The 55648-nt window shown below is 68.4% G+C and carries 55 protein-coding genes, 1 tRNA gene and 2 riboswitches (2 of these 58 cut by a window edge); of the genes, 15 read left to right on the top strand and 41 right to left on the bottom strand.

Annotation, left to right across the window (positions count from 1 at the left end; genetic code table 11):
- A protein-coding gene (locus HLH28_RS10730; RefSeq protein WP_338029710.1) for a glycosyltransferase crosses the window boundary here: on the top strand, positions 1–407 show its final stretch. 739 nt of this gene lie to the left of the window's left edge; 407 of the gene's 1146 nt are visible here — the last part of the coding sequence; its start codon lies beyond the left edge, outside the window; the stop codon is at positions 405–407.
- Here HLH28_RS10730 and HLH28_RS10725 read toward each other — a convergent pair.
- The 7 genes from HLH28_RS10725 to HLH28_RS10695 all read right to left on the bottom strand — a co-directional run bounded on the left by HLH28_RS10725 (position 394) and on the right by HLH28_RS10695 (position 6596).
- Positions 394–996 (bottom strand): class I SAM-dependent DNA methyltransferase, encoded by a 603-nt coding sequence (locus HLH28_RS10725; protein ID WP_182958748.1) that lies wholly within the window; start codon positions 994–996, stop codon positions 394–396. The genes HLH28_RS10730 and HLH28_RS10725 overlap by 14 nt on opposite strands.
- On the bottom strand, positions 989–1720 hold the full coding sequence (locus HLH28_RS10720; RefSeq protein ID WP_182958745.1) for a PIG-L deacetylase family protein: 732 nt from the start codon (positions 1718–1720) through the stop codon (positions 989–991). Before HLH28_RS10720 ends, HLH28_RS10725 begins: the two co-directional genes overlap by 8 nt.
- Complete coding sequence (locus HLH28_RS10715; RefSeq protein ID WP_182958743.1) at positions 1717–2823, bottom strand: acyl-CoA dehydrogenase family protein; 1107 nt, start codon at positions 2821–2823, stop codon at positions 1717–1719. Before HLH28_RS10715 ends, HLH28_RS10720 begins: the two co-directional genes overlap by 4 nt.
- A 139-nt stretch (positions 2824–2962) precedes the next feature.
- The gene (locus HLH28_RS10710) at positions 2963–3571 is read right to left on the bottom strand and encodes an IMPACT family protein (RefSeq protein ID WP_182958741.1); all 609 of its coding nucleotides are present in this window, start codon (positions 3569–3571) and stop codon (positions 2963–2965) included.
- On the bottom strand, positions 3568–4980 hold the full coding sequence (radA, locus tag HLH28_RS10705) for a DNA repair protein RadA (RefSeq protein WP_182958739.1): 1413 nt from the start codon (positions 4978–4980) through the stop codon (positions 3568–3570). Before radA ends, HLH28_RS10710 begins: the two co-directional genes overlap by 4 nt.
- A 42-nt stretch (positions 4981–5022) precedes the next feature.
- On the bottom strand, positions 5023–5814 hold the full coding sequence (locus tag HLH28_RS10700; RefSeq protein ID WP_182958737.1) for an ABC transporter ATP-binding protein: 792 nt from the start codon (positions 5812–5814) through the stop codon (positions 5023–5025).
- Entirely contained in the window at positions 5811–6596 is a 786-nt protein-coding gene (locus tag HLH28_RS10695; RefSeq protein WP_182958735.1) for an MlaE family lipid ABC transporter permease subunit, read from the bottom strand. The genes HLH28_RS10700 and HLH28_RS10695 overlap by 4 nt, the downstream gene beginning before the upstream one ends.
- A gap of 410 nt (positions 6597–7006) precedes the next feature.
- On the opposite strand from HLH28_RS10695, the gene HLH28_RS10690 reads away from it, so the two are divergent.
- The gene (locus tag HLH28_RS10690) at positions 7007–8320 is read left to right on the top strand and encodes a UDP-glucose dehydrogenase family protein (RefSeq protein ID WP_220790044.1); all 1314 of its coding nucleotides are present in this window, start codon (positions 7007–7009) and stop codon (positions 8318–8320) included.
- 39 nt (positions 8321–8359) lie between these two features.
- Here the strand turns inward: HLH28_RS10690 and HLH28_RS10685 are convergent, their stop codons facing one another.
- Together HLH28_RS10685 and HLH28_RS10680 are read right to left on the bottom strand one after the other, a co-directional pair.
- The gene (locus tag HLH28_RS10685; protein WP_182958731.1) at positions 8360–9601 is read right to left on the bottom strand and encodes a multidrug effflux MFS transporter; all 1242 of its coding nucleotides are present in this window, start codon (positions 9599–9601) and stop codon (positions 8360–8362) included.
- Positions 9602–9889: 288 nt separating this feature from the next.
- Positions 9890–10504 (bottom strand): VC0807 family protein, encoded by a 615-nt coding sequence (locus HLH28_RS10680; RefSeq protein WP_182958728.1) that lies wholly within the window; start codon positions 10502–10504, stop codon positions 9890–9892.
- Between the two features lie 156 nt (positions 10505–10660).
- Here HLH28_RS10680 and HLH28_RS10675 point away from each other — a divergent pair, with 156 nt between their 5' ends.
- The gene (locus tag HLH28_RS10675; RefSeq protein WP_182958726.1) at positions 10661–11290 is read left to right on the top strand and encodes a TetR/AcrR family transcriptional regulator; all 630 of its coding nucleotides are present in this window, start codon (positions 10661–10663) and stop codon (positions 11288–11290) included.
- Here HLH28_RS10675 and HLH28_RS10670 read toward each other — a convergent pair.
- A complete protein-coding gene (locus tag HLH28_RS10670) occupies positions 11244–13553 on the bottom strand; it encodes an FdhF/YdeP family oxidoreductase (RefSeq protein WP_182958722.1) in 2310 nt (769 codons plus the stop codon). The genes HLH28_RS10675 and HLH28_RS10670 overlap by 47 nt on opposite strands.
- Positions 13554–13599: 46 nt before the next feature.
- Entirely contained in the window at positions 13600–14433 is an 834-nt protein-coding gene (fdhD, locus tag HLH28_RS10665) for a formate dehydrogenase accessory sulfurtransferase FdhD (protein ID WP_408869837.1), read from the bottom strand.
- Positions 14434–14537: 104 nt separating this feature from the next.
- On the opposite strand from fdhD, the gene HLH28_RS10660 reads away from it, so the two are divergent.
- Positions 14538–14774: a DUF3297 family protein gene (locus HLH28_RS10660; RefSeq protein WP_182958718.1), complete on the top strand. Its 237-nt coding sequence runs from the start codon at positions 14538–14540 to the stop codon at positions 14772–14774.
- Positions 14775–14937: 163 nt separating this feature from the next.
- On the top strand, positions 14938–16194 hold the full coding sequence (locus tag HLH28_RS10655) for an NAD(P)/FAD-dependent oxidoreductase (protein ID WP_182958715.1): 1257 nt from the start codon (positions 14938–14940) through the stop codon (positions 16192–16194).
- Positions 16195–16248: 54 nt separating this feature from the next.
- Here HLH28_RS10655 and HLH28_RS10650 read toward each other — a convergent pair whose 3' ends face one another.
- The 7 genes from HLH28_RS10650 to HLH28_RS10620 all read right to left on the bottom strand — a co-directional run bounded on the left by HLH28_RS10650 (position 16249) and on the right by HLH28_RS10620 (position 24480).
- Positions 16249–18843, bottom strand: coding sequence for an MMPL family transporter (locus HLH28_RS10650; RefSeq protein WP_182958712.1), 2595 nt, complete (start codon positions 18841–18843; stop codon positions 16249–16251).
- 325 nt (positions 18844–19168) lie between these two features.
- Positions 19169–20173 (bottom strand): lysylphosphatidylglycerol synthase domain-containing protein, encoded by a 1005-nt coding sequence (locus tag HLH28_RS10645; protein ID WP_182958710.1) that lies wholly within the window; start codon positions 20171–20173, stop codon positions 19169–19171.
- 64 nt (positions 20174–20237) lie between these two features.
- Positions 20238–20720 carry a 6,7-dimethyl-8-ribityllumazine synthase gene (gene ribH / locus HLH28_RS10640; RefSeq protein ID WP_182958706.1) on the bottom strand — a complete coding sequence of 161 codons (483 nt, stop codon included), beginning with the start codon at positions 20718–20720 and terminating at the stop codon, positions 20238–20240.
- 22 nt (positions 20721–20742) lie between these two features.
- The gene (ribB, locus tag HLH28_RS10635; protein WP_408869839.1) at positions 20743–21990 is read right to left on the bottom strand and encodes a 3,4-dihydroxy-2-butanone-4-phosphate synthase; all 1248 of its coding nucleotides are present in this window, start codon (positions 21988–21990) and stop codon (positions 20743–20745) included.
- The gene (locus tag HLH28_RS10630; protein WP_182958701.1) at positions 21990–22607 is read right to left on the bottom strand and encodes a riboflavin synthase; all 618 of its coding nucleotides are present in this window, start codon (positions 22605–22607) and stop codon (positions 21990–21992) included. The genes ribB and HLH28_RS10630 overlap by 1 nt, the downstream gene beginning before the upstream one ends.
- Entirely contained in the window at positions 22589–23722 is a 1134-nt protein-coding gene (ribD, locus tag HLH28_RS10625) for a bifunctional diaminohydroxyphosphoribosylaminopyrimidine deaminase/5-amino-6-(5-phosphoribosylamino)uracil reductase RibD (protein WP_182958698.1), read from the bottom strand. The genes HLH28_RS10630 and ribD overlap by 19 nt, the downstream gene beginning before the upstream one ends.
- A gap of 67 nt (positions 23723–23789) precedes the next feature.
- A riboswitch (FMN riboswitch) is annotated at positions 23790–23959 on the bottom strand.
- A 314-nt stretch (positions 23960–24273) separates the two neighbouring features.
- On the bottom strand, positions 24274–24480 hold the full coding sequence (locus HLH28_RS10620) for an entericidin A/B family lipoprotein (RefSeq protein ID WP_220790035.1): 207 nt from the start codon (positions 24478–24480) through the stop codon (positions 24274–24276).
- 109 nt (positions 24481–24589) lie between these two features.
- Between HLH28_RS10620 and HLH28_RS10615 the strand changes: the two genes are divergently transcribed.
- From HLH28_RS10615 to HLH28_RS10600, 4 genes are all read left to right on the top strand, one after another.
- Positions 24590–26098, top strand: a complete 1509-nt coding sequence (locus HLH28_RS10615) for a sodium:solute symporter (protein WP_182958697.1) — start codon at positions 24590–24592, stop codon at positions 26096–26098.
- Complete coding sequence (locus HLH28_RS10610) at positions 26095–27267, top strand: serine hydrolase domain-containing protein (RefSeq protein WP_408869836.1); 1173 nt, start codon at positions 26095–26097, stop codon at positions 27265–27267. The genes HLH28_RS10615 and HLH28_RS10610 overlap by 4 nt, the downstream gene beginning before the upstream one ends.
- Before the next feature lie 183 nt (positions 27268–27450).
- Positions 27451–27975, top strand: coding sequence for a PaaI family thioesterase (locus tag HLH28_RS10605; RefSeq protein ID WP_182958694.1), 525 nt, complete (start codon positions 27451–27453; stop codon positions 27973–27975).
- An 86-nt stretch (positions 27976–28061) separates the two neighbouring features.
- Positions 28062–28138 (top strand) — tRNA-Arg (locus HLH28_RS10600).
- A 536-nt stretch (positions 28139–28674) separates the two neighbouring features.
- Here HLH28_RS10600 and HLH28_RS10595 read toward each other — a convergent pair.
- From HLH28_RS10595 to HLH28_RS10585, 3 genes are all read right to left on the bottom strand, one after another.
- Positions 28675–28968, bottom strand: a complete 294-nt coding sequence (locus HLH28_RS10595; RefSeq protein WP_182958690.1) for a putative quinol monooxygenase — start codon at positions 28966–28968, stop codon at positions 28675–28677.
- Between the two features lie 99 nt (positions 28969–29067).
- The gene (locus HLH28_RS10590) at positions 29068–30402 is read right to left on the bottom strand and encodes an MFS transporter (RefSeq protein ID WP_220790034.1); all 1335 of its coding nucleotides are present in this window, start codon (positions 30400–30402) and stop codon (positions 29068–29070) included.
- A 159-nt stretch (positions 30403–30561) separates the two neighbouring features.
- A complete protein-coding gene (locus tag HLH28_RS10585; protein ID WP_182958688.1) occupies positions 30562–31449 on the bottom strand; it encodes a DMT family transporter in 888 nt (295 codons plus the stop codon).
- A 197-nt stretch (positions 31450–31646) separates the two neighbouring features.
- On the opposite strand from HLH28_RS10585, the gene HLH28_RS10580 reads away from it, so the two are divergent.
- Positions 31647–32300, top strand: a complete 654-nt coding sequence (locus HLH28_RS10580) for an AraC family transcriptional regulator (RefSeq protein WP_246395954.1) — start codon at positions 31647–31649, stop codon at positions 32298–32300.
- Positions 32297–32554 (top strand): helix-turn-helix transcriptional regulator, encoded by a 258-nt coding sequence (locus HLH28_RS18095; RefSeq protein WP_246395952.1) that lies wholly within the window; start codon positions 32297–32299, stop codon positions 32552–32554. The genes HLH28_RS10580 and HLH28_RS18095 overlap by 4 nt, the downstream gene beginning before the upstream one ends.
- Here HLH28_RS18095 and HLH28_RS10575 read toward each other — a convergent pair.
- Positions 32551–34626, bottom strand: coding sequence for a putative bifunctional diguanylate cyclase/phosphodiesterase (locus tag HLH28_RS10575; protein WP_246395950.1), 2076 nt, complete (start codon positions 34624–34626; stop codon positions 32551–32553). The genes HLH28_RS18095 and HLH28_RS10575 overlap by 4 nt on opposite strands.
- 448 nt (positions 34627–35074) lie before the next feature.
- Positions 35075–35320, bottom strand: coding sequence for a hypothetical protein (locus tag HLH28_RS10570; RefSeq protein ID WP_182958685.1), 246 nt, complete (start codon positions 35318–35320; stop codon positions 35075–35077).
- A gap of 135 nt (positions 35321–35455) precedes the next feature.
- On the opposite strand from HLH28_RS10570, the gene HLH28_RS10565 reads away from it, so the two are divergent.
- Entirely contained in the window at positions 35456–35944 is a 489-nt protein-coding gene (locus tag HLH28_RS10565; protein WP_246395948.1) for a DUF2721 domain-containing protein, read from the top strand.
- A 398-nt stretch (positions 35945–36342) separates the two neighbouring features.
- Positions 36343–36474 carry a hypothetical protein gene (locus HLH28_RS18265; protein ID WP_275943725.1) on the top strand — a complete coding sequence of 44 codons (132 nt, stop codon included), beginning with the start codon at positions 36343–36345 and terminating at the stop codon, positions 36472–36474.
- Positions 36475–36592: 118 nt separating this feature from the next.
- On the opposite strand, the gene HLH28_RS10560 is transcribed toward HLH28_RS18265, so the two are convergent.
- Together HLH28_RS10560 and HLH28_RS10555 are read right to left on the bottom strand one after the other, a co-directional pair.
- On the bottom strand, positions 36593–37570 hold the full coding sequence (locus HLH28_RS10560; protein WP_182958826.1) for an ABC transporter substrate-binding protein: 978 nt from the start codon (positions 37568–37570) through the stop codon (positions 36593–36595).
- Positions 37571–37595: 25 nt separating this feature from the next.
- On the bottom strand, positions 37596–40034 hold the full coding sequence (locus HLH28_RS10555; RefSeq protein WP_246395946.1) for a TonB-dependent receptor: 2439 nt from the start codon (positions 40032–40034) through the stop codon (positions 37596–37598).
- Positions 40025–40120, bottom strand: a riboswitch (TPP riboswitch). Its footprint overlaps the gene before it by 10 nt.
- 174 nt (positions 40121–40294) lie before the next feature.
- Here HLH28_RS10555 and HLH28_RS10550 point away from each other — a divergent pair.
- Positions 40295–40432: a hypothetical protein gene (locus HLH28_RS10550; RefSeq protein ID WP_182958679.1), complete on the top strand. Its 138-nt coding sequence runs from the start codon at positions 40295–40297 to the stop codon at positions 40430–40432.
- Between the two features lie 27 nt (positions 40433–40459).
- Here HLH28_RS10550 and HLH28_RS10545 read toward each other — a convergent pair whose 3' ends face one another.
- From HLH28_RS10545 to HLH28_RS10470, 16 genes are all read right to left on the bottom strand, one after another.
- Positions 40460–42118: an ArnT family glycosyltransferase gene (locus HLH28_RS10545; RefSeq protein WP_182958677.1), complete on the bottom strand. Its 1659-nt coding sequence runs from the start codon at positions 42116–42118 to the stop codon at positions 40460–40462.
- Between the two features lie 147 nt (positions 42119–42265).
- Positions 42266–43021: a glycosyltransferase family 2 protein gene (locus HLH28_RS10540; RefSeq protein WP_220790043.1), complete on the bottom strand. Its 756-nt coding sequence runs from the start codon at positions 43019–43021 to the stop codon at positions 42266–42268.
- Positions 43022–43034: 13 nt separating this feature from the next.
- Positions 43035–43529 (bottom strand): F0F1 ATP synthase subunit B family protein, encoded by a 495-nt coding sequence (locus tag HLH28_RS10535; protein ID WP_182958674.1) that lies wholly within the window; start codon positions 43527–43529, stop codon positions 43035–43037.
- Positions 43530–43560: 31 nt separating this feature from the next.
- Positions 43561–44172 (bottom strand): F0F1 ATP synthase subunit B family protein, encoded by a 612-nt coding sequence (locus HLH28_RS10530; RefSeq protein WP_182958672.1) that lies wholly within the window; start codon positions 44170–44172, stop codon positions 43561–43563.
- Positions 44173–44187: 15 nt separating this feature from the next.
- Entirely contained in the window at positions 44188–44412 is a 225-nt protein-coding gene (locus HLH28_RS10525; protein ID WP_012224283.1) for an ATP synthase subunit C family protein, read from the bottom strand.
- 56 nt (positions 44413–44468) lie between these two features.
- On the bottom strand, positions 44469–45218 hold the full coding sequence (locus tag HLH28_RS10520) for a F0F1 ATP synthase subunit A (protein WP_182958669.1): 750 nt from the start codon (positions 45216–45218) through the stop codon (positions 44469–44471).
- A gap of 31 nt (positions 45219–45249) precedes the next feature.
- Positions 45250–45573, bottom strand: coding sequence for an AtpZ/AtpI family protein (locus HLH28_RS10515; protein WP_182958666.1), 324 nt, complete (start codon positions 45571–45573; stop codon positions 45250–45252).
- 258 nt (positions 45574–45831) lie between these two features.
- A complete protein-coding gene (locus HLH28_RS10510) occupies positions 45832–46593 on the bottom strand; it encodes a hypothetical protein (RefSeq protein WP_182958664.1) in 762 nt (253 codons plus the stop codon).
- Between the two features lie 104 nt (positions 46594–46697).
- Positions 46698–48275: a bifunctional phosphoribosylaminoimidazolecarboxamide formyltransferase/IMP cyclohydrolase gene (purH, locus tag HLH28_RS10505; RefSeq protein WP_182958661.1), complete on the bottom strand. Its 1578-nt coding sequence runs from the start codon at positions 48273–48275 to the stop codon at positions 46698–46700.
- Between the two features lie 245 nt (positions 48276–48520).
- Positions 48521–49324, bottom strand: a complete 804-nt coding sequence (locus HLH28_RS10500) for an aminotransferase class IV (RefSeq protein WP_182958658.1) — start codon at positions 49322–49324, stop codon at positions 48521–48523.
- Positions 49321–50721: an anthranilate synthase component I family protein gene (locus HLH28_RS10495; protein WP_408869835.1), complete on the bottom strand. Its 1401-nt coding sequence runs from the start codon at positions 50719–50721 to the stop codon at positions 49321–49323. Before HLH28_RS10495 ends, HLH28_RS10500 begins: the two co-directional genes overlap by 4 nt.
- A 202-nt stretch (positions 50722–50923) precedes the next feature.
- Entirely contained in the window at positions 50924–52798 is a 1875-nt protein-coding gene (ptsP, locus tag HLH28_RS10490) for a phosphoenolpyruvate--protein phosphotransferase (protein WP_182958655.1), read from the bottom strand.
- Entirely contained in the window at positions 52785–53090 is a 306-nt protein-coding gene (locus HLH28_RS10485; RefSeq protein WP_182958653.1) for an HPr family phosphocarrier protein, read from the bottom strand. Before HLH28_RS10485 ends, ptsP begins: the two co-directional genes overlap by 14 nt.
- Before the next feature lie 7 nt (positions 53091–53097).
- Positions 53098–53595, bottom strand: coding sequence for a PTS sugar transporter subunit IIA (locus HLH28_RS10480; protein ID WP_182958651.1), 498 nt, complete (start codon positions 53593–53595; stop codon positions 53098–53100).
- Complete coding sequence (gene rapZ / locus HLH28_RS10475) at positions 53592–54647, bottom strand: RNase adapter RapZ (protein ID WP_338029709.1); 1056 nt, start codon at positions 54645–54647, stop codon at positions 53592–53594. The genes HLH28_RS10480 and rapZ overlap by 4 nt, the downstream gene beginning before the upstream one ends.
- Positions 54648–54777: 130 nt before the next feature.
- Positions 54778–55230 (bottom strand): HPr kinase/phosphorylase, encoded by a 453-nt coding sequence (locus tag HLH28_RS10470; protein ID WP_182958645.1) that lies wholly within the window; start codon positions 55228–55230, stop codon positions 54778–54780.
- Between the two features lie 335 nt (positions 55231–55565).
- Here HLH28_RS10470 and HLH28_RS10465 point away from each other — a divergent pair, with 335 nt between their 5' ends.
- A protein-coding gene (locus tag HLH28_RS10465) for a Rid family hydrolase (protein WP_182958643.1) crosses the window boundary here: on the top strand, positions 55566–55648 show its beginning. Its footprint extends 241 nt past the window's final position; the window shows 83 of its 324 coding nt (coding positions 1–83); it begins with the start codon at positions 55566–55568; the stop codon falls past the right edge of the window.

The following is a 55648-nucleotide window of genomic DNA, read 5'->3' as shown; positions in this document are numbered from 1 at the left end:
TGGCCGATACCATCGCGCGGCGCATGGCACGCCAGGACGCGTTGCTGGACGACAGCCTTGAACCGGCCGGCGACTGCCTGCGCCGCGCCCGCGCCCGGGCATGGCTGCGACGTCTCTATGACGAACGGCGGATGGGCATCGACGCGCAGGCGTCGACGGCCGGCCTGGCCGCGCTGCTCGGCGTCCCTCCGCGTCATGTGGCCCACCGGACGACCGGACCCTTTTTCGGCCTGTGCTGGGAACGGCTCGAGACCGAAACGCCGTCCCTGCAGCGGCGACGCGTCCAGCGGCGCGATCTCGCACGGCATCACGCCCGGGCGATGTACATCGTCGCCGGCCTTCTGGAGGGGACATGTGTCCTGAACGACGGGCAAGAGCTCCGATCCGCCCCCGTCACGCCCCTTTGATCCCGTTGGCGAGCCGGTCGATCCGATAGCTGTCGTGCCGTTCGGAAAAATCCTTTTCCATGGCGGCAATGCGACAATGCCGAATGAAAAGGTCAGCCGCTTCATCCCCCGTGCAGGGCGTGTTCGTCTCCCCGGTCCAGTTCACAAGCAGGATCGAGGCATCGGGTCGCCGGACCGCCAGGACCCGGTCGGCCAGCAGCCCGATGTCCTCCGGTGACAGGAAATACAGGAGTTCGGAAACCAGGATCAGGTCGCAGGACCCCGATGCCAGGGCCGGAAAGGCGTCCGGCAACTGCCCCTGGTGAAACGACACCGCGGGCCAGTCCCGGCATCGCGTCCGCGCCCGCCGCAACGCCGCTTCCGCCACGTCCACAGCCAGTATCCGATCGCAACAGGATGCGAGTTCCGCCGTCATCACCCCGATGGAGCAGCCAAGTTCCAGCGCAAAGTCGAAATGCCGCCCGCCGAGCGCCGCCAGCGTCCGGGCATATTTGCGACGTTCATATTCACGCGTCTCGAATCCCCAGGGGTCCGGATGGTCTTCGTACAGGCGGGCGAAGATCGACCCCGGCCAGCTCTCCCTACTCATCGTCGAGAAAGACCTCGAAGGAAACATCGAAGACCGACAACAGGTTTTCCGGAAGCCGGAAGCCGGTCGGATCGTCCCGGATCAGGTCGCCGTATTGGCTTTCATGCGCGCGGATCGCCTCCGCCTTCACCGACCGATAGCGTGTGATATCGAGGCGCATCCCCCGAGGCGGCCCCTGCTCCAGTTCGGTCTCCGGCGCAATCAGCCATCCCCATACCGGATAGGCGAGCAAGGGCAGATCGTGCATATCCCTCAAGGCCACGCCCATTTTCCATACGGCCTCATGATCGCAATGCGGGTCATGACGCCAGGGGGCCAGGACCGTGCCGCACGCGTGCCGTGCCGCCAGTTCGGCCAGCGTCGCGACCGCCCGGTCGAATTCCGGGCCTTCATGCGGTGCGGCCGCGTCCGGCAGGTCGAGAAAGACGATGCGTCCCGGCGCAAGTCCGAGGATGGAGGCGGCATTGCGCGCCTCGGCCTGCCGCCGGGCCCGCAGGCGCGCGGCCGGCCAGGCGCGCGAATGGGGATGGGACGCGGCACCGTCGGTCACGATCACCACCAGTGGCGGCCGCCCGGCGGCGCAGCATGATGCGATCAGCCCCCCGCAGCCCAGGCTTTCATCGTCGGCATGAGGGGCCAGGATCAAGGCGGTGCGTGGCACGATCTGGTCCAGCGGCCGGAAGGGCAATGCCCGGAATGCGTCCTGGATCCGTCCGGCCCTCATGCATCTCCCTCCGGCTGGGGCAGATCGCGGTGGGTGAACCAGCCCGCCGCCTCGACCAGCGTTTCGTCGGGCGCGGGCTGACGCAGATAGGTCGCCAGATCGCGCTGGATCCGCTCGACGACATTGCTCTTCACGAAAGCCGACAGGCCGAGCCCCCGCTGCACGAGTTCGATGACGTCAAGGCCCGCGCGCTCGGTCGCAATCCGGGCCAGATTGACGGTGGCGGCGACATCGCCGGGATCGGATCCGTGCCCTTCCGCCACCAGGGCGGCCTTCCTGGCCCAGAGCGACGCGGTCTCCCGCGCGATCAGCGCCATGCCCATGCGCACGCGCTGATGGGGGTTCGCGTCACGCGACCTGTCGGCCAGTTGCAGGCGCAGGAGATCCACCAGCCGGTCGATCCCCCCCAACGCCACGGCAATGCCCCGCCACGCCCCGGCCGAGAATTCCGGCTGGCGCATATAATCCCCCGGCAACCCGATCAGCGCGTCCGGCGTCAGGACCATGCCCGTAAAATCGCAGCGCCCCGTGCCCGCCCCGCGCATGCCACTGATCCCGCCGATCGACGGGCTGGCCGAACGGGGGTCATCGCGTCGGACCAGCATCATGCGCGTGTCGCCGTTCGGCGCCCGCGCCGTTATCAGGGGACGCGTAACGTGCAGGGCCCCGGACGCGAACAGTTTTTCGCCGTGCAGCACGATCGCCGCGCCATCGTCGTGGAACCGAACGGGTTCGACCCCTTCCGTCACCCAGATGCCGAACAGCGCCCCGTTCCGCACGTCCGCCGCCACCTGCTGCATCTGCGCGTCCGTTCCATAGCGGGCGACCAGCCGGATGGCGTTTACATGCCCCTCCAGCAACCGCCCCAGGGCCAGGCTGCCCTGTCCCACCAGGCGCAGAAGCCGCAGAAGAGGGAGCGCACCCGCGGGCTCCGTCCCGTATCCGTATCCCCCCGACGCGTGCGGCAATGGGGCGGAAAACGCCCCCAGGCGTCGCAGACGGGCCATGCCGTCGCGCGGAAAGACGGCATCGCCATCATTTTCCGACGCCTCCTGCTCCAGGACCGGCAACAGTTCGATCAGGGCGGCAAAGGGAAAACTCATGTCTTGCCAACGCTATGAACGCCAGGATGTTTCCCCCGTGGCGCAGGCAAGGGTTTCACCTTTGACCCACCAAAGGGCGGAGCCCTTTGGAAACCAAGCACATTTCGGCCTTCCTCGGGTCGGGCGGAGGCGGCCCTCCTTACGGGGCCTCGTCATCCAGGATGCGCGGCACCGACTGCCCGCGCGTCAGGTCGGCAATCCGCGCCACCGCTTCCGCCACCCGGTCGTCGGGCACGGCGATCACCAGCGCCGCGCCGGCCGCGTCGAACGACTCGTCCTCGACCGCCGCGTCCAGCGCCCCCAGCCGTGCGCGCAGCAGCGCAAGATCCGCGAAGCCGCAATGCAGGGTCAGCCGCGTCGTGGGCACGATCGGCAGACGGGGGGCCAGCCGCAGGCATTCCGCCGCCGTCCCGCCATAGGCCCGGACCAGCCCCCCGGCGCCCAGCTTGATGCCGCCGAACCAGCGCGTGACCACCACGACCGTCCGGTCGAATCCCTGCCCGTCGATCACCTGCAGGATCGGCCGGCCTGCGGTGCCGCCGGGTTCGCCGTCATCGTCGCTGCGGTAATCCTGCCCGATGCGGTACGCCCAGCAATTGTGGGTGGCGTCGGCGATGCCGACCGCGCGCACGAAGGCCAGTGCCTCGGCCGGGGAGGCAACCGGCGCCGCCTGCGCCAGGAACAGGCTCTTGCGGACCTCGCGCTCCAGCCGGGCGGGGACGGCGAGCATGACACGCCCAGCGGTCATGCCGCGTCCCCGTCCCCCTCCACGCCGCCGAACAGCGCCACCAGATCGCCCAGATGCCCGATCTCGTTCAGATGCAGCCCCTCGGGCGCCACCAGCCGCGTGTTGCCCCGGGCGATCCGGCGCGGCAGGAAGGCGGCATCGAAGCCCAGTTTCTGCGCCTCCTTCAGGCGGGCGTCGGCCTGGGCGACCTGCCGGACCTCGCCCGACAGGCCGACCTCGCCGAAATAGACCGCGCCGGCATGCGTCGGCCGTCCGGTGGCGGCGGACACCAACGCCGCCGCCACCGCCAGATCCGCCGCCGGTTCCAGCACCCGCAGGCCGCCGGCAATGTTCAGGTGGACGTCCATGCCGTGCAGTTTCAGGCCGCACCGCGCCTCCAGCACCGCCAGCAGCATGTTCAGCCGCGAGGTATCCCAGCCCACGACGGCGCGGCGCGGCGCGGCATCGCCGGATTTGGGCGACAGCAGGGCCTGGACCTCGAGCAGGACAGGGCGCGTGCCCTCGATCCCCGCGAACACCGCCGACCCGGCGATGTGGCCGCGCCGTTCCGCCAGGAACAGGGCGGACGGATTGGGGACCTCGACCAGCCCCTGGTCGGTCATGGCGAAGACGCCGATCTCGTCCGTGGCGCCGAACCGGTTCTTGGCGGCGCGCAGGATACGGAACTGGTGGCCGCGATCGCCCTCGAAATACATCACGGCGTCGACCATGTGTTCCAGCACGCGCGGGCCGGCCAGCGCGCCCTCCTTGGTCACGTGCCCGACCAGGATCAGGCTGAAGCCCCGCTGCTTGGCCAGGCGGATCAGTTCGAACGCGGTTGCGCGGACCTGGCTGACGGTGCCGGGGGCGCTGTCCACGCTTTCCAGCCACATCGTCTGGATCGAATCGATGACGACCAGCGCCACGTCGCGCTCGGCCTCCAGAGTGCCGGCGATATCGGTCACGTTGATCGCCGCCGCCAGGTCCAGCCCGGGCGCGTCCAGCCCCAGCCGGCGGGCGCGCAGGCGGATCTGGTCCACCGCTTCCTCGCCCGAGATATACATGACCCGCCGGCCGCTGCCGGCCAACGCGCAGGCCGCCTGCAGCAGCAGCGTCGATTTGCCGATCCCCGGATCACCGCCCACCAGCACGACCGATGCCGGCACCAGGCCGCCGCCCAATACCCGGTCCAGTTCGCCGATGCGGGTGCCGATCCGGGGCGGGGGCTCCGCCCGGCCATCCAGGCTGACGAACGCGATCTTCGTCCCCCGCGCGCGCCGGGACGCGGACGCCCCGGTCGCCGAGGGGGTCGCGGCCTCCTCGACGATGCTGTTCCATGCGCCGCAGGCCTCGCACCGGCCGGCCCATTTCGGGAACGTCGCCCCGCAGGACTGGCAGACATAATGGGGCGAAGACGGACGACGGGCCAAGCGACGTACTCCGGAACGGAAACGGACGGGACGGCGCGCGTGCTAGCGGCGCAGTTCCATGCTGATCGGACCCTCGCGCCGGCCATGCGTGAACTGGTCCACCATGGGATTGCCGCTGTCCAGCAGCGCCGATGCCGCCCCCTGCCAGATCAGCTTGCCTTGATAGAGCATGGCCGCCCGGTCGCCAATCCGCTGGGCCGAGGCCATGTCATGGGTGATCGCGATGGCGGTCGACCCCAGCCGGCGCACGCAATCGACGATCAGCCCGTCGATCACCGCCCCCATGATCGGGTCCAGCCCGGTGGTCGGTTCGTCGAAGAACAGGATGTCCGGCTGCGACGCGATCGCGCGCGCCAGGCCGACGCGCTTCTGCATGCCGCCCGACAGTTCGGAAGGGTACAGCGCGCCGACCGACGGATCCAGCCCTACCTGTTCCAGCACCTGCCCGGCATGGGCGCGGGCCTCGGCGCGAGCCATGCGCGCGCCGTGCCGGCGTCCGGCGGCCATCAGGCCGAAGGCCACGTTTTCCCAGACGCTGAGGCTGTCGAACAGGGCGCCGTTCTGGAACAGCATGCCGATCTTCTCGATCGCGCCTTCGCGCCGGCGCGGGGGCAAGGTCAGGATATCCACGCCGTCGATCTCGATCGATCCGGAATCCGGCGCGATCAGGCCCAGGATGCAGCGCAGCAGAACGGACTTGCCGCTGCCCGACCCGCCGATGACCACGCAGGAGGTTCCCGGCATGACATCGAGGTCGATGCCGTCGAGCACCCGTTTCGGGCCGAAGGATTTGGTCAGGCCGCGAATGCGGATCTTGGGTGTTGCGTCCGTCATTGCGAGAAGAACACGTCGGTCAGCAGGTAGTCGAACGCCAGCAGCAGGATCGAGGCCCCCACCACGGCCGACGTCGTGGCCGCCCCCACCCCTTCCGCGCCGCCCCGGCTGTGATAGCCGTGGTAGCAGCCCATCAGCGCGATCAGGAACCCGAAGACCGCCGCCTTGGCCAGCCCCACGGTGATGTCGATCGGCTTTACCGTCGCCAGGGTCGCGGCGATATAGGCCGGCGCCGAGAAATCGAGCTTGACGACCGATACCGTGAATCCGCCCAGCACGCCCAGGATGTCGGCCACCAGCACCAGGAACGGCAGCGCCAGCGTCCCGGCCAGCAGCCGGGGCGTCACGAGGTATTTCACCGGATTGGTCGACAGCGTGGTCAGGGCGTCGACCTGGTCGGTGACGCGCATCGTCCCGATTTCCGCCGCCATCGCGGCGCCGACGCGGCCCGCGACCATCAATCCCGCCAGCACGGGCCCGAGTTCGCGGGTGACCGACAGGACCACAATCCCGGCGATCGCGCTTTGCACATGGTACTGGGCAAAGCCGGTATAGGATTGCAGGGCGATGACCCCGCCCGAGAACAGCGCCGTCAGCGCCACCACGGGCAGCGAGAAGAATCCGATCTCGACCAGCGATCCCAGGAAGATGCGCCAGTAGAAGGGCGGCCGGACCAGGTGCGACAGGCCGGCCAGGCCGAACAGGGCCAGGGCCCCGGCCGTCCGGACCAGATTCAGCGCCGCGCGGCCCAGTGCCGCGATGAAATCGAGGATGACGTTCACGAGATGCGCCGCAGGTCACCCCGGCAGGTACGTCTATGTCTGGGGCGGACGCTTCTGGCAGGTCGATAGGACATCATAGTGCCGTAGCGCGGGACGAGGAGGACGTCAAAGCAAGGAACGCCCGTCGGCGTGAAAAACGGTCCCCAATAAAAAAAGCGGCGTCGTGAAACGCCGCCGTAGTTTAGGGAGGAAACGTCCATGAAGCGCGCGCAGGCGTCACTTCATATCCCGTCTATGACCGGCGGACGGCCGCCAAGTCAAGGAAATTGTGCGGCGCAAAAATACATCCCTGGAACGCGGATGCGCGGGCGATGATAACGCCCTCTGGCCAAACCGGATTGTGCGATCCATAGTCGGGTGCAATCGGGAATGTCTCCGTCTTTTTCGGGAGGGTATGTGTGCGTATCGCAATGATCGGCGGGGGCTATGTCGGCCTCGTCTCCGCAGCCTGTTTCGCCGAGTTCGGCAATGACGTTTCGGTGGTCGAGATCGACCCCACCCGCCTGGCGGCCCTGCGCGACGGACGCATTCCTATCTACGAGCCCGGGCTGGACACGCTGGTCGCCGACAATGTCCGCGCCGGCCGCCTGTCGTTCGGCAATGACATTTCCGCCGCCGTCCGCGGGGCGGAGGCAATCTTCATCGCCGTCGGCACCCCGCCGCGCAACGGCGACGGCCAGGCCGACCTGACCTATGTGCACGAGGCCGCGCGGCAGATCGCCCGCGCGATGTCGGACTATGCCGTCATCGTCACCAAATCGACGGTACCGGTCGGCACCAGCCGCCGCATTGCCGAGATCATGCGCCAGACCCGTCCCGAGCTGGCGTTCGACGTGGCGTCGAACCCCGAATTCCTGCGCGAGGGCAACGCGATCGGCGACTTCATGAAGCCCGACCGCGTCATCGTCGGCCTGGACGAGGACGCGCCCGACGGCGGCACCCGCGCCCGCGCGGTGCTGAGCAGCCTCTACCGGCCGCTCTACCTGATCGAGGCGCCGGTCCTGTTCGTGAAGCTGGAAACCGCCGAACTGACCAAATACGCCTCCAACTCGTTCCTGGCGATGAAGATATCGTTCATCAACGAAATGGCCGACCTGTGCGAGCGCGTGGGGGCCAACGTCCACGACCTGGCGCGCGGCATGGGCCTGGACGGGCGGATCGGCAAGAAATTCCTGCATCCTGGCCCGGGTTATGGCGGCTCGTGCTTCCCGAAGGACACGCTGGCCCTGACCCGCATCGCGCAGGAAGCCGGCGCGCCCACGCGCCTGATCGAGGCCACGGTCGGCGTCAACGACGCGCGCAAGGTCGCCATGGCAAGCCGGGTCATCGCGGCATGCGGCGGCTCGCTGCAGGGCAAGACCATCGCGGTGCTGGGCCTGACCTTCAAGCCCGAGACCGACGACATGCGCGAGGCGCCGTCGATCCCCATCCTGGTCCGCCTGGCGGAGCGCGGGGCCGATATCCGCGCCTTCGACCCGGTCGGGATGACGGCCGCGCGTCCGCAACTGCCGCCCACGATCACCTATTGCGACAGCGCGCTGGACGCGGCGCGGGATGCCGACGTCCTGGTCGTTCTGACGGAATGGAATGAATTCCGCGCCCTGTCGCCGGCCCACCTGGCCGCGTCGATGCGCGGCCGGACGATCGTCGACCTGCGCAACATCTTCGACCCCGCCGCAATGCGCGATGCGGGCTTCGCCTACGATTCGGTCGGGCGCCCCTGACCTGCTGCGGGGTGGCATGGCGGCGGCCTGGGGCCTTCGCTATGCCGCCTCGGCGTGGCGCCGGTGCCACAGGGTGCAGACAAGCATCCCCGTAATTCCCAACATCATGACACCGACCATCGGCAGCACCGTGTCCATCGGCACGCAGCCCAGCAGCACGCCGCTGAGCGACCCGACCGTGAACTGCGTGGTGCCCATCAGGGCGGACGCGCTGCCGGCGTGATGCCCGTGCCGCGTGAACGCCAGCACCGTGGCGTTGGGGTTGACGAAGCCCAGCGATCCGGTGACCAGGCTGATCATCGCACAGACCAGCACCGGGTGAGCCGGCCCCGCCAGCCCCGTGATCGCCAGCAGCAGGAAAAGCGTTCCCGCCACGGTGGACACGCAGACCCCGCGGATCAGCAGGACATGCAGCGGCACAAGATGCACCAGCCGCGCGTTGACCTGCGCCCCGGTGATGAACACGGCGGCGTTCACGCCGAAGAACACGCCGAACTGCCCGGGCGTGAAGCCCAGGATATGTTCGAAGACGATCGGCGCGCTGGCCAGGTAGCCGAACATCACGAAGGACGAGAACCCCAGCAGCAGCGCCGCCGACAGGAACATCGGCTCACGCGCGATGCCGACATAGCGCCACAGCACGTTGGAAACCGACAGCGGAATCCGTTTCTCGCGCGGCATGGTGTCGGGCAGCGTCCAGGCGATGGCGATCACGCCCAGCACCCCGTAGATGACGGCGATCCAGAAGATCCAGCGCCAGTGGCCGAACGACAGGACCAGGCTGCCAAGGCTGGGGGCCAGGATGGGCATCAGACCGAAGACCAGGGTCAGCTGCGACATGATCCGCGCACCCTGCACGCCGGTGGCGATGTCGCGCACGATGGCGCGCGGCACCACGATACCGGCCGACCCGCCCACGGCCGCCAGGAACCGCCACACGCAGAACATGTGATAATTGTCGGACACCGCGCAGCCCGCCGAGGCGACGCTGAACATCAGCAGCCCGCCGATCAGCGGCACCCGCCGTCCCAGCCGGTCGGAAATCGGCCCCTGCGAGAACTGCCCTACCGCCAGCCCCGCCAGCCACGCCGCCAGGGTAAGCTGCGCCGACCCCGGACCGCCGCCCAGGTCGCGGTCGATGGCGGGAAAGGCCGGCAGATACATGTCGGTGGCCAGCGGCCCGATCGCCGTGACCAGCCCCAGAAGGACGATCTGCCACACGGGCAAGGCGCCGACGGGAATGCGATGACGATAGGCCAGCGAGGATGTGGAGGACGACATGGGCGGCGCCGTGAACCCGACAGAAGGGGCATCGTATGTCCTGCTTTCCACGCCGCTTGTCCATGCCATTCTGAAGCCTCGCCCCCAAACCATGGGCATGGCTGCCCCGCATCATGCCCGGCCGGATGGCAAGCGGCCGGAAGTCTTTCAGCGCCGGTCTGAAAATACGGGCAGGCAAGTGAGGACGGAACGGAGCGAAGCGTTCGGAGCGGCCTTATGCGCCGCCTACCATGAAGGGCCGAAAACGCGCGTCGGATCGCCGCCGGCGCGTATTTTCAAACAGGTTCTTCAAACAGGTTGCGCGGCGGCCATCCGTCGACCGATCCGGATGCTCCAGGGCACCAGCACGACGGGAATGACGATCCACAGTACATGCATCGCCCCCAGCAGCACCGGGTTGGGCCACCACAGCACCACTGCCAGTCGCGCCGCGGCCTCGCCCAGCAATATCGTCGCCCAGGCCAAGGTCAGCAGCCGCATGAAGCGGCGAAAGGGGGGAAAGGCCCACCGCCCCTCGAACGCCGCCATCCGCTCGGGCGTCGTTCCCACCATGGCCCGTGCCAGGTCATAGACCAGCGGGCGCCGCCGTAGCAGCGAGCCGAGGAAGACCAGGCCGATCGCCCCCGTCACCAGCGAGGAGTGCGCCAGCACCAGGCCGGGCGTCGTGAACCACATCGCGCAGGCCGCGCCCGCCAGCGTCGCCGCCAGGGCCAGCAGCGTCATCGCATCCAGCCGGCGCCGGCGCAGCACGCCTGCCAGCATCACCAGCAGCATCGTGCCCGACGCCGCCAGGCTGGCAGTCAGCGCGCCATAGCCCAGACGGTCCGTCCCGGTCACGATGCCCCACGGCAGCACGACGTTCAGCGCGATTTCCCGCGCCAGTCCGCCGGTTGTCAGACTCATGCCCGGCAGAGCGGCGGGAGGAGCGGAAACAGGGGTGGAGTCCCGCACGATCATGGAATGCCCTTTCGCGATACCCGTCCGGTGGCGGGGTGACGGGACGATTCCACATCAATCTTTACATTGTAAAGATAAAAGATCCGGGCTAGGCTGGCCGTCATGTCCAGACCCCCCTATCACCACGGCAATCTGCGCGCGGCCGTGCTGGAGGCCGCCGAGCGCCTGCTGGACCAGGACGGGCCGTCCGCCCTGTCGCTACGCGGCATCGCGCGGGAAGCCGGGGTGTCCGCGACCGCCCCGGCCCATCATTTCGGCGATCTGTCCGGCCTGCTGAGCGATCTGGCGGCCATCGGCTTCCAGCGCCTGGCCGAGACGATACGCCGCGCCACGACCGACCCCACGCCCCGCGCGCCGGTCCATGCCTATGTCCGCTTCGCGCAGGACAATCCGGGGCTGTATACGCTGATGTTCCGATCCGACCGGCTGGATTACCGCCGGGAGTCGCTGGCCGCCGCATCGCAGGCCTCGTGGGCGGTGCTGCTGCGCTCGGTCGGGTCGGAGGCGCGGATGCCGGCCGAATCCGACCTGGCGACCCTGGGCCAGGTCACCTTTCGCTGGTCGCTGCTGCATGGCTTCTGCACCCTGCTGCTGGACGGGCAGCTTCGGCCCCTGCTGGCCAATCCCGCCTGCAACGGCGACCCGCACGTGCTGCTGGACGTGATGGTCCCGCCGCCCGCGCCGGTCAGGCCGGGACCGGTTCCGATACCGACGCGCCCGCCATCGCCATGACCCGCACCGGGATCGACTTCGCCGCCGGGGTGCCGCTGATCTCGTCGAAATGGTCCAGCGGCAGCAGGGGATTGAGTTCGGGATAATAGCCCGCCACCGACCCGCGCGGCAGGGAATAGGGCAGCGCGCACAGGTCCCCCACCCGCCGCACCACGCCGTCGTCCGACAGGGTTTCCACCACCACCCGGGTTTCGGGGGCGATGGCGCGGTCGCGCATGTCGTCCGCGTTCATCAGCAGCACCATGCGGGTGTCGTACACCCCGCGATAACGGTCGGTATTGCTGTAGATCGTCGTGTTGTACTGGTCGTGCGAGCGCACCGTCGCCAGACGCAGCATGGCGGGATCGGCCACCGGCGGGTCCATCGCCAGCCCGTCGAACGGCAGGAAATTGGCCTTGCCGGTCGGGGTCCGCCATTCGCGGTGGCGCGGCGGGTTGTACAGATGGAAGCCCTTGGGTTCGCGGATGCGTTCGTTGAAGCCCGCGAAATCGGGATAGACCTCGGCGATCTTGTCTCGGATCAGGTTGTAATCGTCGATATAGGTCCCCCACGGCACCACGCTGTCGGGCAGGGTCGCCTTCGCCATCCGGCAGACGATCTCGATTTCCGACAGCAGGTGCGGGCTGGCGGGTTCCAGCACCCCGCGCGACGCGCCGACATTGGACATCGCGTCCTCGATCGTCACGAATTGCGGGCCGCTGACCTGCACGTCGATTTCCGACCGCGCGATCACCGGCAGGATCAGCGCCTGCCGCCCATGGACCAGATGCCCGCGATTCAGCTTGATCGCGATGCCCACCGTCAGGTCCAGGCCCGCCATCGCCCGGTAGCCGATGGGCGTGTCGGGGATGGCGTGGATGAAGTTGCCGCCCATGCCGATGAAGACGCGCGCGCGCCCGTCGATCATCGCCTTCACGGACTCGACGACATGATGGCCGTGTTCGGTCGGCGGGGTGAAGCCGAAGGCGGCCTGCAAGCGGGCCAGATAGGCGGCGGTTGGCTTTTCGTCGATGCCCACGGTCCGGTCGCCCTGGACGTTGGAATGCCCGCGCACCGGGCAGATCCCGGCCCCCTTTCTGCCGAAATTCCCCTTCATCATCAGAAGATTGGCGATCTGCTGGATCGCGCGCGCGCCCTGCCGGTGCTGGGTGATGCCCATGCCGTAGCAGATGATGCTGGCATTCGCGCGGGCATAGATCGCGGCGATGCGGCGGATCTGCGCTTCCTCCAGCCCCGACACCGCGACGATGTCGGCCCAGCTGGTCTCCCGCGCGTCCTGCGCCACCACATCGAACCCATGGGTGTGGGTGGCGATGAAATCGGCGTCCAGCACGCGGGGCGCGCCGGCCGCCCGGGCCGCGTCGTCCAGTTCCAGCAGCGTCTTCACCATGCCCTTGATCACGGCGATGTCGCCGCCGATCCGGACCTGGCAGAATTCGCTGGCGATCTCGGTGGACCCGAAGGTCGCCATCTTCACCGGATCCTGCGGCTCGGTGAAGCGCATCAGCGCGCGTTCGGGCATCGGGTTGATGACGACGATCGGTACCCCGCGCTTGCGGGCATGGACCAGCTCGCTCATCATCCGGGGGCTGTTGGTACCGGTATTCTGGCCGATGATGAAGATCGCCTCGGTGCTGGCGAAATCGCTGATGACGACCGTGCCCTTGCCGATGCCGATGGACGGCGGCAGGCCCCGGCTGGACGGTTCGTGACACATGTTCGAGCAATCGGGGAAATTATTGGTCCCGAATTCCCGCACGAACACGGAATAGAGGAACGCGGCCTCGTTCGACGTGCGGCCAGACGTGTAGAATTCCGCCTGGTCCGGGTGATCCAGCGCCCGCAGCGTATCGCCGATCAGGGCGAACGCCGCATCCCACGAACAGGGCACGTAACGGTCGGTGCCCGCGTCATAGCGCATGGGCTCGGTCAGGCGCCCCTGTTCTTCCAGCCAGTAATCGCTGCGCCCCATCAGGTCGGTGACGGTATGGGCGGCAAAGAAATCACGCCCGATCCGCCGCTTCGTGGCCTCGACCGCCAGTGCCTTCGCCCCGTTCTCGCAGAATTCCAGCGTCTTTTCCCGATCGGGATTGGGCCAGGCGCAGCTGGGGCACTTGAACCCGTCGGGATGATTCATCGACAGCAGCGCGCGCGACCCGGTGGTGACCACGCTCTGCTCCAGCAGGGCCTTGGCCGTGGCCTTCGCCGCGCCCCAGCCACCGGCGGGATGGGAGTAGGGCCGGAATTTCACCTGTTCGGACATGCTGCCTCGCCGGAAACGCGGGATTTCGGGGTCGTGCCGATCGTCTTCAGCCGGTCGTATCGATACGGCCAGCATGGGTGAATATCATCTGCGCGTCGCGTCGCGCCAGCGCGACCAGCGTCAGGCCGGCCGCCTGCGCCATGTCCACCGCCCGCCCGGTGGGCGCGGAGATCGCGACAATGGCGGGAATTCCGGCCATCGCGGCCTTCTGCACCATCTCGTACGAACACCGGCTTGTGATCAGGCAGAACCCGTTCCCGAACCCGCGTCCCTCCAGCATGTCGCCCCCCAGCCCCGCGCCGATCAGCTTGTCCAGCGCGTTGTGGCGGCCGACATCCTCGCGCACCAGCCGCACGGTGCCGTCGGGGTCCGCCCAGGCCGCGCCATGGACCATATGCACCACCGCGTTCAGCACCTGCCGCCCCTCCAGCGCATCCAGCGCACGGCGGATCGCCGACAGCGCCAGGCGCGGGCCGACCGCCACGCTTGGGGGCGCCGGATCCAGCGCCGCCAGATCCTCCACCCCACACACGCCGCACCCGGTACGGCCGGTCACCTGCCGGCGCCGCCCCAGCAGGCGCGCGAAATCCTCGCCAGGGATCCGTATCCCGATCTCCACCCCGCGCGGTCCGACGTCGACCCGCAGGTCGCGGATCGCGGCGGCCGAGGACACGATCCCCTCGGTCAGCGAGAAGCCGATCGCGAAATCCCGCAGGTCTTCCGGCGTCGCCATCATCACCGCATGCGGCACGCCGTTATAGGCCAGCGCCACCGGCACCTCCTCGGCCAGCGCCAGCGCGCGGTCCTCGACCCCGTCCGGCCCAAGGCGCCGGACGACATGCCGACGCCAGCTCATGCGCGGGGGGCCAAACGCCGACAAGGGCGTTGTCCTTCGGAAACTCGGGACCGGGCCCGGCGGTTGGATTGGCGGCCGGTACCCGCTATGTCAGCGCACATGATCGTCACCCTGCAAAGGCCAGTCCGATGAGTGATACCCCCCCAGACCGCCTGTCCGCCAACCCCGAAAGCCCGTTTCACGACGCGGCCCTGCTGGAACGCGGAATTGGCGTCCGCTTCAAAGGCATCGAGAAGACGAATGTCGAGGAATATTGCATCAGCGAGGGTTGGGTCCGCCTGTCGGTCGGCAAGACCACCGACCGGCGCGGCAATCCCATGACCATGAAGCTGCAGGGCCCGGTCGAGGTCTGGTTCAAGGCCTGACCGCCTCCGGGATGACCTGACCTGCATCAATGACCGGCCCGCCCCGGGATGTAGCCTGCCCTTCGAAAGCGGCGGCCCCGGCGCGGGTCCCCTCGCGATCGGGGGGATCGGTGCTAGGATCGGTTCCCGGTCCCCCAACGATCTCAATCAAGGAGCGTGTCCCATGGTTTCGACTCAGCAGGACATTCCGGAAGCCGACCGCTTTACGGTCGTCATCGTCGGCGGCGGGGCGGCAGGAATCACCGTCGCATCCCAGCTGAAGCGCAAGCGGCCCAGCCTGTCGATCGCGATCATCGACCCTGCCACCACCCATGCCTACCAGCCCGGCTGGACGCTGGTCGGCGCCGGCGTGATGAAGCTGAAGGAAACGCTGCGGCAGGAAGGCGGCCTGATCCCCAAGGGCGTGCGCTGGCTGCGCGCCGCCGTCGCCTCCTTCACGCCCGAGGAAAATACCGTCACCCTGGCCGACGGCCGGCGGATCGGCTACCGCCGCCTGATCGTCTGCCCGGGCCTGCAGCTCGACTGGTCGAAGATCGCGGGGCTGGAGGACACCCTGGGCCGCAACGGGGTATGCAGCAATTATTCCCGGGATTCGGTCGAATATACCTGGTCGTGCATCCAGTCGCTGAAGGGCGGGACCGCCCTGTTCACCCAGCCGGCCATGCCGATCAAATGCGCCGGCGCGCCGCAGAAGATCGTCTATCTCGCCTCCGATCACTGGCGGAAGGAGGGCGTGCTCAGCCGCATGAAGGTCGATTTCTGCCTGGCGGGGGACGTCCTGTTCGGCGTGAAATATTTCGTGCCGTCGCTGCAGGACGCGATCGATTATTACGGCGTTGATCTGCACTACAAGCACAATCTGGTCGCGGTGGACGGGCCGCAGCGCACGGCCACCTTCGCCGTCACCGGCCCGGACGGCAGCAGCACGACCGTCACCCGCAGCTTCGACATGCTGCACGTCACCCCGCCGCAGAGCGCCCCGGATTTCGTGAAGACCAGCCCGCTGGCCAATTCTGCCGGATGGCTGGACGTCGATCCCGCGACGCTGCGCCATGCGCGCTTCGACACCGTGTTCGGCCTGGGCGACGTGGCCGGCACCACCAATGCCAAGACCGCCGCCGCCGTCCGCGCGCAGGCCCCGGTCGTGGTGGCGAACGTGCTGGCGTCGCTGGACGGACGGCCGCTGGACAAGACCTATGACGGGTACGGCGCCTGCCCGCTGACGGTGTCCTACGGGCGGGTGGTGCTGGCGGAATTCCTGTATGGCGGCGTGCCCGCCCCCAGCTTCCATTACGACCAGCGCAAGCCCAGCCGCTTCGCCTGGTTCCTCAAGACCCAGGTCTTCCCCAGGCTGTACTGGAACATGATGCTGCCCGGCCGCGACGTGAGCGTGCCGCACAAGCCGCTGGACGCCGGCTGACGGGCCAAGGAAGGTCGGGGCGCTGCCCGACCCGGCAAGGGCCTCGGCCCTTGCCTAGCGTTCGTCGATCGCCCGCTTCGGCAGCAGGGCGGGCACGAAGATCAGGGTCGCCAGCAGCGTGCAGCTCAGCGACAGCAGCAGCAGCCGGCCCATGCTGGCCGTCCCCGGATGATGCGACGCGGCGAGCGAACCGAACGCCGTCCCCGTCGTCAATGCCGAAAACAGGACCGCCCGCGCCGTGGGGCTGGACAGCGGCGCACGCACGCCGGCGCGCCAGTTCATCACGAAATAGATATTGAACGACACGCCGACGCCCAGCAGAAGCGGCAGCGCGATGATGTTGGCGAAATTCAGCTGTTCGGGCACCAGGACGATCAGGATGACCGTCATCAGCGCCGACAGCAGCAGCGGCGCCAGCACCAGCGCCATGTCCAGCAGCCGTCGCAGCGCCACCAGCAGGATCACCGCGATCATGACGATGGCCGACAGCGCGGCGAAGACGAAGGCATGGACCATGGTCGTCGCGCTTTCGACCACTTCGATCGCATCCCCCCCGGCGTCGGGGGCGATGCTGCGGATCTGCGCGACATAGGCATGCAGATCCGCGTTGCTGACCATTTCGCGTTTCGGATGAATTTCCACCAACGCACGGCCATCGGGCAGCAGATAGTCCTGCCGGATCGAGGGGGGAACGTCGGCGATCGTGACCGGCTGCGCCGACAGCATCAGGCGCAATTGGTCCAGCTGCGTCGGCAGGAAGCGCACCAGCGCCGCGTTCGCCGCCATCATCACCGGGTCGGACGCCCGCGACAGGCGGTCCAGCGCCGACTGGATGCGCCGCAGCGGATCGCCGGGCGGCAGCTTGTCCAGCACCCCGCCCAGGTCATGCGCCGTCTTGGCCGCCGACGCGCGCAGGGCGGCGGCGTCGGGCGCGGGCTTCGGGTCGGGGACGATCAGGGTCGGCAGCAGGATCGACGCCGAATCCTGGATCATCGCCAGCTTCGCCGGCTGGTCCTCCGGCACCATCGACCCCAGCCACATCGCATCGTCCACCAGCGGCAGGTGCGACAGGCGGCCGGCCAGGATTTCGGCCTGCTTCAGGTTCGGGGCCAGCACTTCCGCCCCGTAGGGCGAGGATTGCGGGTCGGTCATCAGCTGGCGCAGCACCTGCATTCCCTCGGATTTCGGATCCTTGGTGTGCAGCGGATCGGCATCGAAGGTCAGGACCGGGATCAGCACCGCGCCCAGGACGGCCAGGAAGGTGAAGACGCTGAGGATCGGCCCGCGATGGACCCGCACGGCGCGATCCGCCGGGCGGGCGAAGGCAAAGCCGGTCGTCGGGTGGTCCAGAGACGGGCGGAACAGCCGCAGCAGCGCCGGCAGCAGCGTCAGCGTGCAGACGAATGCGATCAGCATGCCGAAGCCCGCGATCAGGCCCAGCTGCGCGACGCCGACGAAGGCGGTGGGCGTGAAGGCCAGGAAACCCGCCATCGTCGCCAGCGAGGCGACCATGATCTGGTGCCCGGTCTCGTCGCCAGTGCGCGCCAGCGCCTCATGCAGCCCGGGCAGCCCCCCGCAGGACAGGCGCTGCGCACGGAAGCGCACGGAAAACTGGATCGCGAAATCCACCGCGATACCTACGAACAACACCGCGAAGGCCACGGAAATCAAATTCAGCGTGCCCACGGCCAGGGCCGCGAAACCGGTGGTCAGCAGCAGGCCCGCCACCAGCGTGATGACGATGGGCACGATGATGCGCCAGGTCCGCACCGCCAGGAACAGCCACAGCGTGACCAGCGCCAGCGAGCCCAGCAGGCCCGCCACCATGCCCTGCGCGACGGTGGCGAATTCCTCGTCATTGATCTGGACGTCGCCGGTCAAATGGACGTGCGCATGGCCCGACCGCACGAATTCCAGGCCGGCGATCGCCCGGCGCATGGCGTCGCTGGCGGCCCCGCCCGGCTGGAACGACCCGTAATCCAGCCGGGGCCGGGTGACCACGAACTGGAATTTACCCCCCAGATCGGCGAGGTCGCTGGCCAGCATCCGTTCCCACGACAAGGGCTGCGCGTGGCCGTCCGCCGCCTGTTCCAGCGTGGAGGCGAAGGCGTTCAGCGCCGGCTGGAAATTCTTGAGGTCCGCCTGTCCCTGCGACACGCCCAGCGCGATCAGCGACAGCGCGTCGAACAGGCCCCGCCCGGACGGATCGGCCGCAAGGCCGCCGAGGAAAGGCTGGGCCGTCACCGTGGTGTCCAGCACCGAGGCCAGGGTCTTGTTGTCCAGGAACATCAGACCGTTGCGGATCAGGTACGGGTCCTGCTGGGGCAGGTCGACAGAATGGAAATTCGCCGTGTCGCCGCGCAGCCGGTCCGCCAGTTGGCGCGCGGTCGCCTGCGCCTCTTCCGGCAGGTCGGCGTCGATCACCGCCACCAGCCGGTCCTGGTTCTGCGGGAACAGGCGCGCCAGTTCGTCCGACCGCTTCTTCCACGGCAGGCTGGCGGAAAACATCGTGCCGGTGTCCGTCGTGACGTCCAGCCGCTTCATGCTGCATGCCACGGCGCCCCCGACCAGGACCATGAACAGCAGCAGCACGAGCACGGCGCGATGGGAACAGACCGCCACGAGGCGACCGATCGGAAGGGACTGCATGATGCGTAATTCGGCCCTTAAGAAGCTGACGGCGGAAACGAAGGAAGGAAAACTGGCGCAGGACGCTGGCTGAGGAAAGGGGCGGCGCGATGGCGGCAGGCACGACACCGCGCGGTGCGGCATCGTTTGACCCAGGATGCAGTGCGGATGCAAGGCGGATGTTCGGCCATCAGCCCTGCCGCCTGTTACATTTGACGACTGGGTTCCAAGGGCGCCGAGGGCGTCACTCGGCGCAGCGGCGGATCAGCGTAATGCCCTGAAACCCGCCATAGCGGCAGCCTCTTTTGGAACCATTATATAAATCAATGAATTGGCGCTACGCGCGTCAGCCGGACAGGCCGATTCCGTGCTCCAGCCCGTTCTTGCGGCCGGGCCGCCAGTGGATTTCCATCCATTGCCAGCCTGCCAGCGACGGCAGGCCCCAGGCGATCTCGCGCAGGCGCTTGATCAGCGACAGGCCGATCGACACGGCCGGCGGCAGGCCGAACAGGCTGCCGATGATCACGAACCCGCCCTCGGACACGCCCAGGGCGCCGGGAACGGCGAACCCCGCCGATTTCGCCGCCTGGCCCACGCTTTCGATCACGAAGCCGCTGGCCAGCGACCGGTCATGGCCCATGAAATGCAGGATCAGGCAGACCTCCACCGCGCCCAGCGACCACCCCGCCAGTTGCAGCCCCCCTGCGCGCAGCGACCGGCCGGGCGCCTTGTACAGGCCCAGGATCTCGGCATGCAGGCCGCGTATGCCGTCCACGCCGCTCCATCCCAGATGGGCGGCGATACGGATCAGCAGCCCCTCGACGATCGAGATCGCGCCCAGGCACTGGCTGCCCAGGAACGCGGCGCCCAGCAGCAGCGCCACGCCGGCGCTTTCGACCAGTTCGTCGGTAAGGGCCGAGCGTTTCACCAGGAACAGCAGGATTCCCAGCCCGACCAGCGTGAATACTACCTGGCTGAGCAGTTCGATCGTCAGGTCGCAGATCGTCGCGGCGGCAGCCCGGCGCAGGCCAGCGCCGCGGCGGGCCAGCAGGCGGGTGGACACGACCTCGCCCCCCACCTGGGCCACCGGCAGCAGATTGTTCACCCCCTCGCGCACGCAACGCAAGGCGACCCAGTCACGCAACGGCAGCGGCGGCGCGTCGTGCCCCGCGATCGTCCGCCACGACGCGGCCGCCAGCAGCACCTGCACCGCATGGAACAGGATGGCCGCCACGATGCCCCATCCACCCTGCGCGACCAGCCCCAGGATCGCGTGAAACCCGAACCGCGACAGCAGCCAGACCGTCAGCGCCATGCCGAACAGTCCGGCCGTGAAGGTAACCAGCCTCATTCCCAGCCCCCACGCCGGCCGGCTCGCCGTCTGGGCGACGGCGCCGGTCCGCGGGCCGAGCGTATCAGCCCTTGATTTTCCGTATCAAGGCCAGACTTTCGACGCAGGCCGCCGCAGCCTCGCGGCCCTTGTTGTGCTCGTCCGCGCCGGAACGCACGCGGGCCTGTTCGTCGGTGTAGGTCGTCAGCACGCCGAACGCGACCGGCACCTCGGTCGCCAGCGACGCCTGCATCAGGCCCATGGCGGCGCCCAGGCTGATGAATTCGAAATGCGCCGTGTCGCCCTTGATGACGCAGCCCAGGCAGATCACCCCGTCATAGCGCCCGGTGCGCGCCAGCGTCTGCGCCAGCAACGGCAGTTCGTAGGCCCCGGGGGCATAGAGCACATCGCCCTCGGCCACCGTGATGTCATGCTCGCGCAGCCAGTCCAGCGCCCCGTCGCGCAGGCCGTGGGTCACGATTTCGTTGAAACGGCTGACCACGATCGCCAGGCGCGGCGCGCGTGCGAAGGTCAGGTCCGGGGCGGGGGACGGGGTATGGGTGCTCATATCAGAATCTTTCCGGTCGTGATCACTCGGCCGCCGTGCTGAGGGCGGTGCAGAGCTGGTGGCCCATGCGCGTGCGCTTGGCGTCCAGATAGGCGCGGTTGAAAGGGTTGGGCGGGATCTCGACCCCGACGCGGTGGCGGACGGCGAAGCCATGCCGTTCCACCGCCACGACCTTGGCCGGATTGTTGGTCATCAAATCCAGCGTGCGGATCCCCAGCGCCCGCAGGATCGCCGCCGCTGCCGTCCAGTCGCGGGCGTCGGTCTCGAACCCCAGCCGATGGTTGGCGTCGACCGTGTCCAGCCCCTTGTCCTGCAGGGCGTAGGCGCGGATCTTGTTCGCAAGCCCGATCCCCCGTCCTTCATGCCCGCGCAGGTACAGCAGGACGCCGCTGTCGGCCGCGCCGATGCGATGCAGCGCGGTCTGGAGCTGCGCGCCGCAATCGCAGCGCAGCGAACCCAGCGCATCGCCCGTCACGCATTCGGAATGCAGCCGCACCAGCGGCACCGTGCCGGCCCGGCCCGGGTCGCCCTTGACCAGCGCCACATGTTCGGTCCCGTCGGGCGCGCGGAAGGCATGGATCACCAGGTCCTCGCCGCCATAGCTGCTGGGCAGCGCCGCCTGGGCCACCTTCTCGATCCGCCCTTCGGGGTCGGCCGGCATCGTGGCGCGACGTTCCATCCAGCCGACCAGTTCTGCGATCGACAGGATCGGCAGGCCATGCCGTTCGGCATAGGGGCGCAGATCGTCCATCCGCGCCATCGACCCGTCCTCGTTCATGATCTCGCAGATCACCGCCGCGGGTGCCCGGCCCGCCAGGCGCGCCAGTTCGATCGATGCCTCGGTATGGCCGTTGCGGACCAGCACGCCGCCGGGGACGGCGCGCAGCGGAAAGATATGGCCGGGCGACACCAGGTCCGACGGGCCGGCATCCGCCGCCACGGCGGCCTGGATGGTGCGGGCACGGTCGGCGGCGGAAATGCCGGTATCCACCCCCTCGCGCGCCTCGATCGACACGGTGAACGCGGTTTCGCGCGGACAGGTGTTCACCCGCGTCATCATCGGCAGGCCCAGGCGGTCCACCTGTTCGGCCTCCAGCGGCAGGCAGACCAGGCCGCGCCCGTGGGTGACCATGAAATTGATCGCCTGCGGCGTGACCAGGTCGGCGGCCATGACCAGGTCGCCTTCGTTCTCGCGATCCTCGTCATCGACCAGGACCACCATGCCGCCCGCCCGGATCGCCGCGATCGCGGCCTCCAGAGTGGGGCTCATCACCGGTACTGACATAGGGTCTCCACGTATTTCGCAATCACGTCGACCTCGACATTCACGGCGTCGCCCGGCGCCATGGTGCCCAGGGTGGTATGCGTCCAGGTATGGGGAATGATCATCAGGGCGACGGCAAAGGCGTCGATGCCGGCATCCCCCGCCCCGATCGCACCGATCTCGTTCAGGGTCAGGCTGATGCCGTCCAGCGTGATCGACCCCTTTTCCACCAGATAGCGGCGCAGGGTCGCGGGGACGGCGAAGACGATGCGCCGCGCCTCGCCCGCCATCTCGACCGACAGCAGGCGCGCGGTGCCATCCACATGACCCTGCACGATATGGCCCGACAGGCGCGTGGCCGGCGTGACCGCGCGTTCGAGATTGACGCGGTGGCCCTCGGCCAGCCGGCCCAGGGTCGTGCGGTCCAGCGTTTCCGCGCTGATGAAGAATGCCGCGTTCCCCGCCGCATCATATTCGGTGACGGTCAGGCACACGCCGTTGACCGCGACGCTTTCGCCCAGCGACAGATCGCCGATGCCCGTCGCCACCGCGATGCGCAGCGACCGGTCCCCCCGGCTGGCCGCCGTGACGGTGCCCAGATGCTCTATGATGCCGGAAAACATGTTCCCTCCCTCGGCACGGCCAGGCCGGGAATCAGGCGCAGCGGCGTGTCCCTCCCACTCCCGCCCGCTCCATCTCTGACCGTGATATCCATCCGTTCGCGTCCCCCGGCCGTGACCCCGATGGTCAGCCAGTCGTCCCAGACCCCCGCGCCCCGCATCGCGTCCAGCAGGGCGGGGCCGGCCTCGACCAGCGCCCACAGCGCCCCGGCCTCGCCCAGCAGGGCGGGGACCTGGGCGACGTCGTCGCAGGCCCGTACATCGAACCCCCGGGCCGTGGCCGCCGCGCGCCAATCGTCCGGCAGGCGGCCCCGCCGGTCGCACACCACCAGCAGGCGCCGGGCGCGGCCGGCATGGTCGGCCACCCGGCGCACGTCCAGGGCCGGCCGGTCGGCCAGCACGGTGCCGATGCCGGTCACGACGGCATCGGTCGCCCGGCGCAGGCGATGCGCCACATCCAGCGCGCTGTCGGAGGTAAAGGTCGTCCGTCCCGCCGGCGGGATCATGGACCCGTCGGCCGCCACGGCCTGCTTGACCGTCATCCATGTCCGGCCGGTGCGCGACCAGTGGACGAAGGGGGCGATCAGCGCCCGGCAGTCGGCGGCCAGGTCGGCGGCATCGGGATCGGCGGCATTAGGGCCCGCCAGGTCCGCCAGCATGCGCACATCGCATCCGGCCGCGCCCAGCCGCGCCGCCCCTCCGCCCGCGACCCGGGGATTGGGATCGGCCGCCCCGATCCAGACCGTGCGGATGGGCGATGCCAGGATCGCCTCGGAACAGGGGCCGGTGCGGCCGGTGTGATTGCAGGGTTCCAGGGTCACCACGGCCGTCGCCGCACGGTCGATCAGACCCTGTTGGGCACATATCCGCAGGGCCAGGGCCTCGGCATGCGGGGCACCGGCGCGGTGATGGGCGGCAACGGCCAGGATCTCGCCGCGCGCATCCAGGATGGCGCAGCCGACGGGGGGATTGGGGGCGGTGGCGCCCATGTGGCGCGATGCCTCGGCAAGCGCGGCCCGGAACGCCCGGCCGATGGAGGGGGGAAGACGGCCCGGATCGCAATCCGGACGACGCGTCCCCGAGCTTACCGAAACCTCAGCCAAGACAAGCGGTCCCATCCTTCCGGACGGACCCGGGGCGCAACGGACCGCACAGCGCGCGCCACCACGGGCGCATGCGCGCGGACCTCGTTCTCTATCATCCGGACTATACCGTCGGCCCCGGAATCACACCGGGTCTGCTGTCCCCGCCCGGCCGGAAGGCCGTGCGGGCGCTCGCGGGCTGATGCGCCATCGGTCCGAAGACCGGGTGCAAATACCGCCGGTGGGGACTTTCACCCCGCCCCGAGAACGTCAATTACCCGATCCCACGGACCGGAATGCGCTATTATTGGGAAGGAACGAACGAAAAAGCAAGGCTCGCGTTACGTCCCGCGCGCGGGGCTGCCCCACGGGCATTGAGGCACGCCCGTGTTGCGGTCCGGCAGGGCCGGAACAATGAACGGCAAGGACGTTGTCCTTGCCCCACCCAGGGGCATAGCCCTTTGGAAACCCAGAACATTACGAATGCAATGGGATGCGAGGGCCGGGGCCCTTGCCGGGTTCGGGCACAGTCCGGCCCGTCCTGCGGCTATGCCCCGGCCCTCGCGGGGTGGCTTGGGGTGGCGAAATTATCGGGGCGATGCACCGGTCGAACGGGTAATCTGATCCTGCGTCGCGTTCGCCCCCCGCGAAACGTTGTGACCGACCGAACTGACGTCCTGGCCGGCCCCGCGCATGGTGTTGCAGGCCGACAGTCCCGCCGACATGCCGAGCATCGCCACCGCCAGGAAAGCGGCGCGGCACAGGCCGGATGTCGGAAAACGGTCGTGGCTCATGGAAGCCTCCTTTACAGATTGATATCGTCCAAAAAACCCTGCGGACGGGGCAAAGTTCCCTCGGGACCCTTCCGGCCCCGTCCCGGCCCCCTTGCCCGAACGGAGATCCATGTCCCTGAGCGAACCCGCGATCATCGGCCTCTGCCTGCTGGCCCTCGCCGCCATATCGTTGCGTCTGTCGCAGAGGCGCCCTGCGGCGAACGGCCCGGCCGGGCGGCACGACCTGCCGACCTGGGCCATCTGCCTGTCCATCGTCGCCACCGAGACCTCGACCCTGACCGTCGTCAGCGTGCCGGGCGTGGCCTATGGCGGCGGCCTGGTATTCGTCGGGCTGGGCCTGGGGTATGTCATGGGGCGCATCATCGTGGCGTGGCTGCTGCTGCCGCTGTACATGCGCGCCGGGTTTTCCAGCGCCTACCAATATCTGGGCGAACGGTTCGGGCGCGGGATGCAGCGCCTGGCCTCGGCGGTCTTCCTGGGCACGCGGCTGCTGGCCGAGGGGGTGCGGCTGTTCGCCTCCACCCTGCCGATCTGCGCGCTGCTGGCGGCGGCGCACCTGCCCGCAGGGCCGCTGCCGGTCCTGATCGGGCTGACGGCGCTGACCGCCGCCTATACCGCGGCCGGGGGGCTGCGGGCCGTCGTCTGGTCCGACAGCATCCAGTTCGGCCTCTATACGCTGGGCGCCGTCCTGTGCGTCGGCCTGCTGCTGCCACATGCCGACCGGGCGGCGCTGGGGGCGGCGTGGCGAGCCGGACGCCTTGTGGTCTTCCACGGCGGCGGCGAGATCCTGACATCGCCCTATGCCCCGGCGACGGCGCTGGTGGGCGGGGCGATCATGTCCATGGCCTCGCACGGGGCGGACCAGCTGATGGTCCAGCGCGTGCTGGCGGCGCGGTCGCTGCGCGCGGCGCGGATCGCCATGGTCGGCAGCGGGGTGGTCGTCACCCTGCTGTTCGGCCTGCTGTCGGCGGTGGGCGTACTGCTGTGGATCCGCAATGGCGGGGCATCCCCGGCCGCACTGGGGCTGCGTTCGCCGGACGCGCTGTTCCCCGCCTTCATCGCCCGCGACCTGCCGCCGGTCCTGTCGGCGGTGCTGATCGCGGGCATCATCAGCGCCACGATGGGATCGCTGTCTTCGGCACTGAACGCGATGACCGGCTCGACCCTGGCGGACCTGCTGCCGGCTGCGGCATGGAGGGGCCGGATCGGGGCGGTGACGCTGTCGCGCGGCATCACCGTGCTGTGGGCGATGCTGCTGATCGGGGCGGCGTCGTGCTTTTCGAATACCGGCCGGTCGGCCGTGGTCTTCGGCCTGTCGATCGCCGGATATTCCTATGGCGCACTGCTGGGCGCGTTCCTGTTCGGGCTGCTGGTCCCGGGCGCGCGTCAGCGCGACGCGGTTCCGGCCTTCGTCGGTACGCTGGCCATCATGGCGGCCCTGATCCTGTTCGTGCATCCGGGCGGCCACGACATCGCCTTCCCGTGGCTGGTGCCGATCGGGGTGGCCGCGACCTTCGCCATCGGGCTGCTCTGCCGGCTGCGGCCAGGGCCGGCCTTTCGCGACGCGGCGGTCCGCCCTACGCTGGACCCGACGGAAATGGAGCACGAGACACGATGACCGGATCCAGCCGACGGACCATGCTGCGCCTGATGCTGGCCGCCGGCGGGGCCGGGATGGCGGGCGGCTGCGCGGCGGGCCGCACCGGCCCGCTCGCCCCCGCCGACTTCACCCCGGTCGACCGGCTGGTGGACCGTGCGATCGCCGACGGGCAGACCCCCGGAGCCGTCGTCGTCATCGGCCATGGCGGCCGGATCGTCCATCATCGCGCCTATGGGCGCCGCGCCCTGGTCCCGGCGATCGAGCCGCTGGACGAAGGCACGCTCTACGACATGGCGTCGCTGACCAAGCCGGTCGCGACCGCCGTCGCGGTCATGCAGTTCCACGAGGCCGGGGCCTTCCGGCTGGACGACCCCGTCTGCCGCTACCTGCCGGACTTCGCCCGGAACGGAAAGGCGGCGATCACGATCCGCCATCTGCTGACGCATTATTCCGGCCTGCCGCCCGACCTGGACCTGTCCACGCCCTGGAGCGGCTGCGACGAAGCCATTCGCCGGGTCATGGACACCCGCCCCGACCACCCGGCGGGCGAACGATTCGTCTACAGCGACATCAATTTCGTCACGCTGGGCCTGCTGGTGCAGCATTTTTCGCACGATACGCTGGACCATTACGTCCAGACCCGGGTCCTGGACCCGCTGGGCATGGCGCGCTCGCGCTTCCTGCCGCCGCCCGCCTGGCGGCCGTCCATCGCGCCGACGCAGTTCGACGACCACCATGTCATGCTGCGCGGCGTTGTCCACGATCCCACCTCGCGGCGCATGGGCGGCGTCGCGGGCCATGCCGGCCTGTTCTCGGATGCCGCCGACATGGCGGTCTATGCCCAGGCACTGCTGGATCGCCGCGCCGGACGGCCCAGCGCCTATCCGCTGAAGCCCGAGACCCTGGTGCTGATGACCACGCCGCAGCAGCCCCCCGGCCAGCAGGACCTGCGCGGCCTGGGATGGGACATCCACACCCATTATTCCACGCCGCGCGGCGACGTCTTCCCGGTGGGGTCGTTCGGCCATACCGGCTTCACCGGAACATCGCTGTGGCTGGATCCGGGCAGCGACAGCTATGTCCTGATCCTGACGAACCGGGTGCATCCCGAGGGCGGCCACAGCGTCGTGCGCCTGCGCCACGACGTCGCCACGGCGGCCGCGCGGGCCCTGCTTCCGGGTTCCTGATTCCGGCCCGTACGGAGAACCTGCGGTCACGGATTGTTTTCCGGTGTTTTCCTGCCATCCGGCATCCGGGGGCGGACCTGCGGCGTAATGCGGCATGAACCGGAGATCCCGCCGGGAGAGCGCACCCATGACCATCCCCGCCGCCCCTGCCCGCACCCGTCGTCCGGACACGGGGACCGGATCATGACCCCCGGCCCCGAGACGGATTTTCCGCCGCCCCCGCCGGGCTTCGTCGCCGTGCCCGACCTGGCCCCCGGCGGGTTCGATGCCGTGTCCGGCGGCTTCCTGGTCGGCGTGGAGGCCGGGCAACTGGTCGGCGGGTTCCGCGTCACGCCGTCCTGCTGCAATCGGGCGGGCCTCTGCCATGGCGGGAAGCTGGCCGGCGTCTGCGACGCCTACCTGGCAATGGCCGCCCTGTTCCGCGAGGATTTGCAGGGGGGCTTCCTGCCGACGGTGTCGCTGGGCCTGGATTTCATGGCGCCGGTACCCCGTGGCGTATGGGTCGAATTGCGGGCCGAGACGCTGCGCATCACGCGCAGCCTGGTCTTCGTCCAGGGACTGGTCACCGTGGAGGGCACTCCGGCCGCGCGCGCCGATGCGATCTACCACCGCCTGCCGCCGGGCGACGCGCCCGGCCCCGACATCGGCGCCCTGCTGCGCGGCCTTCTGGGCCATGCGACCACCACGCGCGGCGGCATGGCCCCATGACGTCGGATACCGACCGGCCCCCGATAAAAAAATTACCGGAAGGGGTTGTCGTTTCCCCGACACTCGGTTACACAGCGCCCCACAGCGCACCCGTAGCTCAATTGGATAGAGCACCAGACTACGAATCTGGGGGTTAGAGGTTCGAGTCCTTTCGGGTGCGCCAATCTCCTTGAAATTTCCGCATGGTATCAATCGGTCGGATGGATCGTTCCACCCGTCAGGGAACGGGTGTTCGCACCTACCTCGTCCGGTTGGCCAGGAATCGCATCGTCCCTGACATACTCTCGACCGTTTGAGATAAAAGACGGGTGTTTCTATATATCTCCGGAAGAGAATGCCGCTCCAGCTGAGCCAGAATCCTGGCGACGTTCTTTTCAAGGATGATCAAGCGCGCCTCGAGGGCTGAATTGTCCTGATTCTCGCGCATATTGGATCCCCATCGCTTTGCATGAGTTGAACCGACTACATTTTCTTATGCAGCAAGTGATGCGTTGGGGGCTTTGTATCGGGAGCCATTCGAACTCCGCGTTTCATATGCACCGACAGGACGCCAAATAGCAAGAAATCCGTCAGTCGGACACGCGCCCGTCGAACGGCGCCCCGTCTGGTCAATGGCCGGATTTGAGAGGCGTGTCCCTGATCGGGCCCAAGGGGCAAAACCCCTTGGACCCGGCATCGCCCCTGGATCCTGACGGAATGCTACAGGACCGGATCGAGGAACACGACGGTCGAGGCGCCGCCTTCGACCATGGTCTTGATCGCGTCGTTGAAGCGCTTGCCATGCGCCATGCCGATATGGGCCTCGAACGCGGCGGGATCGCGATAGGTCTCCTCCACATGGAAGAAGGCCGGGTCGCTTTCCAGGCGGTAGACCACAAAGCGTACGCAGCCGGGTTCAGCGCGCACATCACGCGTCAGATCCCGCAGCAGGCCGGCCAGCCGATCCTCCTGTCCTGGCAATGCACGCATGGTGGCGTAGAGGGATTTTTGCATCCGGTTTCACTCCCCGGGTCCTGAACGTTCGACCTCCGGACACCCTATCATGCCCCTGGCCCGAGAACCGGCAAAACCCGTCTGACCCTGAAGGCCGGATTACCGGACGGCCTCCTGATCCTCTTCGGGCAGGGCGCTGTTGTCGGTTTCGGGCGCGATCGTGAACAGCGCCAGCAACGCCAGCCCCAGCGCCGCGCCGGTAACGGCGAAGACCGGGGCCGTTCCGCCATGCGCGGCGATCAGGCCGACGCCGAACGCGCCGCCGATGGCCCCCAGACGGCTGATGCCCGACGCCAGGCCCATCGCAGTCGCACGGATACGGGTGGGAAACAGTTCGGGCGTATAGGCATACAAACCCGCGACCGCCCCGTTCAGCCCGGCCGAAAGCCCCATGGCCCCCGCCAGCAGGCCCGCGACGCCCTCCGCGCGGACCAGCAGCAGCGCCGACAGCGCGGCCAGCGACAGCGCGCCGATCATCACCCGCCGCCGCCCCAGCGGGCCATTCAGCCAGGCCGCCACGAAATAGCCGGGGACCTGCGCCGCGAAGATCAGCAGCGACAGGCCGAAACTGTCGGACAGATTCAGCCCGCGCTTCAGCAGCAGGCTCGGAATCCACGAGAAGAATCCGTAGAAAGAGAAGAAGAGCCATGTCCACAGCCACACGGACAGCAGCACCCGCGATCGCCATGGTGCCGACCACACGCCGGGGCCAACCGGCCGGCCCCCGTCCGCCCGGGGCCGGCCCGGGGGATGCGGATCGCAGGCCCCGCCACCGGCAAACGCCTGGAGGACCAGGCGCGCCTCCGCATCCCGGCCACGGATCTCCAGCCAGCGCGGGGATTCCGGCAGCGCGCGCCGCCACCACAGCAGCAGCAGGATCGGCAGGCCCGTCATCACCGATACCAGGCGCCACCCCTCCGGCGTGGCCGACACCACGAAGAAGCCGAGGCACGCAGCCAGGACGTAACCGAACGAGAAGAACCCGACCACCGCCCCGCACAGCCGTCCGCGCAGGCGTGCCGGCAGGAATTCGGCGATGTAGGGGATGATGACCACGGCCTCGGCCCCCGTACCGATGCCGCAGACCAGGCGCAGGGCGAAATAGCACCGCCAATCCTGCGCCAGGGCACTGAGGCATGACGCGACGCAATACAGTGCCAGGGCCGACATCATGATGCGTCGACGCCCGATCCTGTCCGCCAGGAAGCCCGACAGGAACGACCCGATCAGATACCCCTGCGACGTGCTGGAGGCGATCAGCCCCGCCTGCACCCCGGACAGATGCCAGGTCCCGCGCAGGACCGGTAGGAAGAACGCCAGGGACGAGCCGTCCAGCCCATCGAACAGATAGCCCAGCCCCCCGATCAGCAGCAGGCGGACATGGGCGCGCGACAGGGGCAATGCGTCGAGCATCGACGACATCATGACCGGCATGTCGCCCGTATCCGCCTGCCTGCCCATATTGCCCCTTGCCCGATTGCCGCGTCGTTCGTCCGACCGTGACAAGTTTGGAACGATCCGCCGGACCGATCCAGAGTACCGGCGCCACCGACCTTCGAATCCGTCTTGAAAAGGCCTTTTCCAACAGCCCCCTTATGATCGGGCCGGCATGGGAACACGCAGCCGCCTAAGCGGCGCGAACGTGACCAGGTTGCCCAGCAGGATCAGGACCACTCCGGTCGTCATGCCCGATGTCCAACGGGTCCCTTCGCAGACGACCGAGATCAGCAGCGCGACGACGGGCGACAGGATGGTGGTATAGGCCGCGCGGTCCGCACCGATCCGGTGCACCAGATGCAGATAGGCCAGGAACGCCACCACCGATCCGGGGACCGCAAGATACAGCAATGCCCCGATCCACGCGGGATCGGTCGATCCGGCAAGGGACGATCCACCCGCCAGAAGCCGGACGGCCAGGAACAGGCTCCCCCACACCATGCCGCGAAAGACCGCATTCGGCAGGTCGACGCCCGACGCCACGGCCCGGCGAGAGAGCATGTTGCCGCAGGAAAACAGGAACGTCCCGGTCAGGGCCAGCAGCGTTCCGATGGGCGAAATGCCGCCGACACCCGTCAGGCCGGTCAGGAACGCGATACCCATGATCGCGATCCCGCCGCCCAGAACGCTGCGCAGTCCGGGGCGATGGCCGAAGAACAGCCATTGGTTGAGCGTATTGAACAGGGTCGCCAGGCTGAAGATGACCGAGACGGTGCCGCTGGCCAGATAGGTTTCGGACCCGTAGATCGCCAGGAAATTGCAGGAAAACAGGCACGCCCCCATCGGGGCCAGCCATCCGTGAACCCGCAGCGGGACCCGGCGCAGCCGCCCCGACAGGAACAGCCACGCGCCCATCAGCAGGGACGCCAGGAAAAAACGCCAGAAAATGGCCGTTTGTGGGGTCGTCACGCCGACCTGGACATGAATGGCGAACCAGGTCGTGCCCCAGATCAGGACGACACCGAAGAACAGCAAGGCAAGCATGGCCGGACCCTTTCGCGCCGCGACATCCGCCCCGGCGGTGTCCGCGCGCCTACCTAGCGGCAAAAGCCGTCCGGATCGGCCGGCCGCTGTCATGATCCTGCTGTTTGTTGCGGTCCGCGTCGTTGAACCGGCCCGCCGGCGCTGTATGGTCGGGGACAGGACGCCACGATCCCGATCACAGACCCCGATCCCATGCGATGACCAGCCTGTCCGACCTGACCGTCTTTCGGTGCCTGCGCGACGCCGGCGTCTCGCTGCAGGCGTCGGCGCAGATCGGCGACGGACTGGCCATCGCGGTCTGGGACCGGAACGAGACCGCGTTCACCCGGTACGATACCCCCAACCACCATACCCTCAGCCTCTATCTTGAACATGGCATGGGTTTTCGCAAACGGCTGGACGGCGGATGGAAATGCAGCAACGGCGCGGGCGATCTGTGCCTGATGCCCGCCCGGGCGACCAGCGACTGGGACGTCAACGGGCCGGTCCGGATGTTCCATCTCTATATCGCGCCGCAGGCCTTCGATCGCGCGACATGCGAAATGTTCGACATGGACCCCGCCCGCGTCACCCTGCGCGAGGACGCCTATTTCAGGGACGGCCGGATCGAGGATGTGGTGCGGTCCGCCATCCTGCCGCTTCATTGGGCGCTTCCCGCGGACCGGGTGGCGGTCAGCCAGGCGGCGACGGGCCTCGTGGCGCGCCTGCTGGCCCACATGACCGACCGGCGCCCCGACCTGCCACGCCGGGGCGGCCTGTCCATGGCGGCATTCCGCCGGGTCGAGGCGCTGGTCGATGCCCACATGGACCGTCCCCATCCATCGACGATCTGGCCGGGGCGGCGGGGTTGAGCAGCTTTCATTTCGTGCGCGCGTTTCGCCAATCGCACGGCGAGACGCCGCATGCCTTCGTGACGCGCCGACGGATCGAACGCGCCCGGACCCTGCTGCGCACAGGCTGGCCCCCGTCACGGATCGCCGCCCTGTGCGGCTTCAGCAGCCATAGCCACCTGACCGCCCGCTTCCGGGCGCAGACCGGGCTGACCCCCACCGAATATGCCCGCCATCACGGACGCACGTCCGACGGCGGCCATCCCCCTTCCTAATCCTGCCGGACCTCCAGAAGCTTCCGCGCCTCCGCCGCCGGACAGGGACGACTGAAGAAAAATCCCTGGATTTCGGAACATTTCACCTGTTTCAGGTAATCGAACTGTTCCTGCGTCTCCACCCCCTCGGCGGTCGCCACGACGCCCAGGCTGCCGCACAGGCCGGTGATCGCCCGGACGATCGCCCCGCCGTCCCCCATGCCGTTGCCCATGTCGCGGATGAAACTGCGGTCGATCTTGATCCGGGTGAAGGGCAGGCTATGGAGGAAGCTGAGGGAGGAATAGCCCGTCCCGAAATCGTCCAGTGCGATCTGCACCCCCATGTCGCGCATCTGGCGCAGCACGCGGCCCGCATGGGGCACGTCGTCGATCATCGCGGTTTCGGTAATTTCCAGTTCCAGCCGCGTCGCATCCAGTCCCGAACACGCCAGGGCCAGCTTCACGGTTTCGACCAGCCCACCATGCCGGAACTGGGCCGCCGACACATTGACCGAGATGACGGTATCCGCCGGCCATCCGACCGCCTCGCGGCATGCGGCGTCCAGCGTCCAGACGCCGATGTCGTACATCAGGCCCATGCTTTCCGCGACAGGGATGAAGTCCCCGGGCGCCACCAGGCCGCGCGTGGGGTGGCGCCAGCGAATCAGGGCCTCGAAACCGATGATCCGGTTGGTCTGGAGATTCAGGAACGGCTGGTAATGCAGGATGAATTCGTCCCGCTCCAGCGCAAGGCGCAGGTCGCGCTCCAGGTCCATGCGCAGGCGCCGCGCCGTGTCCATGTCCGGATCGTAGAAACGGATGCGGCTGGCATCCCCATCCTTGGCGTGCTGGAGCGCGATGTCCGCATTCCACATCAGGGTGTCGCGATCCGCGCCGTCCATCGGGAAGCGAACGATGCCGATGCCGACACCGACCGTGACCTCATGCCCCAGAACGGCAATCGGTCGCGTCAGGGCGGTGCGCAGGCGGTGCGCCAGGGCATGGATCCCGGCCTCGTCCTGGGCCGAATGCACGACGATCGCAAATTTGTTGCCGCGGATATGCGCGCCCAGGTCGGATTGTCCCAGGATCGCCCGCACACGACCGGCGGCGATCCGCAGCAGTTCGTCGCCTGCCGCGTGTCCCATCGTGTTGTTGACGCGCTTGAATCCGAAAAGGTCGAAATAAAAGACGGAAAACCGGCTTTCCGGCCGCGCGCAATGCAGGTTCAGGTGCCGCTGCAAGCCATGCAGGTTGGCAAGGGCCGTCACCGTATCATGCTGTTCGAGATAGGTAGCACGGCCTTCCGCCTGCCGCCGGGGGGTCATGTCGTCGCAGGTCACCACATGCCGGCCGTCCGGCAGCGCGAAACACGACAGAAGGACCGAACGATCCAGGCGCCGGGTTTCGATCGTCCAGTCGCGCAACCCCTCCGGCCCCGGGGCACGGTCCTGGTGCACGGCCAGCGCCTCGCCCCCGTTGCCGGGGACGCCCACCACGTCGGCCAGCACCTGGTCGCAGGACGTCCCATGCCGAAGACAGTCCTCCGGCAGGCCGAGAATGGCGCCGAAGCGGGCATTGCAATAGACAAGCCCGCGGTCGGTTCCAAATAACGCAACCCCTTCGGACATTTTTCGCAGAATAATGTCCAGCGTCGTATCCACCGGGCAGTGCGCGCCGGTCGGCAGCTTCCGGACGGTCAGGTCGCGGATGAGGGCAACGGCCCCGGCCGTCGGCTCGCCCGGGTCGTCGGTAAAGGCATGGACAACGACATGCGCGCGGAAACGGCTGCCATCCTTGCGCCCGACCACGCCGGTCCGTTCGCCCCGGCCCCTGTCCCACGCGGCCTCCTGCGCCTGCGACGGCAAGCCTGTCCCGCCCTGGTCGGACGGAAAGAGATCGGAAAAGGGTCGGCCGAGGATATCGGCCGCCCGATAGCCCGAGATCCGCTCGGCATCCGCACTCCAGCCCGTGACGTTTCCGGCACGATCCAGAAGACAGACGAAATGGTCAGGCAGGATCGAGGCCGGGGCAAGGCCGACCGGCACCTGGCAGAGGAACAGCGATGAATCCGTCAGGAACGCCATGTCCATCCATTCGATCCAGATTCTCGCCGTTTCACCGTGAAGACATGCGCGCCGACGAAAGAAATCGATAGCCTGCGCGCAGGGTCGGCGACAGATCCGCCTGCGCCGAGGGAATGCCCCCGATACGTGTCGTCACATGACGGAAAGGACCAACGGGAGGACGCAACGCATGCCAGGACCGGCCAGTCGCATGATGTCCTCGACGGGCGCGCGGGCACATCCATCCCCCCACCGAAACTCCGCCAGGATGCCCGCATGTGACGGCAACACTCCGAAAAGATTAGGGACAACAGATCAGGAAAGTCAATACGATATGGAAATATGCCCCGCTTCCCCCCGACGGACGCCGATACCGGACGGTGGTTCATGCCGGACGATCCATGACAAGGCGGCCCAGGAAAATACGAAACTGTTACAATAGGCACAAGTCTCGGAAACTCAAGGCCTTCTTCTTCTATGACGTGCCGGACGGCGCGACCCGCGCCGCCTTCCACGCGGCCTCCAGCGCATCGGGCAGCGTGTCGTGGAAGGCGCTCCATTGCGGCGCGACGCCGGGCAGGCCGGTCGCGGCGCGCCAGCGCAGGAGCCCATCGGCATCCGCCACCTTCTCGATCCGGATGGCCCAGTCATCCGGTATGCGCGCCATCAGGCGGGCCAGGCGCCTTTCGGGTGTCAGCGGCGTCGCGTAATTATGGGACATGGGTCGGCCCTCCTGGCCCGACAGACTGGCCGGTTCGGGGGGTCGAAACAAGACGGAGGCGCCATGCCCTGTTGCACCCCGCGCCGCGATTGGCTTCAACGCCGTAACCGCCACCGTCAGGAAGGAGCCCCATCCTTGTCCCCCTTTCCCGCCCTGCTGCCCGACCAGCCCGTCGACAGCGTCGCCCATCTGATCCAGACCGCGCTGACCCCGGTCTTCATGCTGTCGGGCATCGGCACGCTGCTGAACCTGTTCAACACGCGCCTGGCCCGCGTGTCCGACCATATCGAGAAAGCGACCGAAAACCTGGATCAGACCAGCAGTGCCACGCAGCGCCGCCGCCTGCACCGGCATCTGACGCATCTGCATCGCCGTACCCTGCTGCTGGACGCCGCCATCCTTCTGGGCGCGATCGGCGGGGCGTCGGCCTGCGGCGCCGCCTTCGTCCTGTTCCTGGGCAGCCTGCGGGATTCCGCCGTCGCCTGGTGGCTGGTCCTGATGTTCGGCGTCGCGCTGACCTGCACGGTCGGCGCGCTGGGCATGTTCCTGTGCGACAGCGTGGCGGCCTGGCACGGGCTGCGCATGACGACGTCCTGGGCACGCGTGCCCAAGGCGAAAAGCTGACCGGCATCCCTGGACGAACCGGCCTGCATTTCGGATGGCGGTCCCCAGGCGCGGCCGCTATGACGGCATTCCGCCACCGACGCGCCTACACAGGCGGGCATTTTTTCGATCACATCGGCGAATGACCTGAATTTAGGCAAATTGCACAAAATATGCGCCATTTGCGGTCCCTCTTCCGGGCCCTCACGATGGTCGCCCAAAATCACATCACAATTCCCTGCGACCTATTCCGCTGGCGCAGCTTAGTAATGGACCCGATGTCTACAGAATGAACAGAATATTCATGGTTCGTTTACTATGCGTTTTTTGGCTACCAGCCCTCCTATTCTTTTGTGTTGCACGGCGCCGAGATTCGGTGTTGGTTCCCGCCCCAACACCAACCCATAGGATTTTGGATAATGCTTATTCACGAAATCGGTAACCTTGTCGCCAACTCGATGGGCGTCGCGTCGTTCCTGCCGCTGGTTGCCTTTCTGCCGATCGTCGCCGCCCTGATGGTCGCCACCGCCGTGTCCGACCGCGTCGCCTGACGTCCGCGCCGCCCCGGCAGGGTCACCCCCTGCCCGCGGCACGTTTGACATGCCCATCGGTACGGTCCCCGACCGTCCCCCCCTGCCCCTATGGCAGGATCACGACCTGGCCCGCGCCCTATGGCGTGCCATCGGCCGGATCGACGGCATAGGCCGACAGATCCAGTTCCCGCCGCACCACGCCGCGTTCGCGCAGGAAGGCCATGAACGCCCGGTAGCGCCGGCCGTTCAGCACCGCCGGCTGCTTGCATACGCGCGGCAGGATCGCCGTCCAGGCGGCGCGATTCAACGGCGTGTCCAGTTCCGGATGGTCGTGGAGCGCCTGCGTCAGGATCATGTCGGGATGGTTCAGCAGGGTATTCGTCCCCTCTTCCAGCGCCGCCATGAACCGGACGATTTTTGGGTCGTGCGCATGGTCGCGCGCCGCGACGAAGATCAGTTCGTCATTCAGCGGCACCCCGTGTTCCTCGGGGTAGAATGCGACCGGCGAGACGCCCTTCTGCTGCAGGTCGATCAATTCATAGGTCCGGGTCGCGCCGATCACGGCATCGACCGAATGCGACATCAGCGCCTGTTCCAGCTGGAAATTCACGTTGACCTGCCGCACATCCGACAGCGACAGCCCGACGGACCCCAGCATCGTCGCCAGCACGGCGTCGTCGACCCCCGCCATCGAGATCCCGATCGTCCGCCCTTTCAGGTCGGCCAGCGAACGGATCCCCGGCGCCGCGATCAGGGTGTCCAGCGGCGTGTCGATCAGCGTGCCGACCCGCAGCAGGGGAATCCCCTGTTCCGCCAGCATGCCCAGCTGCGTCTGGTAGGAAATGGCCAGGTCCGCCTGCCCCGCCGCCACAAGCCGCGCCGGCGATCCGGGGTCGGCTGGCGCGATCAGCCGGACCTGCACCCCATGACGGCGGAACGCGCCGCTGTACTCCGCCGCCAGCAGGGCGGCGTGATCGGCGTTGAGGAACCAGTCGAGGATGACCGTCACGGTTTCCGGCGTGCTTTCCGGCGCATCCGCACGTGCCACGGGTCCGGTCACGACCATGGACAGCACGATCGCAAGACCCGTTAGCAGACGCAGCAGCTTTTTCATCATGTCGGCTCCGGTCGGTAAGGGGTCAGAACGCGCTCGAACCGGTCAGCAACATCGCGAAGCCGCCGCCGACATAATAGGTCGGGGCCTCGCCCGCGATCGTCGTGCCGTACCGGCCGGTGGCATCGCGTGCGTTGAAGGTCGGATTGGCGACGCCGGACAGATAATGGCTGTCGGTGATGTTGATGAAGTTCAGGCGGAATTCCGGATGCCGCGCCACGCCGATCGACGACATCCGGTATCCCAGCGTCAGGTTTCCGGTCGTATGGTCGGGCATGCGTTCGTCGTTCATGAATGTCGCATATTGATGGCCGACATATTTGACGCTGGCCATGCCGAAGAACGTGCCGTCATCATAGGTCAGGCCGATCGCGGCCTGCAGCGACGGGCTGCGCACGGCCGTCTTGCCCCGGGTGGGCAGCAGGTCGCCATCCACCGCCATGTCGTTGTCGATCGTGGCATGCAGGTATTCGCCGGACACATACGGGCTGAAGTGGTGCCAGGGCCGCAACCCGGCCTCGACATCGATGCCGCGCGACGTCTGGCCGCCGGCATTGACGGTCGATCCGATCAGCGATCCGTTATGCGACACCACCGTCTGGATCTGGCGGTTCGTAAAATTGTAGTTGAAGAACGTGACGCTGCCGATCACCCGGTTCCCGGCATAGCGGTAGCCGACTTCCTCGGAAATCGAATATTCGTTGCGCAACGTATTGTTGGCCGTATTGACCAGCGCCCCGCTGGACGGATCGTAGGCATCGTACAGCGAGGATTCCGCCGGGGCGCGAAAATTCGTGCTGACGCTGGCAAAGATCTGATGCCGTGGATCGATCTGGAACCGCGCGCCCAGCCGGGGCAGCGGCTCGGCCACGTTCATGGTCGACCGGTATTGGGGTCCGGGCAGGTTGTTCGTGCCGTCGCGCGACAGCATGACCTCCTTGAATCCGGCCTCGATCGTCAGGCGCTGGTTCAGGAAGGACATCGTGTCGCCCACGAACAGGGCGCTGACCTGCGAGATCGTGTGGTTGTCCCCGCCCAGGAGCTGCCGCCCGTCGGGCAGCAGGATCGTGCCTTTCGCCGAATCCGCCCAGATGTTTCCCGGATGGCCGTTCGCCGGCAGCAGCGAGAAGGGCTGGGTTTCGGTGTCGTCCGAATAATCGTACCAGTACCCCATCGTCAGGCGATGACGCCCCAGCCGCCAGTCCAGCGCCGAGGTAAAGCCGGTACGGTAGCTGGACTGGGTATAGTCCGCCATGACCGTCGCCATGCCGTCCTGCGCGCCGGGGATGGACACGGCGTAAGGCAGCGCCTCCGTCCCCTGCCAGTTGCCGGTGGTGGACAGCACGGTGCCCCCGGGGGCATTGCCATATCCCCACTGCGCATAGGGCGTCACCGACAGGTGCAGCGCACGCGTCAGCGTGAAGCGCGACGGCGCCGCGACATAGAACAGGCGATACGGGTCCTGGTACAGCCGCCAGTAATCCGTCCCGGCGGCCGCATTTGAAGGATCGTAGGTGCTGGCATAATTGTTCGGGCCGGACACGCCATAGGCATGCCAGTCGGCCATGTCGATCTGGGGATAGTTGCTGGTCACGGCGTCGTTCCAGGTGCCCAGCACCGACACCCGGTTGCCGTCCCCCCACTCCTTCACCGCCTTGAAATCGATATGCTGGCGCCGGTCGCGTCCCGACCCGCGCCAGTTGCTGGTCTCGCCATGGGAATAGGACACGAAAGCGCGGATGCCGCTGTGCCCGATCTCGCCGGTGTCGACCCGGGCGAATTCCCGGTCGGTATGATACGACCCGTAGGACGCATCGACCATCCCGCCGGCGTCGTGCGACGGGTCGCGGAAGCGCAGGGACATCAGCCCGCCCGACGCATTCAGGACAGGGCTGTCCAGGTCCGCCGCCCCCTGGGCCAGGGCAATCTGGTCATAATTCTCGTTATCCGCGAACTGGCCCGGATAGCCGGAATAATAGGCGATGTCGTTCAGCGGCATCCCTTCCAGCACGTAGCCGATGGCATCGCCGGACAGGCCGCGTACGGTGATGTTGGTCTGCGCGGCGAACCCCAGCGGGTCCGACGAACTGACATTCGCCCCCGGCAGCAGGGCGACCATGTCGAACGCGCTGGAGGTCGGGGCCTGACGGGCAATGGCGTCCGCCGACAGGGTGCTGACCGACCGCGTCGCGGTTTCGGGCCGGATCAGGCCGCCGCCGGGCTGGTTGCCGATATGCCCGTTCGCGGTGGCGAAGGTGCCGTCGCCGGTCACCACGATCCGTTCGCCCGCAGGATGGCGGGCAGACGCGCCCGCGGACGCGGACGACGACCCGGACGACGCGGCCGGTACGGTGGAGACCGAGACAGGGGCCGCCGGAGCGGACGCCGCCCCGGCCAGGGCCGGGATATGGGACAGGACAAACACGCCGGACAGCGTGCGCGCATGTCTGCGCATGCGTTTCATGATGATCTCCCTTCGCTGGCATGACCCAGATCAGGTGCAACGGGTTTGATCTCAGTCCGCATGTGCGGACACCCCGGTTCATTGCGATAGATGATGGAAGGGAGGATGCCGCGTCAAGATGCGACGATCCGACGGGGGGCCAACAGGTCGTGTGGTCGGTGTTTTTTACGTGAAATCCCCTGATGCTGTCTTCAAACAGGGGGGCGTCCCCCCATATTTCCGTCATCGGGGGAACACTTCACCCCCGGCAGGAGGGTCCCATGTTCAGGGGATTTCACCGGTACGGGCGCGACGGTACATATCGCGCCAGACCACTTACGTTCTGGGATTTCATCGGGGTTCTGGGGCTGGCAGTGGCATTCGGGCTGTCGACCGCGCTGATTTTCTTCACCGGATGATCGCAGCCCTCACCCCGCCCGCCGGGATCAGGGGGACGAGGGGCCGAACAGGCCGATATCCAGATGCTTGCCCGTCGAATAGTTCAGGCCCGTGACGCGGCCGAATTCGATGGCATCCAGCCCGTCCTGGCGCAGGCGGGCGTGAAAGACGGGTTCATCCTTGCGATCGACCAGCGCCAGGCCGCAGGCCCGGTTGTCACGCAGCAGGTCGGCCGCCCCGGCGGGGCCGACCAGCGCCGTGTTCTGGCCCACCAGGAACACCAGGCTGGGTTCGGAGTACGAGGCCGAGGCCACGATCGTGTCCGGACAGGGCCGATAGTCGTCCACCAGCGCCGCCAGTCGGGGACTGAGCCAGATCGTCTGCAGGTTCGGGATCACCGTCAGGAACAGCCCGACATGGATGATCGTCGCCGCGCCGATCGCGCTCAGCGCCGCCCGCAGGGCCTCGCCCCGCAGCAGCAACCATAGCGCAACCCCCATCAGCGGCAGTGCCCCGGCAGGGACGATCAGCGCCGCCAGGTCGATCACATGCTCCAGCCGCCACAGCAGGACCGGACCCGCCAGGCAGAGCGCCACCCCGATCGCGAACCAGAGCGTCCCGTAGACCGCAAGCGCACCCCGGCCCCACCGGCTGACCGGCCAGGACCAGCGCGCCGGCATCGTCAGGAGCGCGGCGGCGGTCAGCAGGGCGATCGCCGGATAGGTCGGCAGGACGTAATGCGGCAGCTTGGTCGCGATCGCCTCGAACACCAGCCAGTGCGGCACGATCCAGCACAGCAGGAACCGCACCGACGGCAGGTGCCGGCGCGTCCATACGAACGGCAGCGCCATCGCCGCGAAGATCGACCCCGGCCAGAATGCGATGGCGAAGACCGCCAGGTGATAGCCCGGCGGCAGTCCGTGCGCCTGCTGGCCGCTGGCGACCTTGCCGAGGAAATTGGTCCCCACGGCACGGGAAAAGAAATCGCCGTGGCTGAGGATGCCAATGGCGACGCACCAGGGCAGGACGATCGCCAGCATCAGCGCCCATCCCCAGGACGGCCGCAGCCGCCGCCACCAATCCGTCCGCCGCTCCACCAGCGCCAGCGCCAGCGGCGTGCCGAAACCCGGGATCAGCACCACGGGCCCCTTCAGCATCAGCCCGGCCCCCAGCGCCGTCCAGTACAGCAGGGCGGCGGAGAGCGGCGTCGGCCGGTCCCGTTCCCGGTCCAGATAGGCGCGCAGCAATCCGGTTTCGGCCAGCAGGACCGCCAGCAGCAAGGTGGTGTCGATCGTCGCCATCCGGCCCTCGGCCGTCATCAGGACCGAGACCGCCAGCAACGCCGCCGCCAGCAGCCCGCTGGCCGGCCCGAACAGGGTGGCCCCGATCCACGCCGTCAGCACGACCGAGGCCGTCACGGCCAGCAGCGAGGGAATGCGATAGGCCCAGGCCGCCTTCTGCCGCAGCGTGCCGGTCGCAGCGACCGACGCGGCCTCCAGCCAGTAGATCCCGGCCGGTTGCAGGTAGCGCGGACGATCCTGGAAGCGGACGTCGATGAAATCGCCGCTGCGCAGCATCTGCGCGCTGGCTTCCATATAACGGGGTTCGTCGCGGTCCAGCGGCGGCAGGGTCGCCCGCCCGGGCAGGAAGATCAGGAACGCGCACAGCGCGAGCAGCACATAATGGCGCAAGGTCAGCCGCGTCATCCGCTACGCCTCCTCAGGAACTGTTTCAAAAACGGGCCTGCCATACCAGAGGGCCGCGCAGCCGCACGCCCGGCGCGTGTTTTCGCGCACCGGAGCGCAGGGGAACGCGTGTCGGATCGCAGGCCCATCCGCTTTTGAAACAGCCTCTCAGCGTTCGATGACGCGGTGGGGCAGCCTCGTGCGGTTGTTCAGCCACATCACGCCCAGAAGATCCCGGATGCCGACCAGCGCCCGGTTCAGGTTCGTGTATTTGGAATGCCCGTGCAGGCGGTTGCGATGGCGTACGGGCTGGCACAGCAGCGGTACGCCATACCGGCCCATCAGCGAGGGCAGGAAGCGATGCAGCCCCTCGAACTGCGGCAGGCGCAGGAAATCGTCACGCAGGAACAGCTTCATCGGCGCGCCGGTATCCGGGCAGCCATCGCGCAGCAGGCGCCGACGCAGCCCGTTGGCCAGCCGCGTCGCCACCCGCCGCGACAGGGTGTCCCGCCGGCGCAGCCGCACGCCCACGACAAGAGGGGGCCGCCCTGTCGCAGCCAGGGCCAGGTCCAGCATGACGGCGATTTCGGTGGGGTCGTCCTGGCCGTCGCCGTCGATGGTCGCGATCCAGCGACCGCGCGCAGCCTCGATCCCGGTGCGCAGGGCCGCCGACTTGCCCAGGCGGCGATCGTGGCACAGCACCCGCAAGCCGGTCAGGATGCCTTCCTGGCGGACCGCCAGCAGGGCATCGACGGTCCCGTCCGTGCTGCCGTCATCGACGAAGACGAATTCGCATTCCGGCAGGGCCTGGCAGGCCTCGGCCATTTCGATGCAGACGGGACGGATATTGTCCACCTCGTTCAGGACCGCCGCCACGATGGTGAGGACGGGGTCCGGACGGGCGGAAGGAATGGGCGCGGTCAGAAACTGCGCCCCTTCAGGCGGCGTGCCGGGTCAGGGCCGACGGCAGGTCGGCGATGGCCCGGTCGACGATCGCCACGCCGGCCTCGGCCGGCAGGGCCGCCGCCAGGGCATCGCGCGTCGCCTGCATGGCGACGTCGATCGCCGCCAGGCGGACCTCGCGCACCGCACTGCGTTCAGAGGCCGCTATCCGGTCGCGGGCCATCTGCTCGCGTCGGCTGGCGACGGCCTCGGCTTCCTTGCGGGCTGCCTCGGCGATGCGCGCCGCCTCGGCCAGCGAATGCTCCACCAGGGCGCGGGCCTCGGCCAGGGCCAGTTCGCGTTCCCGCGTGGCGTCCTCGAGCATCTGCTCGGCCTCGCGGCGCAGGCGCGCGGCTTCGTCCAGGTCGGCGCGGATGCGGGCGGCCCGGCCGTCCAGTGCCGTGACCAGAGGCGTCCAGACCTTCTTCCCGAACAGGACGAAGAACAGAACGAAGGCGACGGCCGACCAGAAACGGGGTTCGTGCAGCATGGTCTTTGGACCTGTTCCTATTGCGCCCCGGTCAGAAACCGCGGGCCGTCGCGGCGTCGTTCACCCGGCTGGCGAGCACGTCGCCCGGAACCGAGGTACCCGACACCTGATGAACCAGAACCTGCGCCGTCTCGCCGGCGATCTGACGCAGGGATCCCAGGGCCTCGGCACGGGCGGCGGCGACGCGCGCCTCGGCCTGGCGGATATCCTCCGCCAGACGGGCGTTCATCTCCTGCGTCTGGCGCAGGGCGGCCACACGGGCGTCCTCGACCACCTTCTCGACATTGGCCTGCGCCTCGGCCATCGCCGAACGGCGGGCCTGGTGCAGGTCGTCGACCGCGGCATCGGCGTGGGCCTTGGCGCGGCGGGCGATATCCAGGTCGTTCTCGATCGTCAGGCGACGGGTGGCGAGAACCTTCTCGACCTTCGGCAGGGCCGAGCGGCTGAGAAGCAGATACAGCACCAGGAAGATGACGCCGCCCCAGATCACCTGGCCGGTGACGAGGGGGTTGGCGAAATCAAGCTGCGGCATGCCCACGGCGCGCGCGCCCGGCGCGACCATGGCCATCAGCGGCAGGGCCAGCGCGGACGACGTCGCAAGCGACGCCGCCTTTCGGGTGATCGACACCGCGGAACGTGCCACGTCGGCCTCCGATACTCAGACGAACAGGATCAGGAAGGCAATCAGCAGGGCGTACAGGGCCACGGCTTCCGTCAGGGCGAAGCCCAGCATGCCCAGGCCGAACACGTGCGGACGCGCGGCCGGGTTGCGGGCGATGCTGCTGACCAGCGTGGAGAAGATGTTACCCAGGCCGATGCCGACGCCGGCGAGGGCGATAACGGCGATACCGGCACCAATTTCCCGGGCTGCAGCGATGTCCATAGCGAGGCTTTCCTTGTTTGTTCAGGCGTTCAGGTGGGGCTGGGGATAGGCCGCGATCAGTGTGCGACCGCCTCCCGCAGGTAGATGCAGGTGAGGATCGCGAACACGTAGGCCTGGAGCGCACCCACCAGCAATTCGAGCGCCATCAGCGCGATATTGATGACCACCGGTCCGACGGCGAGCACGTCGCCGACCAGCCCGAGCCCGGCCAGCATGATCGTGAAGGCGGCGAACATCTCCAGCATCACGTGGCCTGCCACCATGTTGGCGAACAGACGGATCGACAGGCTGACGGGACGGGAGAGGAACGAGAGGATCTCGATCGGCACCAGCAGCGGCGCCAGGGCGACCGGCGCGCCGGCGGGCATGAAGTGCGCGAAGAATTTCGCGCCCTGGACCTTGAGCGAAACGACGACCGAGAGGACGAACACCAGCAGCGCAAGCGCGAGCGTCACGGCGACATGGCTGGTGAACGCGAAGGAAAAAGGCAGCAGGCCGAGATAGTTGCCGGCCAGGATGAAGAAGAACAGGGTAAAGACGAACGGGAAGAAGGCCCGGCCTTCCGCGCCGATCGTGTCGACGGCCATGTTGTAGATGAAATCGTAGCAGATTTCCGCCGCCGATTGCAGGCGGCCCGGCACGACGGCGGCGGGACGCATGCCGACATACAGGAATGCCAGCACCAGGGCGGACGCGACGATCATCATGACCGGCGACTGGCTGAAGCGCAGCGACTGCCCGAGTCCGCCCAGGACGGGGTGGAGTTCGAACTGACCGAGTGCGTCGATGGTGGATCCGGCCGCCAACTTCGTCTTCCCTATACCGTTCCGGTCCCTGTCACGGGCCCGGCTTGTCCCCCGGCGTGTCCTGCGGCCTGACGAGACGCCAGACATTCAGCACGCCCGCAGCGCCACCCAGGAACGTAAACAGGATCAGGAACGCCGGGCGGTAGCCCAGCCATCGGTCCAATCCCCATCCGATGGCGACACCGACCACCAGGGCCGATACCATCTCGGTGCCCGCCCGGAGGACAATCCCCAGGTCGGACATGTCGCCCCCCGCCGCCTTCGGCTGCGTCGCCCGGTCCGGCTTGTGCCGATCCTGGGCCTGTCGCAACCTGCGGTCGAAGGACTCTCGGGAGCTGTCCGGATCCTTACCCAAATTTCACACCTCCAGGCGGGTGCAGGCGCTAGCTAACGGGGCCACAATAAGCTGTCAAGCAAACGCTGGTGTTTCCGGTTCAGGAAAACAGCCATCTTTCGCAATGAGTCCCCTCGGGCGCAGAGGCTGCGGCATGCATGGACGGATCGACCGACCCGGGCGGCGGGTCCGCGACCGCGGGTCGCCCGCGATCATGCATATATTACATTTCTGCCCCGCAGGTTCCGCATGAAATCGCCGACCCCGGCTTCCCGTCGATCAGGGCCGGGAGGTGGCACCCGGAATGTCGTCATAGGCGGCGCTGCCGGGAAAGGCGCCTGCCGCCGGCGCATCCGCCGGCGCGACGCGGATCGTCTGGCCGGGCGCGGGCCCGATGTCACGTGCGTCGATCGCCCGCCCCAGCGCGCCCGTGCTGCCATTGCCCACGGCATGGAGCGTGCGCCCCGGCTGCAGCCACGCCGACAGGCGCGCGGCCTCGGCCGGCGCCAGGTACACGACGCCGTAATCCTGCATCACCGCGCCGATCAGCTGGCCATGCAGGGAATAAAGCGGCGCCCGCACGGTGCCGGTCACGACGATGTCCGGCCCGCTGGTCGGCGTGGGCAGCCGGACCGAGGTCGCGCCCGCATCCTCGACCCGCCGCCCGCGGGGGCTGGTCACCGCATAGGCGCGGACGATCGGCAGTTCGCGGCCCTTCAGGCCGCTGACGGAAATCCGGTCGCCCGGCTTCACGATGCTGGCGACGGCCAGGCCGAGTTCGTGCGAGCACAGGATCTCGGTCCCGTCGGTCAGCATCAGGCCGTCGACGTCCCCCGCCGGCGTCGGCAGGTACTGGGCGACAACGCCCGTCGTCACCGGCAGCGGCGCGAAATCATAGGCGGACACCGGGTGGCTTTCCTGCGCCGCCATCGGCGCAACCGGCGCGGCCGCCCTGGCGAACGCTCCGTGGGACACGAACAGCCCGGCGGCCGCCAGAAGGCAGGAAGCCGGAAGAAGGGGGAAACGACGGGAAATGTCCATGCCAGTGCTCGTCTCTGTCGTCTTGCGTCCGTCCCGACGGGGACGCGGCCGGGCGGGCAGTGAAATGGATCCTGCCCCGCCCGGCAATCCCCGCCGCCGGGGGATCAGTGCCGGAAGTGACGCATACCTGTGAACACCATGGCGACGCCCGCGCGGTCGGCCGCGGCGATGACTTCGTCGTCACGGATCGACCCGCCAGGCTGGATCACCGCGGTGGCGCCGGCCGCGATCGCGGCCTCCAGCCCGTCGGCAAAGGGGAAGAACGCATCGGACGCCACAACGCTCCCGGTCGTCAGCGGCTGCTCCAGGCCGGCGGCCTTCGCGGCCTCCGCGCCCTTGACCGCGGCGATCCGGGCGGAATCCACGCGGCTCATCTGCCCGGCGCCGATCCCGGCCGTCGCCTGCCCCTTGGCATAGACGATGGCGTTCGACTTCACATGCTTGCCGACGCGGAAGGCGAAGATCAGGTCCGCCATTTCGGCCTCGGTCGGCGCGCGGGCTGTCACGATCTTCAGGTCGGCGGGCGCGATCCGGCCGTTGTCGCGCGTCTGGGCCAGGAAGCCGCCGGCGACCGAACGGATCGTGACGCCGCCTTCGGCCGGGTCGGGCATCGCGCCCGTCAGCAGCAGGCGCAGGTTCTTCTTCTTCGCCAGGATGGCGCAGGCCTCGTCGGTCGCATCCGGGGCCACGATGACTTCGGTGAAGATCGCGGCGATCCGCGACGCGGCCTCGGCATCCAGCGTGCGGTTCAGGGCCACGATCCCGCCGAAGGCCGAAACCGGGTCGCAGCGCAGCGCCAGGTCCCACGCCGCCGCCAGCGTGTCGGCGGTGGCGACGCCGCAGGGGTTGGCATGCTTGACGATGACCACCGCCGGGCCGTCGAACTCCGCCACGGCCTCGAACGCCGCGTCGGTGTCGTTCAGATTGTTGTAGGACAGGGACTTGCCCTGCACCTGCCGCGCGGTGGCGACGCCGGGGCGCGTGCTGCCGTCGGCGTAGAAGGCCGCGTGCTGATGCGGGTTCTCGCCATAGCGCAGGCTCTCGCGCCGCAGGCCGGCCACGGTCAGGCGATCAGGCAGGATGTCGCCGCGCCGGGCCGCGAACCAGGTCGCGATGGCGGAATCATATGCGGCGGTGCGGGCATAGGCGGCGCCCGCCAGCGCGCGCCGCGCCGCCAGTGTCGTGCCGCCGGCGGCCAGCGCCTCGATGACGGCCGGATACTGGGCCGGATCGGTCAGCACGGCGACATGGTCATGGTTCTTGGCCGCCGCGCGGATCAGGGCGGGCCCGCCGATATCGATGTTCTCGATGCAGTCCTCTTCCCCCGCGCCGGAGGCCACGGTGGCCTCGAACGGGTAGAGGTTCACCGCGACCAGGTCGATCGGCGCGATGCCGTGCGCGTCCATCTGCGCCAGGTGCGCGGGCAGGTCGCGGCGGCCGAGGATGCCGCCATGGATCTGCGGCACCAGCGTCTTGACGCGGCCATCCAGGATTTCCGGGAAGCCGGTATGGTCCGAGACCTCGGTCACCGGCAGGCCGGCCTCGCGCAGCGCCTTGGCCGACCCCCCGGTCGACAGGATTTCCGCGCCATGGGCGATCAGGGCCCGGGCAAGATCGAGCAGTCCCGTCTTGTCGGAGACGGAAATCAGGGCGCGCCGGACCGGCACGGGCGTCTGGGTCATCGGGGGCGACCTTTCATGAAGGGGCGGAATGCAAAGCCCGCGTCCCTTATCCAACCCGGACCGCAGGGGCAATCTTCCCGTGCAAGATTCAGACGTGCGAAAGGAATGATGAGGCCAGACAAAGGCGTCGCCCTTGTCCCATCAAAGGGCTTAGCTCTTTGGAAACCCCAGATTTTATAAAAAGACGGAATGCAAGGGCCGAGGCCCTTGCCGGGTTCGGGCAGAGCCCGACCTGTAGACCTGTACTACGACTGCACGCAGGCCCGGATGGCATCCGCCGTCCCCGGCACGCGCGCCAGGGCCACGCCGTCCAGGGACGCGACCTCGCGCACCGACAGGCTGCTGGTCAGGAACACGCCGTCGGCATGGCGCAGATCGTCCAGGTCCAGCGGCGCCTCGTCCAGCATTCCCGCCGCCAGCAGGACCGCGCGCGCGATGCCCGGCAGCGCGCCTTCGGCCACCGGTGGCGTCACCAGCCGGCCCTCGCGCTGGATGACGATCGTGCTGGCCGAGGCCTCCGCCACGCGTCCGGCCAGGTTCAGCATCAGCGCCTCGTCGCCGCCCCGCTGTGCGGCCTCCAGCCGTGCGAGGACATTCGGAAGGTAATCCAGGCTCTTGATCCGCGAGAGCGGCGAGGTTTCGTCGCGCCGGATGCGCGTGCTGACGACCATGCGCGCCGCAGGCAACGGGGCGGCCGGCGGCGGGGACGGCGTGACCAGCAGGGTCGGCGATGGATGGGCCGGCGGCATCACCCCGCGCGGCCCGCAGCCGCGCGTCAGGGTCAGGCGCAGCGATCCATCCGTCATGTCGTTGCGCCGCACGACCCGGCGCAGCGCGTCCTCGACCCGGTCCAGGTCCGGCGCCGGAAACATCAGGACCTCCGCCCCCTGGCGCAGCCGGTCCAGATGCAGGGCGACATGGACGATGCGACCGTGCGCCACGCGCATCGTCTCGAACACGCCGTCACCCAGGGTCAGGCCGCGATCGGCCGGGTCGATGCGCGCCGCGTCGGCCGAGACCAGCCCGCCATTCAGCCACAGCCACGTCATGATGCGGCGCGCCCGCCGGGGGGGCGGTCCCCGAACAGGGACAGCAGCGGCGCGATCTTCAGGCACATTTCCGCATATTCCTGCTCCGGGTCGGACAGGATGGTGATCCCGCCCCCCGCCGCGGCCTCGATCCCGTCCGGGGTCGTCGCCAGCGCGCGGATGATGACCGAACTGTCCATCGCGCCATCGGTTCCGATGCGAAAGACCGCGCCGCAATAGGCATGCCGGGCAGACGCCTCCAGTTCGTCGATGATCTGCATCGCCCGGTGCTTGGGCGCGCCGGTGACCGACCCCGGCGGCAGGGTGGCGCGCAGCAGGTCGAACGCGTCGCGCCCGGGGGCCAGCAGGGCCCGCACCTCGGACACCAGATGGTGGACATGGGCGAATTGTTCGACTGCCAGCAATTCGGGGACATGGACGCTGCCGATCCGCGCGACCCGGCCCAGGTCATTGCGCATCAGGTCCACGATCATCAGATTTTCGGCCCGCTCCTTGTCGTCCGCCGCCAGTTCGGCGCACAGCGCCGCATCCTCGTCCGCGGTAGCGCCGCGCGGCCGGGTGCCCTTGATGGGCCGGGTCCCCAGGGCGCCGTCCGCCGACAGATGCACGAACCGTTCGGGCGACGCCGACAGCAGGCCGAAACCGGGCCCGCAGGCCAGCCACGCCCCGAACGGCGCGGGCGAGGCCCGGCGCAACGCGCGATAGATGTCGATATCCGCCAGGCCCGGGGGACGAGCGGCGGTCATCCGCCCGGTGATATTGACCTGGAAGATATCGCCGGCGGCAATCCGTTCCACCGCCCTGGCCACCGCCGCAACATAGTCGCCCGAAGGCTGGTCGGGAACGAAGCGCAGGTTCGGCAGGGACGTCGGCGGCGGTGCCGCCCCGATCGCCCCCCAATCCGCCCTGGCGCGGGCGAACAGCGGCCCGGGTTCGGCGCGGATCGTCGCCAGATGCACCCGCCGCGCGATCCGGTCGAACAGCAGGGCGTGGTCGTAACAGCCCGCCGCCAGGTCCGGATGGGCCGGATCCGGGGCATGGCGCGTCGCCACCCCTTCCAGTTCCTGCCCCATCGCGTAGCCCGCGAAACCAATCAGGCCACCCGCGAACGGCCAATCGCCGACCGGGATGCGCGGCGGCAGCAGGCCGCGCAGGACCGCCAGCGGGTCGATCTCCTCCCCCGCTCCGTGGACCGGCATGCCGTCCACGCGGCAGGACCCGCCACGGCGCCAATCCACCACATGGACAGGCCGGCGGCACAGGACTGTCCAGCGGGCACGCGGACCGATCTCCCCACCGCTGTCCAGGCAGGCCAGCCACGGTTCCTCCCGCCAGGACCACAGCACGTCGTCCGGATCCCGCCACGGCAGTTCGATCGTGTGGGGTGCCGTCATCATCGGGACGGTCCTGCCGGCGCGATTTCCCGACCCTGGGTCAGGGTGCTGCCCTGAAACCCGCCAAAGGCCGGCGGCCCTTGGAAACCGGTTCGTTGACCTGTGATCGGGGTCCTGGACCTCAGGCCCTGGCGGGTCCGGGCGAAGCCCGTTCCGGCAGGTTTCGGGACAGCGCCCCGGCCTGACACCACCCACGCCCCGGACATCATTTCCCGGCGGCGAAGGCGTCGATCAGAGCCGTCACTTCCTCGACGACCGACACCTGCATCACACGGTGGGCCAGACGCCGGCAATCCTCGAAGGACAGGGCGCGCACCACCCGCTTGACGCGCGGCACGGCCGATGCGGTCATCGAAAACGACCGCAGGCCCAGCCCGATCAGCAGCGGCACCACCCGGGGATCGCCCGCGATCTCGCCACAGACCGAGATCGGCCGATACTGGCGCAGCGCGGCCTCGGTCACCGTCTGGATCAGGCGCAGCACGGCGGGATGCAACGGGTGGTACAGAGACGCGACCTCGGCCGAGGCCCGGTCCACCGCCAGGGTGTACATCGTCAGGTCGTTGGTACCGATGGCCAGGAACTCGGCCTCCTGCGCCAGGGCGTCTCCCATGATCGCGGCGGCCGGCGTTTCCGCCATGATCCCCAGCGGCGGCAGCGTGTCGCCCAGCTTCACGCCCCGGCGGCGCAGGCGGCGCGCGACGCGGTGATAGATCTCGCGCGCCTCGCGGATCTCATGCACCGAGGTCACCATCGGCAGCATGACGCGGACCGGACCGGCCACGGACGCCTTCAGGATGGCGGCGAACTGCGTCTCCAGGATCGCCGGATGGCGCAGCAGCAGGCGCAGCCCCCGGACCCCCAGCGCGGGGTTGAGGTTGTCGCCGGGATAGGACAGGCCGGCGCGGGTCAGGGCCTCGCTCTGCTTCTCGCCGCCCCAGTCGACGACGCGGATGGTGGTGGTGTCCCCGGCCATCGCCGCGATCACTTCGGCATACACCGCTTCCTGCCCGTCCTCGTCGGGCATCGTCTCGGCGTTGATGAACAGGAATTCCGTCCGCAGCAACCCGATGCCCGACGCCCCGGATTGCGCGATCAGCGGCAGTTCGGCGGGCAGTTCCAGGTTGGCCTGCAATTGCAGCTTCTCGCCGCTGGCCAGTTTCGCGGGCAGGCGCCGCAGGCGGCCCAGCGCCTGACGGTCGCGTGCGTAGTCGGCCACGCCGCGACGGGCCGCCGCCAGCGTGTCCTCGCCGGGGTCGATCACCACCGTGCCGGTGCTGCCGTCGACCACGATCGTGGCGCCGTCGCGCACCCGCGCCATCAGGCCATGGACCGCCAGCACGGCGGGAATGCCCAGCGCCCGCAGCATGATCGCGGTATGGTCGGTCGAGCCACCTTCCTCCGTCGCCACCGCGACAATGCGCGACGGGTCGATCAGGGCGGCGTCGGCGGGACGCAGTTGTTCGGTCACCAGCACGGCGCCCACGGGCAGCGCGTTGAAGGACCGGAAGGGCATATGCCCCAGGTTGCGGACCAGCCGGCGCCCGATCTCGCGAAATTCGCCGGCGCGGCGCTGGGCGGCGGCGGCGTCCTCGCCGGCCGGCTCCGGGCGGCCGGGTCCGCCCAGCATGGCCTGCGCCAGGGCCTCGGTCTCCTGCCGGACGGCGGCCTCGGCCATCAGCCGGTCCTGGGCGATGCGCTGCCGGATGCCGCGTTGCAGCCGCGACGGGCCCAGCATCCGGCGATAGACCTCCAGCAGCGATCCGATTTCGAGCTTGCTGTCCTCGGGCAGCAGCGCCAGCCGGTCGCGCAGGCGTTCGACCTGCCGGACCGACCGTTCGATCGCCTCGGCCAGGCGGGCAAGCTCGTGGTCGGGATCGTCGGTGCGCGCGGCTTCGTCGATATCGGGCGCGGGGCCTTCGACCGCCATCGCCGCCGGGCCGATGGCGACGCCGTGCGCGGTCGCATCCCCATCCAGCCGGTATTCCGCCAGCCCCCCGCCCCGACGGTCGGCGGCCCGCGTGCGTCGGCCGCGCCCCTGCGCGGGGGTGCCGCCGGGAATGGCGTCAGTCGTCTTCATGGAAGCCGGCCTCGACCAGGGTCACCAGCGCCTCGACCGCCGCATGGGCGTCCCATCCCGTCGCCAGCAGCGTGATCGATTCACCCCGGCCCGCGCCCAGCATCATCAACCCCATGATCGAACGCGCCGAGACGCTCTGGTCGGCGCGCGCGACCTCGACATTCGCATCGAACTGCTCGGCCACCGTGACCAGCTTCGCCGCCGCGCGCGCATGCAGGCCGCGGCGATTGACCATGGTCACGGTGACGGAAAGAACTTCAGGATCCCGGGGATCGAGTCCGGCTGCGGACATGCCCGGATCAGCCGGCGGCAACCCGCCGCGGCGCGGCGCGGTACGCGGCCGGGGGCGGCACCTCCGCCGGGCGATCGCCGTACAGGCAGCTGCGCGCCCCACCCAGGCATTGCGGCGGCAGGTGCGAGGCGGTGGAGATGTATTTGCGCCCCGCGCCCTCGGCCATGTCCGCGCATTCCGCCAGCGTATGCCCGTTGCGGATCTGCGCCAGCTTCACCAGCATCGGCACGTTGACGCCGGCCAGGACCTCGACCCGTCCTTCTTCCAGGGTGGAAATCGCCAGGTTGGACGGCGTGCTGCCGAACATGTCGGTCAGCAGCAGGACACCGTCGCCGGTATCGACACCGGCGATCGCCACCTGCAAATCCCCGCGACGCAGCACCGGGTCGTCCCCGGCCTCGATATTCAGGGTGGTCATCTGGCTCTGCGGCCCCACCACATGTTCCATCGCGCGTCTCAGGGTCTCGCCCAGCTCGCCATGGGTGACGAGAACCATACCGATCATGAAGAATATCGTCCTTCCACGACGTCCGCCGCGTATTCCTTCGGCCGGCTGGCCCAGCGCCAGCTGCAGCGTCCCTGTCGGGCAAGCTCGCGGTGCATGACGATGACCGACCATGCCCCTCGTCCATCCGCAATAGCCGATTGCACATCGGACGGGCCAGAGGCCTTTTCAATATGGGACTCAGATTCCGGCCCGTCGCCCGTTCCCGCGCGGTCCGCCAGCCGTCCGGCCAGGGCCTCGACCAGGGTGACAGACCGATGCCGCCCGCCGGAGCAGCCAATGGCGATGGTGGCGTATTTCTTGCCTTCCCGCACGAAGCGGGGCAGCACCAGTTCCAGCATTCCGTCGATCTGGTCCAGGAAGCGACGGTAATCGGGATCGGCCTCGACATAGGCCGCGACGGCGCCGTCCAGGCCGGTCAGGGTGGACAGGTCGGGGTCGTAGTACGGATTGCGCAGGAAACGGGCGTCGAAGACCATGTCGGCCTCGCGCGGCAGGCCTGCGGGAAAGGCGAAGGACATCAGGGCGACGGTCAGGCCCTCGGCCATGCGGCCGCCCCACCGGCCGAAGCGCGTTTCGACGATCTGGCGCAGTTCCGGCGGCGGCAGGTCGGAGGTATCGATCACGACATCCGCCGCCGCCCGCAGCCGGGCGGTCAGCGCGATCTCGGCCTCGATCCCTTCCTTGACCGTGCCGCGCACCGCCAGAGGATGGCGACGGCGCGTCGCGGTATAGCGCCGCAGCAGGACACTTTCCTCGGCGGTCGCATAGATCAGTTCGGCCTGCAGTTCCGGATTGACGCGCAGCCGCGCCAGTGCCGCCAGCACCGCCGTGGCGTCGAACCCCCGCGTGCGGGAATCCACGCCGATCGCCACCGGCTGTTCCGCGCGGGTCACGATCTCGTCCAGCATGCCCAGCGGCGGGTTGTCGATCACCTCGTGCCCCAGATCCTCAAGGATCCGCAGAATCGAGGATTTTCCGGCCCCGGACAGGCCGGTGACCAGCAGGATGCGACGTGGCGCCGGTACTCCGTCATGTGAAGAATCCGTCACGGGAAATCCTGGCTGGACAACGGGCCGAACCGTTCGGAAACCCGGGACGGTCGTCGCGCCGCACATGGATGGACAGTCAACGCCCTCGCATCTGACACCGAAAGGACAGGCATGGAAAGAACCGCATGCATCACATCTGCTCGGACATTAACATTTTGCAACGTCCGTCCAGGCAGTCAAGGGCCAGGTTGATCCGCGCCACGGCCGACGGCAGGGCGGGATCGATGCGGATTTCCGGCAGGCCGGTCATCGCATCCCGTCCCGGCGCCGGCAGGCGGTCGGGCCACTGCCCCGGCCCGACCAGGCGCACCGCCAGCACGGCGCGCGCACGGGCCAGGAACGGCATCCGCGCGATCCCCATGCCGCGGATTTCGATCAGCCCCGCCAGCCGCGCAGGGGCCGAAGCCCACCCGTCCATGAGGTCGACCCGGTCGTCGGCGACCAGATCGTAGCCCGCATCCACCAGCCGCAGCAGCAGGTCGGATTTCCCCGCCCCCGATGGCCCCGTCAGCAGGACGCCATTGCCGCCGCGCGCGGCGCAGCTTGCATGGATCTGTCCCCTGCCCCGGCCGTCCCGATCCATTTTCACCCTCCCCGCTTGTCCCGGCGTCCGGGACACCGAGATAACCGTTGTCGATATCACCGCCTGGACGAACAGCCGGCTCCAGGAGCCTGTTTGCAGATACGCACTGGCGGCGACCCGACGCGCGTTTTCTGCGCTCTCTGGCAGGCGGCCCGAAAGGCCGCTTCCCCTTCGGTGCCCGAAAACACGCCGGACGCGGGCCGTCGGGCCGCTCTCGCTCGCCGGCCCATGTTTGCAAACAGGCCCGAAGTTGAATTTCACCGGTTGAATTTCACCGGAAACGGAATATGACGATTCCGTTATTTTTGCGATAGGCGAAGGAGCATCCGCACGGCATGAGGGGACAGGACATCCATGTTCGCCACCTGACGGGGATCGACCGGGCGACCGGCCAGACCGGCCCGGGCCTGGCCGAGCA

The sequence above is a fragment of the Gluconacetobacter tumulisoli genome, from assembly GCF_014174155.1.
GTDB classification, from domain to species: Bacteria; Pseudomonadota; Alphaproteobacteria; order Acetobacterales; family Acetobacteraceae; genus Gluconacetobacter; species Gluconacetobacter tumulisoli.
The sequence above is the reverse complement of the archived record's forward strand: the minus strand, read 5'-3'. Positions and strand labels throughout refer to the sequence as shown.

Bases quoted from the DNA above. Each gene is read 5' to 3' on its own strand.
- HLH28_RS10725 (WP_182958748.1), bottom strand. From the start codon at position 996: ATGAGTAGGGAGAGCTGGCCGGGGTCGATCTTCGCCCGCCTGTACGAA.
- HLH28_RS10720 (WP_182958745.1), bottom strand. From the start codon at position 1,720: ATGAGGGCCGGACGGATCCAGGACGCATTCCGGGCATTGCCCTTCCGG.
- HLH28_RS10715 (WP_182958743.1), bottom strand. From the start codon at position 2,823: ATGAGTTTTCCCTTTGCCGCCCTGATCGAACTGTTGCCGGTCCTGGAG.
- HLH28_RS10710 (WP_182958741.1), bottom strand. From the start codon at position 3,571: ATGACCGCTGGGCGTGTCATGCTCGCCGTCCCCGCCCGGCTGGAGCGC.
- HLH28_RS10700 (WP_182958737.1), bottom strand. From the start codon at position 5,814: ATGACGGACGCAACACCCAAGATCCGCATTCGCGGCCTGACCAAATCC.
- HLH28_RS10690 (WP_220790044.1), top strand. From the start codon at position 7,007: ATGATCGGCGGGGGCTATGTCGGCCTCGTCTCCGCAGCCTGTTTCGCC.
- HLH28_RS10685 (WP_182958731.1), bottom strand. From the start codon at position 9,601: ATGTCGTCCTCCACATCCTCGCTGGCCTATCGTCATCGCATTCCCGTC.
- HLH28_RS10680 (WP_182958728.1), bottom strand. From the start codon at position 10,504: ATGAGTCTGACAACCGGCGGACTGGCGCGGGAAATCGCGCTGAACGTC.
- HLH28_RS10675 (WP_182958726.1), top strand. From the start codon at position 10,661: ATGTCCAGACCCCCCTATCACCACGGCAATCTGCGCGCGGCCGTGCTG.
- HLH28_RS10670 (WP_182958722.1), bottom strand. From the start codon at position 13,553: ATGTCCGAACAGGTGAAATTCCGGCCCTACTCCCATCCCGCCGGTGGC.
- HLH28_RS10660 (WP_182958718.1), top strand. From the start codon at position 14,538: ATGAGTGATACCCCCCCAGACCGCCTGTCCGCCAACCCCGAAAGCCCG.
- HLH28_RS10655 (WP_182958715.1), top strand. From the start codon at position 14,938: ATGGTTTCGACTCAGCAGGACATTCCGGAAGCCGACCGCTTTACGGTC.
- HLH28_RS10650 (WP_182958712.1), bottom strand. From the start codon at position 18,843: ATGCAGTCCCTTCCGATCGGTCGCCTCGTGGCGGTCTGTTCCCATCGC.
- HLH28_RS10645 (WP_182958710.1), bottom strand. From the start codon at position 20,173: ATGAGGCTGGTTACCTTCACGGCCGGACTGTTCGGCATGGCGCTGACG.
- ribH (WP_182958706.1), bottom strand. From the start codon at position 20,720: ATGAGCACCCATACCCCGTCCCCCGCCCCGGACCTGACCTTCGCACGC.
- ribB (WP_408869839.1), bottom strand. From the start codon at position 21,990: ATGAGCCCCACTCTGGAGGCCGCGATCGCGGCGATCCGGGCGGGCGGC.
- HLH28_RS10630 (WP_182958701.1), bottom strand. From the start codon at position 22,607: ATGTTTTCCGGCATCATAGAGCATCTGGGCACCGTCACGGCGGCCAGC.
- ribD (WP_182958698.1), bottom strand. From the start codon at position 23,722: ATGGGACCGCTTGTCTTGGCTGAGGTTTCGGTAAGCTCGGGGACGCGT.
- HLH28_RS10620 (WP_220790035.1), bottom strand. From the start codon at position 24,480: ATGAGCCACGACCGTTTTCCGACATCCGGCCTGTGCCGCGCCGCTTTC.
- HLH28_RS10615 (WP_182958697.1), top strand. From the start codon at position 24,590: ATGTCCCTGAGCGAACCCGCGATCATCGGCCTCTGCCTGCTGGCCCTC.
- HLH28_RS10610 (WP_408869836.1), top strand. From the start codon at position 26,095: ATGACCGGATCCAGCCGACGGACCATGCTGCGCCTGATGCTGGCCGCC.
- HLH28_RS10605 (WP_182958694.1), top strand. From the start codon at position 27,451: ATGACCCCCGGCCCCGAGACGGATTTTCCGCCGCCCCCGCCGGGCTTC.
- HLH28_RS10595 (WP_182958690.1), bottom strand. From the start codon at position 28,968: ATGCAAAAATCCCTCTACGCCACCATGCGTGCATTGCCAGGACAGGAG.
- HLH28_RS10590 (WP_220790034.1), bottom strand. From the start codon at position 30,402: ATGCCGGTCATGATGTCGTCGATGCTCGACGCATTGCCCCTGTCGCGC.
- HLH28_RS10585 (WP_182958688.1), bottom strand. From the start codon at position 31,449: ATGCTTGCCTTGCTGTTCTTCGGTGTCGTCCTGATCTGGGGCACGACC.
- HLH28_RS10580 (WP_246395954.1), top strand. From the start codon at position 31,647: ATGACCAGCCTGTCCGACCTGACCGTCTTTCGGTGCCTGCGCGACGCC.
- HLH28_RS10575 (WP_246395950.1), bottom strand. From the start codon at position 34,626: ATGGACATGGCGTTCCTGACGGATTCATCGCTGTTCCTCTGCCAGGTG.
- HLH28_RS10570 (WP_182958685.1), bottom strand. From the start codon at position 35,320: ATGTCCCATAATTACGCGACGCCGCTGACACCCGAAAGGCGCCTGGCC.
- HLH28_RS18265 (WP_275943725.1), top strand. From the start codon at position 36,343: ATGCTTATTCACGAAATCGGTAACCTTGTCGCCAACTCGATGGGCGTC.
- HLH28_RS10560 (WP_182958826.1), bottom strand. From the start codon at position 37,570: ATGAAAAAGCTGCTGCGTCTGCTAACGGGTCTTGCGATCGTGCTGTCC.
- HLH28_RS10555 (WP_246395946.1), bottom strand. From the start codon at position 40,034: ATGAAACGCATGCGCAGACATGCGCGCACGCTGTCCGGCGTGTTTGTC.
- HLH28_RS10550 (WP_182958679.1), top strand. From the start codon at position 40,295: ATGTTCAGGGGATTTCACCGGTACGGGCGCGACGGTACATATCGCGCC.
- HLH28_RS10545 (WP_182958677.1), bottom strand. From the start codon at position 42,118: ATGACGCGGCTGACCTTGCGCCATTATGTGCTGCTCGCGCTGTGCGCG.
- HLH28_RS10535 (WP_182958674.1), bottom strand. From the start codon at position 43,529: ATGCTGCACGAACCCCGTTTCTGGTCGGCCGTCGCCTTCGTTCTGTTC.
- HLH28_RS10525 (WP_012224283.1), bottom strand. From the start codon at position 44,412: ATGGACATCGCTGCAGCCCGGGAAATTGGTGCCGGTATCGCCGTTATC.
- HLH28_RS10510 (WP_182958664.1), bottom strand. From the start codon at position 46,593: ATGGACATTTCCCGTCGTTTCCCCCTTCTTCCGGCTTCCTGCCTTCTG.
- purH (WP_182958661.1), bottom strand. From the start codon at position 48,275: ATGACCCAGACGCCCGTGCCGGTCCGGCGCGCCCTGATTTCCGTCTCC.
- HLH28_RS10500 (WP_182958658.1), bottom strand. From the start codon at position 49,324: ATGACGTGGCTGTGGCTGAATGGCGGGCTGGTCTCGGCCGACGCGGCG.
- HLH28_RS10495 (WP_408869835.1), bottom strand. From the start codon at position 50,721: ATGATGACGGCACCCCACACGATCGAACTGCCGTGGCGGGATCCGGAC.
- ptsP (WP_182958655.1), bottom strand. From the start codon at position 52,798: ATGAAGACGACTGACGCCATTCCCGGCGGCACCCCCGCGCAGGGGCGC.
- HLH28_RS10485 (WP_182958653.1), bottom strand. From the start codon at position 53,090: ATGTCCGCAGCCGGACTCGATCCCCGGGATCCTGAAGTTCTTTCCGTC.
- HLH28_RS10480 (WP_182958651.1), bottom strand. From the start codon at position 53,595: ATGATCGGTATGGTTCTCGTCACCCATGGCGAGCTGGGCGAGACCCTG.
- HLH28_RS10470 (WP_182958645.1), bottom strand. From the start codon at position 55,230: ATGGATCGGGACGGCCGGGGCAGGGGACAGATCCATGCAAGCTGCGCC.